The 55,690-nt window shown below is 33.7% G+C and carries 52 protein-coding genes and 2 pseudogenes (1 of these 54 running past the window's edge); 32 read left to right on the plus strand and 22 right to left on the minus strand.

The window, feature by feature from the left end; genetic code table 11:
• The 3 genes from mutL to H8R24_RS05070 form a co-directional block, all read right to left on the minus strand.
• Nucleotides 1-477, minus strand: the 5' end (the start) of a protein-coding gene (gene mutL / locus H8R24_RS05060) for a DNA mismatch repair endonuclease MutL (protein ID WP_187017474.1). Its footprint begins 1,374 nt before the window's first position; only the first 477 of its 1,851 coding nucleotides appear in the window; it begins with the start codon at nt 475-477; its stop codon lies off the left edge, out of view.
• Nucleotides 478-646: 169 nt separating this feature from the next.
• On the minus strand, nt 647-1,219 hold the full coding sequence (gene ribH / locus H8R24_RS05065) for a 6,7-dimethyl-8-ribityllumazine synthase (protein ID WP_187017473.1): 573 nt from the start codon (nt 1,217-1,219) through the stop codon (nt 647-649).
• 37 nt (nt 1,220-1,256) lie between these two features.
• On the minus strand, nt 1,257-2,030 hold the full coding sequence (locus H8R24_RS05070) for a tetratricopeptide repeat protein (protein WP_187017472.1): 774 nt from the start codon (nt 2,028-2,030) through the stop codon (nt 1,257-1,259).
• A gap of 247 nt (nt 2,031-2,277) precedes the next feature.
• Here H8R24_RS05070 and recF point away from each other — a divergent pair, with 247 nt between their 5' ends.
• From recF to H8R24_RS05110, 8 genes are all read left to right on the plus strand, one after another.
• The gene (recF, locus tag H8R24_RS05075) at nt 2,278-3,357 is read left to right on the plus strand and encodes a DNA replication/repair protein RecF (protein ID WP_187017471.1); all 1,080 of its coding nucleotides are present in this window, start codon (nt 2,278-2,280) and stop codon (nt 3,355-3,357) included.
• A gap of 72 nt (nt 3,358-3,429) precedes the next feature.
• Nucleotides 3,430-4,128 (plus strand): thioredoxin domain-containing protein, encoded by a 699-nt coding sequence (locus H8R24_RS05080; RefSeq protein ID WP_187017470.1) that lies wholly within the window; start codon nt 3,430-3,432, stop codon nt 4,126-4,128.
• Nucleotides 4,129-4,133: 5 nt separating this feature from the next.
• Nucleotides 4,134-4,811 carry a DUF2461 domain-containing protein gene (locus tag H8R24_RS05085; protein ID WP_187017469.1) on the plus strand — a complete coding sequence of 226 codons (678 nt, stop codon included), beginning with the start codon at nt 4,134-4,136 and terminating at the stop codon, nt 4,809-4,811.
• Between the two features lie 5 nt (nt 4,812-4,816).
• Complete coding sequence (locus H8R24_RS05090) at nt 4,817-5,887, plus strand: glycosyltransferase (RefSeq protein WP_187017468.1); 1,071 nt, start codon at nt 4,817-4,819, stop codon at nt 5,885-5,887.
• A 164-nt stretch (nt 5,888-6,051) separates the two neighbouring features.
• Nucleotides 6,052-7,065 (plus strand): UDP-N-acetylmuramate dehydrogenase, encoded by a 1,014-nt coding sequence (murB, locus tag H8R24_RS05095; protein WP_187017467.1) that lies wholly within the window; start codon nt 6,052-6,054, stop codon nt 7,063-7,065.
• A 43-nt stretch (nt 7,066-7,108) separates the two neighbouring features.
• Nucleotides 7,109-7,723, plus strand: coding sequence for an FMN-binding negative transcriptional regulator (locus tag H8R24_RS05100; RefSeq protein WP_187017466.1), 615 nt, complete (start codon nt 7,109-7,111; stop codon nt 7,721-7,723).
• An 86-nt stretch (nt 7,724-7,809) separates the two neighbouring features.
• Nucleotides 7,810-8,916, plus strand: a complete 1,107-nt coding sequence (locus tag H8R24_RS05105; protein WP_187017465.1) for a glycosyltransferase — start codon at nt 7,810-7,812, stop codon at nt 8,914-8,916.
• Nucleotides 8,907-9,458, plus strand: a complete 552-nt coding sequence (locus tag H8R24_RS05110) for an RNA polymerase sigma factor (RefSeq protein WP_187017464.1) — start codon at nt 8,907-8,909, stop codon at nt 9,456-9,458. Before H8R24_RS05105 ends, H8R24_RS05110 begins: the two co-directional genes overlap by 10 nt.
• Before the next feature lie 10 nt (nt 9,459-9,468).
• Here H8R24_RS05110 and H8R24_RS05115 read toward each other — a convergent pair.
• The 4 genes and pseudogenes from H8R24_RS05115 to H8R24_RS05130 all read right to left on the minus strand — a co-directional run bounded on the left by H8R24_RS05115 (nt 9,469) and on the right by H8R24_RS05130 (nt 13,480).
• A pseudogene (locus H8R24_RS05115) lies at nt 9,469-11,637 on the minus strand (peptidase domain-containing ABC transporter).
• A 79-nt stretch (nt 11,638-11,716) separates the two neighbouring features.
• The gene (locus tag H8R24_RS05120) at nt 11,717-12,856 is read right to left on the minus strand and encodes an HlyD family secretion protein (RefSeq protein WP_187017463.1); all 1,140 of its coding nucleotides are present in this window, start codon (nt 12,854-12,856) and stop codon (nt 11,717-11,719) included.
• A 250-nt stretch (nt 12,857-13,106) separates the two neighbouring features.
• Nucleotides 13,107-13,277 carry a hypothetical protein gene (locus H8R24_RS05125; protein ID WP_187017462.1) on the minus strand — a complete coding sequence of 57 codons (171 nt, stop codon included), beginning with the start codon at nt 13,275-13,277 and terminating at the stop codon, nt 13,107-13,109.
• A gap of 17 nt (nt 13,278-13,294) precedes the next feature.
• Nucleotides 13,295-13,480, minus strand: a complete 186-nt coding sequence (locus H8R24_RS05130) for a bacteriocin (protein WP_187017461.1) — start codon at nt 13,478-13,480, stop codon at nt 13,295-13,297.
• 509 nt (nt 13,481-13,989) lie between these two features.
• Between H8R24_RS05130 and H8R24_RS05135 the strand changes: the two genes are divergently transcribed.
• From H8R24_RS05135 to H8R24_RS05180, 10 genes are all read left to right on the plus strand, one after another.
• Complete coding sequence (locus H8R24_RS05135) at nt 13,990-14,433, plus strand: hypothetical protein (RefSeq protein WP_187017460.1); 444 nt, start codon at nt 13,990-13,992, stop codon at nt 14,431-14,433.
• 32 nt (nt 14,434-14,465) lie between these two features.
• Complete coding sequence (locus tag H8R24_RS05140) at nt 14,466-15,707, plus strand: helix-turn-helix domain-containing protein (RefSeq protein WP_187017459.1); 1,242 nt, start codon at nt 14,466-14,468, stop codon at nt 15,705-15,707.
• A gap of 111 nt (nt 15,708-15,818) precedes the next feature.
• Complete coding sequence (locus H8R24_RS05145) at nt 15,819-15,983, plus strand: hypothetical protein (protein ID WP_187017458.1); 165 nt, start codon at nt 15,819-15,821, stop codon at nt 15,981-15,983.
• A 60-nt stretch (nt 15,984-16,043) separates the two neighbouring features.
• Entirely contained in the window at nt 16,044-17,717 is a 1,674-nt protein-coding gene (locus tag H8R24_RS05150; RefSeq protein WP_187017457.1) for a S8 family serine peptidase, read from the plus strand.
• Entirely contained in the window at nt 17,717-19,927 is a 2,211-nt protein-coding gene (locus tag H8R24_RS05155) for a lantibiotic dehydratase family protein (protein ID WP_187017456.1), read from the plus strand. Before H8R24_RS05150 ends, H8R24_RS05155 begins: the two co-directional genes overlap by 1 nt.
• A 4-nt stretch (nt 19,928-19,931) precedes the next feature.
• The gene (locus tag H8R24_RS05160; RefSeq protein ID WP_187017455.1) at nt 19,932-20,786 is read left to right on the plus strand and encodes a thiopeptide-type bacteriocin biosynthesis protein; all 855 of its coding nucleotides are present in this window, start codon (nt 19,932-19,934) and stop codon (nt 20,784-20,786) included.
• A gap of 226 nt (nt 20,787-21,012) precedes the next feature.
• Nucleotides 21,013-21,840: an energy transducer TonB gene (locus H8R24_RS05165; protein ID WP_187017454.1), complete on the plus strand. Its 828-nt coding sequence runs from the start codon at nt 21,013-21,015 to the stop codon at nt 21,838-21,840.
• A 224-nt stretch (nt 21,841-22,064) separates the two neighbouring features.
• Nucleotides 22,065-22,934, plus strand: coding sequence for a lipoyl synthase (lipA, locus tag H8R24_RS05170; RefSeq protein ID WP_187017453.1), 870 nt, complete (start codon nt 22,065-22,067; stop codon nt 22,932-22,934).
• A 77-nt stretch (nt 22,935-23,011) separates the two neighbouring features.
• Nucleotides 23,012-24,013, plus strand: coding sequence for a type I glyceraldehyde-3-phosphate dehydrogenase (gene gap / locus H8R24_RS05175; protein ID WP_187017521.1), 1,002 nt, complete (start codon nt 23,012-23,014; stop codon nt 24,011-24,013).
• A gap of 11 nt (nt 24,014-24,024) precedes the next feature.
• Nucleotides 24,025-26,208: a tetratricopeptide repeat-containing hybrid sensor histidine kinase/response regulator gene (locus H8R24_RS05180; protein ID WP_187017452.1), complete on the plus strand. Its 2,184-nt coding sequence runs from the start codon at nt 24,025-24,027 to the stop codon at nt 26,206-26,208.
• Here the strand turns inward: H8R24_RS05180 and H8R24_RS05185 are convergent.
• The gene (locus H8R24_RS05185; RefSeq protein WP_187017451.1) at nt 26,205-27,017 is read right to left on the minus strand and encodes a purine-nucleoside phosphorylase; all 813 of its coding nucleotides are present in this window, start codon (nt 27,015-27,017) and stop codon (nt 26,205-26,207) included. The two genes, H8R24_RS05180 and H8R24_RS05185, sit on opposite strands and share 4 nt — an antisense overlap.
• Nucleotides 26,989-28,014 (minus strand): tetraacyldisaccharide 4'-kinase, encoded by a 1,026-nt coding sequence (gene lpxK / locus H8R24_RS05190; RefSeq protein WP_187017450.1) that lies wholly within the window; start codon nt 28,012-28,014, stop codon nt 26,989-26,991. The genes H8R24_RS05185 and lpxK overlap by 29 nt, the downstream gene beginning before the upstream one ends.
• 75 nt (nt 28,015-28,089) lie before the next feature.
• Between lpxK and H8R24_RS05195 the strand changes: the two genes are divergently transcribed.
• From H8R24_RS05195 to rluF, 4 genes are all read left to right on the plus strand, one after another.
• Nucleotides 28,090-29,184 carry a Nif3-like dinuclear metal center hexameric protein gene (locus tag H8R24_RS05195; RefSeq protein ID WP_187017449.1) on the plus strand — a complete coding sequence of 365 codons (1,095 nt, stop codon included), beginning with the start codon at nt 28,090-28,092 and terminating at the stop codon, nt 29,182-29,184.
• 4 nt (nt 29,185-29,188) lie between these two features.
• Nucleotides 29,189-29,968: a zinc ribbon domain-containing protein gene (locus tag H8R24_RS05200; protein ID WP_187017448.1), complete on the plus strand. Its 780-nt coding sequence runs from the start codon at nt 29,189-29,191 to the stop codon at nt 29,966-29,968.
• A gap of 132 nt (nt 29,969-30,100) precedes the next feature.
• A complete protein-coding gene (locus tag H8R24_RS05205) occupies nt 30,101-30,949 on the plus strand; it encodes an alpha/beta fold hydrolase (protein ID WP_187017447.1) in 849 nt (282 codons plus the stop codon).
• Between the two features lie 94 nt (nt 30,950-31,043).
• Nucleotides 31,044-31,856: a 23S rRNA pseudouridine(2604) synthase RluF gene (gene rluF / locus H8R24_RS05210; RefSeq protein WP_187017446.1), complete on the plus strand. Its 813-nt coding sequence runs from the start codon at nt 31,044-31,046 to the stop codon at nt 31,854-31,856.
• Between the two features lie 45 nt (nt 31,857-31,901).
• On the opposite strand, the gene H8R24_RS05215 is transcribed toward rluF, so the two are convergent.
• The 4 genes from H8R24_RS05215 to ffh form a co-directional block, all read right to left on the minus strand.
• Nucleotides 31,902-32,828, minus strand: a complete 927-nt coding sequence (locus H8R24_RS05215) for a magnesium transporter CorA family protein (protein WP_187017445.1) — start codon at nt 32,826-32,828, stop codon at nt 31,902-31,904.
• Nucleotides 32,829-33,045: 217 nt separating this feature from the next.
• Nucleotides 33,046-33,423 (minus strand): DUF1801 domain-containing protein, encoded by a 378-nt coding sequence (locus H8R24_RS05220; RefSeq protein ID WP_187017444.1) that lies wholly within the window; start codon nt 33,421-33,423, stop codon nt 33,046-33,048.
• 60 nt (nt 33,424-33,483) lie between these two features.
• Nucleotides 33,484-34,371, minus strand: a complete 888-nt coding sequence (locus tag H8R24_RS05225) for a bifunctional 5,10-methylenetetrahydrofolate dehydrogenase/5,10-methenyltetrahydrofolate cyclohydrolase (RefSeq protein WP_187017443.1) — start codon at nt 34,369-34,371, stop codon at nt 33,484-33,486.
• Nucleotides 34,372-34,447: 76 nt separating this feature from the next.
• The gene (gene ffh / locus H8R24_RS05230) at nt 34,448-35,809 is read right to left on the minus strand and encodes a signal recognition particle protein (RefSeq protein ID WP_187017442.1); all 1,362 of its coding nucleotides are present in this window, start codon (nt 35,807-35,809) and stop codon (nt 34,448-34,450) included.
• A gap of 226 nt (nt 35,810-36,035) precedes the next feature.
• Here ffh and H8R24_RS05235 point away from each other — a divergent pair, with 226 nt between their 5' ends.
• On the plus strand, nt 36,036-36,272 hold the full coding sequence (locus H8R24_RS05235) for a CBU_0592 family membrane protein (protein ID WP_187017441.1): 237 nt from the start codon (nt 36,036-36,038) through the stop codon (nt 36,270-36,272).
• Between the two features lie 18 nt (nt 36,273-36,290).
• Here H8R24_RS05235 and H8R24_RS05240 read toward each other — a convergent pair whose 3' ends face one another.
• Nucleotides 36,291-37,379 carry a hypothetical protein gene (locus H8R24_RS05240; protein WP_187017440.1) on the minus strand — a complete coding sequence of 363 codons (1,089 nt, stop codon included), beginning with the start codon at nt 37,377-37,379 and terminating at the stop codon, nt 36,291-36,293.
• Between the two features lie 157 nt (nt 37,380-37,536).
• Here H8R24_RS05240 and H8R24_RS05245 point away from each other — a divergent pair, with 157 nt between their 5' ends.
• The 8 genes from H8R24_RS05245 to H8R24_RS05280 all read left to right on the plus strand — a co-directional run bounded on the left by H8R24_RS05245 (nt 37,537) and on the right by H8R24_RS05280 (nt 44,438).
• Nucleotides 37,537-38,058, plus strand: a complete 522-nt coding sequence (locus H8R24_RS05245) for an RNA polymerase sigma factor (RefSeq protein ID WP_187017439.1) — start codon at nt 37,537-37,539, stop codon at nt 38,056-38,058.
• A gap of 51 nt (nt 38,059-38,109) precedes the next feature.
• Nucleotides 38,110-39,006: a FecR family protein gene (locus tag H8R24_RS05250; protein ID WP_187017438.1), complete on the plus strand. Its 897-nt coding sequence runs from the start codon at nt 38,110-38,112 to the stop codon at nt 39,004-39,006.
• Nucleotides 39,007-41,541, plus strand: coding sequence for a TonB-dependent receptor (locus H8R24_RS05255; protein WP_187017437.1), 2,535 nt, complete (start codon nt 39,007-39,009; stop codon nt 41,539-41,541).
• A 130-nt stretch (nt 41,542-41,671) separates the two neighbouring features.
• A complete protein-coding gene (locus H8R24_RS05260) occupies nt 41,672-42,091 on the plus strand; it encodes a QcrA and Rieske domain-containing protein (RefSeq protein ID WP_187017436.1) in 420 nt (139 codons plus the stop codon).
• A gap of 45 nt (nt 42,092-42,136) precedes the next feature.
• Complete coding sequence (locus tag H8R24_RS05265; protein WP_187017435.1) at nt 42,137-42,535, plus strand: OB-fold protein; 399 nt, start codon at nt 42,137-42,139, stop codon at nt 42,533-42,535.
• Complete coding sequence (locus tag H8R24_RS05270; RefSeq protein WP_187017434.1) at nt 42,536-43,402, plus strand: DUF5777 family beta-barrel protein; 867 nt, start codon at nt 42,536-42,538, stop codon at nt 43,400-43,402.
• A 52-nt stretch (nt 43,403-43,454) separates the two neighbouring features.
• On the plus strand, nt 43,455-43,886 hold the full coding sequence (locus H8R24_RS05275; RefSeq protein WP_187017433.1) for a c-type cytochrome: 432 nt from the start codon (nt 43,455-43,457) through the stop codon (nt 43,884-43,886).
• 6 nt (nt 43,887-43,892) lie between these two features.
• Nucleotides 43,893-44,438 (plus strand): YceI family protein, encoded by a 546-nt coding sequence (locus H8R24_RS05280; RefSeq protein WP_187017432.1) that lies wholly within the window; start codon nt 43,893-43,895, stop codon nt 44,436-44,438.
• Between the two features lie 67 nt (nt 44,439-44,505).
• On the opposite strand, the gene argS is transcribed toward H8R24_RS05280, so the two are convergent.
• The gene (argS, locus tag H8R24_RS05285) at nt 44,506-46,284 is read right to left on the minus strand and encodes an arginine--tRNA ligase (RefSeq protein ID WP_187017431.1); all 1,779 of its coding nucleotides are present in this window, start codon (nt 46,282-46,284) and stop codon (nt 44,506-44,508) included.
• A 302-nt stretch (nt 46,285-46,586) separates the two neighbouring features.
• Between argS and H8R24_RS05290 the strand changes: the two genes are divergently transcribed.
• Complete coding sequence (locus H8R24_RS05290; protein ID WP_187017430.1) at nt 46,587-49,004, plus strand: TonB-dependent receptor domain-containing protein; 2,418 nt, start codon at nt 46,587-46,589, stop codon at nt 49,002-49,004.
• Nucleotides 49,005-49,089: 85 nt separating this feature from the next.
• Here the strand turns inward: H8R24_RS05290 and H8R24_RS05295 are convergent, their stop codons facing one another.
• The 7 genes and pseudogenes from H8R24_RS05295 to H8R24_RS05325 all read right to left on the minus strand — a co-directional run.
• The gene (locus tag H8R24_RS05295; RefSeq protein WP_187017429.1) at nt 49,090-49,800 is read right to left on the minus strand and encodes a DUF4369 domain-containing protein; all 711 of its coding nucleotides are present in this window, start codon (nt 49,798-49,800) and stop codon (nt 49,090-49,092) included.
• Nucleotides 49,801-49,926: 126 nt separating this feature from the next.
• Nucleotides 49,927-51,789, minus strand: a complete 1,863-nt coding sequence (locus H8R24_RS05300; protein WP_187017428.1) for a M61 family metallopeptidase — start codon at nt 51,787-51,789, stop codon at nt 49,927-49,929.
• Between the two features lie 119 nt (nt 51,790-51,908).
• Nucleotides 51,909-52,187: a DUF2805 domain-containing protein gene (locus tag H8R24_RS05305; protein ID WP_187017427.1), complete on the minus strand. Its 279-nt coding sequence runs from the start codon at nt 52,185-52,187 to the stop codon at nt 51,909-51,911.
• A 226-nt stretch (nt 52,188-52,413) separates the two neighbouring features.
• A complete protein-coding gene (locus H8R24_RS05310; protein WP_187017426.1) occupies nt 52,414-52,767 on the minus strand; it encodes a DoxX family protein in 354 nt (117 codons plus the stop codon).
• A 90-nt stretch (nt 52,768-52,857) separates the two neighbouring features.
• On the minus strand, nt 52,858-53,754 hold the full coding sequence (locus tag H8R24_RS05315; protein ID WP_187017425.1) for an EamA family transporter: 897 nt from the start codon (nt 53,752-53,754) through the stop codon (nt 52,858-52,860).
• 70 nt (nt 53,755-53,824) lie between these two features.
• Nucleotides 53,825-54,991: a DUF1501 domain-containing protein gene (locus H8R24_RS05320; RefSeq protein ID WP_187017424.1), complete on the minus strand. Its 1,167-nt coding sequence runs from the start codon at nt 54,989-54,991 to the stop codon at nt 53,825-53,827.
• Between the two features lie 23 nt (nt 54,992-55,014).
• A pseudogene (locus H8R24_RS05325) lies at nt 55,015-55,611 on the minus strand (DUF1800 family protein); the annotation flags it as partial.
• Nucleotides 55,612-55,690 lie beyond the last annotated feature (79 nt).

Consider the following 55,690-nt stretch of genomic DNA (forward strand, 5'->3'; position numbering starts at 1 on the left):
ACGACGGGCAGGAATATTAAAAAATAGGTTTTTTACTGCAAATGAAGTTCCTTGTGGCAACACCGCTACTTCTTGAGAGACAAACTTACTCCCTTCGATAACAATCTGAGTTCCTAATTCGTCTTGTGCTTGTTTTGTTTTCATTTCAACATGCGCAATCGCAGCTATCGAAGCCAAAGCCTCGCCGCGAAACCCTTTTGTACCTAATGAAAATAAATCTTCGGCCAAGCGAATTTTGGATGTAGCATGACGTTCAAAACACAAACGCGCATCCGTCACACTCATTCCTTTACCATTATCAATAACCTGGACTAATGCTTTACCGGCATCCTTGACAATTAGTTTAATGTCAGTGGCTCCAGCATCAACAGCGTTTTCAAGCAACTCTTTAACTACCGAAGCAGGTCTTTGAACCACTTCTCCAGCAGCAATCTGGTTCGCAACATGATCAGGAAGTAATTGGATTATACTAGACATTAATACATTTTAAATTTAAGATTTCATTTTTTTTTCAAGTCTTTAAAACCATAAGCACAAATTTAATGAATTTCTACTCGGTTTTACAGACGACTACATCATAAATAAAACAAAAAAAACCTATACCGCCTTGAGAACAGTATAGGTTTCATCCTTAATTATTTACTTATTACTCTTCTAATTTCAAAGGCAAATCTTCGATTTGTAATTGACCAGAAGGCAACAACGCTTGTTTTTGATACTCATGAGTTAATGAAGCTTGCTGACGAATAAAAGCCATTTTGATAGCAGCAATAGCTGCTTCAGTACCTTTATTTCCATGAATTCCACCACTTCTATCTAGAGATTGTTGCATTGTATTATCAGTAAGTACACAAAAGATAACCGGAATGTCCGTTTGAACATTTAGGTCTTTTATCCCTTGAGTAACACCTTCGCATACAAAATCAAAATGTTTAGTTTGGCCTTGAATAACACAACCTATAGCAATAACAGCATCTACGTTTTGCGTTTGCAACATTTTTTTACAGCCATAAATAAGCTCAAAGCTTCCAGGTACGTTCCATCTAATAATATGCTCAGCTGGCACTTCATTTTCTAAAAAAGCTTCATAAGCTCCTTTAAACAAACCTTCAGTAATCTCTTCATTCCATTCAGCTACCACTACTCCAAAACGAAAATCTTTCGCTTTTGGAACGGTGTTTTTATCATAAACGGATAAATTTTTATTTACAGTTGCCATTTTATTTTTTTGTTTTCAGTTAGAAGTTTTCAGTAAATTACTGAGATAACCCAATCAAACCATCAACAGTAGACGCTTCTGGAGAGGCGTCAAAGTTTTCTTTAATATCTGTGAAATATTTCAAAGCTTCTTCTTTATTTCCTAAAGCCAAAGCTGTTTTACCTGCTTTCAATAAAAAACGAGGCGTAGTAAAGTCATTTTTATTAACTGCTACTGCTTTTATATAATTTTCTAATGCTTCTTTTGGTTGCTTCTTTTGAGAATATGCATCACCAATAGCTCCTTTTGCCAAAGCACCTAAAACCATATCTTCTGACTCAAATTTACCTAAATACTGAATTGCTTCATCGTATTTTCCAGTATTTAAGAAAGCCATACCTGCATAGTAATTAGCTAAATTACCTGCATCAGTACCTGAATACTCATCGGCTAATTTAATGAATCCAAACTTACCTTCTGATCCATTTAACGATAATTTATAAAGAGAATCACTCGCTACACCATCAGTTGCTTTTTGAAAATTTTGTTGTGCAACAAACATTTCATTAGCAGCGTCGTTTTGTTTTGGCTCAGCAATAAATTTTTGATACCCTAAGTAACCAATAGTTACCAAAGCTACAGCACCTACAATTCCGATGATGATTTTTTGATTTCTAGCAACAAAATCTTCCGTTCTAGAAGCAGTTTCGTCTAATTTTGAGAATACTTCAGCAGTTGTACTATCTGTATCGTCAACAATTATTTCTTCAACCGTATCTTTTACTTCTTTCTCTTTCGGTGCTTTATATCCTCTTTTATTATAAGTAGCCATTTAAATTTAATTTAGTGAACCGCAAAAATAAAATTTTTATTCAAACCGACGCAAAAAAAAAGGATTTTTATAATTATATTAAAAAAAATAAGTTTTCTACCTCCAATTAGGAAATTCAAAACTTGAAAATTTTCCAACAGAAAAGCGTTAAAAGCCCAGATATATGGATATTTTTCAATAATTTGCACCCACTTTTAAAACAAGTCCAAAAAACAACAAACTCCTCAATACCAGCAAGCCTTACACAATGTATTTAAAAAAAATATCCTTATTCAATTATAAAAACTTTTCGGAAGCCAATTTTGAGTTTGATGGGAAAATAATTTGTTTTGTGGGTAAAAACGGAATCGGAAAAACAAATGTACTAGATGCCATCTATCATTTAGCCTACGGAAAAAGTTATTTCAACCCTTTGGCCGTGCAAAACATAAAGCATGGTGAAGAATTCTTTGTAATTGATGCCGAGTTTATAAAAAAAGAACGCGCCGAGCAGGTAGTTTGCAGTTTAAAAAAAGGACAAAAAAAAGTATTAAAACGCAATGGCAAAGCCTACGATAAATTCTCCGATCATATTGGATTCATTCCGCTAGTGATCATTTCTCCAGCAGATAGAGATTTAATTGTTGAAGGAAGCGAAACCAGACGTAAGTTTATGGACAGCGTCATTTCACAACTTGACCCCCATTATTTACAACAGTTGATACAATATCAAAAAGTAATGAGCCAGCGCAATGCTTTACTGAAGTATTTTGCCTTAAATCATGTTTTTGAAAACGATACGTTATCCATCTATAATGAGCAACTCGACCGTTTTGGTTCTTATATATTCGAAAAAAGAAAAGAATTCATAGCTGAGTTTATTCCAATTTTTAACGCGCATCATCACGCGATTACAGACTCTCAAGAAACGGTACAACTGGTTTACGAAAGTCATCTATTCGAAAAAGAATTACTTAGCCTTTTAAGAGAAAGCATCAACAAAGACCGCGCTTTACATTACACTAGTGTAGGTACCCATAAAGACGATCTATCATTTGAAATCGATGGTCATCCTATCAAAAAATTTGGATCACAAGGACAGCAAAAATCATTTCTGATCGCTTTGAAACTCGCTCAGTTTGAGTTTCTAAAAAAACAAAGTGGCGTAAAACCTATTTTATTATTCGATGATATTTTTGACAAATTAGACGAAACTAGAGTTTCAAAAATCATAGCAATGGTCAATAGCGACACCTTCGGACAATTATTCATTTCAGACACACATCCTGAACGAACAGAAGCAATTGTAAAATCGACCTTGCAATCCTACACCATATTCAATCTATAATTTGTAGCAGTCCACAGAACATCTCTTTGATAAATTAATTAAATTAGCTTTCTCAATCCAAAACACCTAAATATGAAACTTTTCAAAATTTTAGCATTCGTATTATCCCTAAGCATTTTAGCTTGTAATGGTCAAGCCTCCAAAGAAATCAAGAATATTGATGCTCCAGCATTTGCCGAAAAAATAAAAAACACACCAAACCCACAAATCTTAGACGTACGTACGCCCGAAGAATACGCTACAGATCATATCTCAGATGCCAAAAACATCAATTGGTTGGGAGACAGCTTCGTGGCTGACGTTGCAAAACTGGATAAAACAAAACCCGTTTTTGTCTACTGTAAAAGCGGAGGACGAAGTGCCAAAGCCACAGAAAAACTAAACGAATTAGGTTTTACGACTATATATGAACTTCAAGGAGGTTTCTTAAAATGGGATGCTGCCGGACTTTCTAAACCCCTAGACAAAATTGTAGGATTGAGCAGTGAGCAATACAAAGCGTTACTAAATACCGACAAAAAAGTATTAATTGATTTTTATGCTGAATGGTGTGCGCCTTGCAAAAAAATGGCCCCTTACCTTGCCAAAATGGAAACCGAATTAAAAGACAAAGTGGTAATCATTCGACTAAATGCAGACGAGAACAAAACAATCATGCAAGAATTGAAAATCGAAGAGCTACCTACTTTATTAGTTTATAAAAACAATGAAGTACAGTGGAAACATACTGGATTCATTACTGAACAAGATTTAAGAAAACAACTAAACTAACCAAAATGGTAGCAGAAGAAAGTTTACAATTCCTGGAAGATTTAAAAGCCAATAACAATAGAGAGTGGTTTCAAGAAAACAAAAAACGATACGACGCTTTTAAAAAAGACTACCATCAACTAGTTACTAGTTTTCTTGATGCTATGAAACCATTAGACCCAGCACTTGAAATGCTGGAAGTTAAAAAATGCACTTTCAGGATCAATAGAGACATCCGATTCTCTAAAGACAAATCACCTTATAAATCACATCTTGGCATCTGGCTTTCTTCTGGTTCCAAAGGCTACAATCGTTCTGGATACTACGTTCATCTCGAAAAAGGAGCGAGTTTTGTAGCTGGTGGTTTTTACGCCCCTGAAGCGGATGATTTAAAAAAGGTTCGAAAAGAAATCGCTTTCTTCCACGAAGATTTGGAAGAAATACTTAATGAAAAACAGTTCAAAAAAGTGTTTGGCGGTTTTGATAGAAATGAAAAAAGCACGCTTAAAAATCCACCCAGAGGATACGACAAAGAGCATCCAGCTATAGAATTATTAAAATTAAAAAGCTTTGAAGCATTGCAAAGAATTGATATCTCCGAAGCCTTAGACAAAGATTTTGTAAGCAACACTGTCAAAAAACTAATCCTTTTAAAACCATTGAACGAGTTTATCAATAGAGCGTTAACAACCGACGAATTCTAAATGGAATGAAAAAAAGAAAAATACTTTTTTTAGGCGAAACCTACAGAGCCGATGCACAAACATGGATCAAGGGGTTAGAAGAATTTGGCAATTTTGACATCATTAGCTGGGAATTAAAAACACCTAGTAACGGGCTCTACAATAGAGTCATTCGATTATTCGAATTTGCTTTTTCGATTTTTACAATAAAAAAAATCATTCAAAACCAACAGCCCGACATGATAATTGCCGAGAGAACAACCAGCTACGGTTTTCTAGCAGCCTTATCAAAACTACAACCCATAGCAATTGCACAACAAGGCCATACCGACTTATGGCCCGAAAACTCTTTACTGTACCCCTTAAAAAAAGCAATTCAGCGACATGCTTTTAAAAAAGCGACATTGATACACGCTTGGGGCTCGTCCATGGCTGCATCTATGTCCAAAGTTCCAGTAGATCCTGCTAAAATAATGATCCTTGCTAAGGGCATTAATTTAAAATTATTTAACAACAGTACTAGCAGCAATCCCACAGATCAAATTTTCGCTATTGTCACACGATCTTTATTACCCGAATACCGCCACGATATCATCTTGAAAGCATTTGCCATTTTAGACCAAAAAGGAATTCCATTTCAACTCACCTTTGTGGGTCATGGAACAGAGTATGATGCCTTAAAAACGCTTGCGCAAAATTTAAACATCGCATCCAAAGTGCGCTTTACAGGAAGAATCCCCTATCAAGGATTACCACCATTGCTACAAGCGAGCAATTACTACATCAGCATGCCAATTACCGAAGGTGTTTCGGCTTCATTGTTTGAAGCTATGGCAACAAATTGCTACCCCATTATTACCAATATACCTGGCAACAGCAGCTGGATCACAGATCGCAAAAACGGACAACTGATTACCGTAGACGATTTCAAATCATTAGCCGATGAACTGATCTGGGCCCACGAAAATCCAGAATTTCGCAATACGGCCATCAATTACAATCACAAACTAGTAACGGAAAATGCTGATTACAGTCGTAACATGAGAATCATAGCCGATACCTACCACAAATTGATCAATAATAAAACTCAGATTTAGCAAGCCATAAACAGTATCTACCACATTATACTACTAAACAAACCAAACCCTAAATTAAATTTGCAAATTAATTATCTTGCATATCTAACCATAATCGAGTACCAATACATTTTAATTCTTACTTTTGGAGTTGGAATACAATATTAAAAAAAGAACTTTCTTCCATGGAAATACAACATAATTTCTCTTTAAAAAACTACAACACTTTTGGAATCGAAGCTAAAGCTAGTCAATTTGCAAGTGTACACTCCATAGCCGACTTACAATCTATTTTAGAACAAAATCCTACTGAAAAAAAATTCATTCTAGGCGGTGGTAGTAATATGTTATTGACCCAAGACATACAAGCCTTAGTGATACATATTGATTTGAAAGGAAAGAAAGTTATTGAAGAAAACGACGATTATGTTTGGGTAGAAAGTCAGGCTGGTGAAAACTGGCATGAATTTGTATTATGGACCATCGCACAAAATTTTGGCGGATTAGAAAATATGTCTTTAATCCCAGGTAATGTAGGCACAACGCCTGTTCAAAACATAGGTGCCTATGGAACTGAAATCAAAGACACCTTTGTTTCGTGCCAAGCCATGACCATAGAAAACCAAGAATTGAAGCGATTTACTAAAGAAGAATGTAAATTTGGCTACCGTGAAAGTGTGTTTAAAAACGAAGTAAAAGACCAATATATCATTACATCGGTAGTTTTTAAATTGACCAAACGCAACCATAAAATCAACACTTCATACGGAGATATTTTGGGCGAATTAGAAAAAAACAACATCAGCACTCCTACTCTAAAAGAGGTGAGTAATGCCGTTATAACCATCCGTAAAAGCAAACTACCCGATCCCAAAGAACTAGGAAATAGCGGTAGTTTCTTCAAGAATCCTATCCTTTTGAAAACAACATTCGAAAAAATAAAAGCACAATTTCCAGAAATGAAATACTACGACATTTCTCCAACCGAGGTAAAAGTTCCGGCAGGATGGCTTATAGAACAGGCCGGTTTTAAAGGAAAACGTTATGGAGATGCAGGAGTACATAAAAACCAAGCCCTAGTACTAGTGAATTATGGAAACGCAACCGGGCAAGAAATCCTAGCTGTTTCTAGAAACATACAAGAGACCATTTTCAAAACCTTTGGAATTCATATTGAGGCCGAAGTCAATGTAATTTAGTTATTTTTTTTTCGAATACTAATCTCTCATACTTTATACCAAGATGTACACACCCGCTACTTACAAGAACGAAAACCAAGCCGAAATCAAACAATTTCTACAAGAAAATAGTTTTGGCTTATTGATCAATCAAGCAAATAGCAAACTGTGCGCCACTTACATTCCGCTTGAACTGTCTACAAATGCAGCCGGAATCGAAGTCTTAGAAGGGCATATTGCCAAGGAAAACCCGCAATGGAAAGGTTTTGCCGAAAACGACGCCGTATTAGCCGTTTTTACTGGACCACACAGTTACATATCATCTTCTTGGTACGACCATGAAAATGTACCTACTTGGAATTATATTGCGGTTCATGTTTATGGAAAAATAAGAATAGTTGAAGGTGATGCCGTTCTAGCATCGCTAAAAAAACTCGTAGACAAATACGAGCAAAACAGTGCAAACCCAATCCAGGTCGAAAACTTATCCGATCGCACCATGAGACAAGTACGCGGTATAGTCGCTTTTGAAATTGAAATAACCGAAATCCAAGCGACCAAAAAACTATCTCAAAACAGAGATGATAAAAATTACGAAAACATCATCAACGAACTACAAAACACTCCAGAAACTGGAGCAATTACAATAGCAAATGAGATGAAAAAATGTCCGCGATAATTAATCATAAATTTCATAACTTATAATTTACTATTCCTAATTGTATTCATACCTTTGCAGATGATTTAAAAACACATTAAACTCTGATGCTTATACTGATTCTTTACTTTTTTATTTTTATTGTTTTTCTACAAGTTTTGTATTATTTAGTTGTTTTTGGGAAATTCGCTTTCGCAAAAGCGCAACAAACAACAGCCAAAAAAATCTCTATTTCCGTTATTGTATGTGCTAAAAACGAAGAGGAAAACGTTGCGAAATTCATTCCTATACTTGCTGAACAAGACTACCCTGATTTTGAAATAGTCTTGATTGACGACGCCTCTAGTGACAATACTCTGGAAGTTTTTGAAGCCTTCGAAAAGCAGTACTCCAATATTCGATTAGTAAAAGTAGAAAACAACGAAGCCTTTTGGGGAAATAAAAAATACGCCTTAACGCTAGGTATAAAAGCCTCTAAGAAAGATTATTTACTTTTTACTGATGCGGATTGCTACCCCACTTCAAAGGACTGGATCACTGCCATGAGCTCTCAGTTTACTATGCAAAAAACTATTGTTTTAGGTTATGGCGGCTACGAACGAATTGCCAATTCGTTTTTAAACAAATTAATTCGATACGAAACTTTACTGACCGCTATCCAATATTTTTCATGGGCAAAAGTTGGCCGCCCCTATATGGGAGTAGGTCGAAATTTAGCCTATAAAAGGGAAGAATTTTTCAATGTAAATGGTTTCATAAACCACATTCAAGTGCGCTCTGGAGACGATGATTTATTCATTAACGAAGCAGCTACCGCCAAGAACACTGCAATTAGCTTCACACCCGAAAGTTTTACTTATTCAAAACCAAAAACAACTTACAAAGACTGGCTCATTCAAAAAAGACGTCATATTGCAACGGCAGGTCACTATAAAACATTCGATCAATTTCAATTAGGAACCTTTTATTGTACCCAATTATTATTTTTCGTTTTATCCATTATCTTATTGAGTTTTCAATTTGAGTGGATCATTGTGCTCTCTATTATCTTTGTACGCTATTTATGTGCTTGGATTGTAGTAGGCTGTTCAGCAGGAAAATTAAAAGAAAAAGATTTAAAATATTGGTTTCCTATCGTAGAATTAATACTTATATTCACGCAGATTAATATTTTTATCACTAATCTATTCTCAAAACCAGTCAATTGGAAATAGCAACTCAAATCGAAAAAGCAAAAAAAGGAGATCAAACCGCCTTTACTTTTCTCTTGAATTATTATTGGAACGAAGTATATGGTTTCATGCTAAAACGCACGGAAAACGAAACCAATGCTGAGGACATTACCATTGAAACATTTGCAAAAGCATTTGATAAAATAGCATCTTACAATCCTGAATTTCAATTCAACACTTGGCTAATAAGCATTGCTAAAAACGTACATATTGATTTATTGCGCAAAAAAAAATCCAGCCTTTTTGTAGAAATCACTGACAAAGAAGATCAAAAAGCATACAATATTGCAGATACCACCCCATCTGCAGAAGATGAGCTGATCACAGAGCAAAATTTATCACAGCTCTTGCGCTACATCAAAGAATTGAAACCACACTACCAAGAGGTCATACAATTGCGTTATTTTCAAGAAATGAGTTACCAAGAGATAGCCAATGCCATTAACGAACCATTGACAAATGTCAAGGTTAAATTACTTCGCGCCAAAAAACTATTGGCCGAAATCATAACGAATAAGAGGTAAATCCAAAATTTTAAACTAAACTCTGCTTACTCCATAAATCAAAATACTTACCGTTTTTGGCTAATAAATCCAGATGATTTCCTTGCTCAATTACTGTTCCATTTTCCATCACCAATATAGTGTCTGCATTAGCTATGGTACTCAAACGATGTGCAATAACGATAATTGTTTTACCTTTTAATTTAAAATCATCAATCACTTTCTTTACTATACTTTCGGCATTAGTATCCAGCGATGAAGTTGCTTCATCCATTAATAGAACTTCGGGATTCTTATACAATGCTCTGGCAATTGCAATTCGTTGTTTTTGTCCACCTGATAGCATTGCACCATTTTCACCTATTTGTGTCCCAAATCCATTAGGAAGTTTCTCTACAAATTCAGTAATACCTAACTCTTTTGATAAATCTAAAATGCGTTGCATGTTAGGAAAAGAATCTCCCAAAGCGATATTCTCGATAATATTACCTGAAAATAAATTAAGCTGTTGTGGTATCACTCCAATACAATTACGTAAACTTTGATAATGAATGAATTGAGCATCATAATCACCTATATAAATTTTCCCTTCTTTAATTGGATATAAATTTTGCAACAATGAAATCAAAGTGGTTTTACCGCTACCACTTTCTCCAACAATTGCAGTAGTTTCGTTTTTCTTAAAAATAGCGTTAAAATCCTTGAAAACTTCAGTTCTAGAACCGTAACGAAAACTTACATTTTCAAATTTAATATCGCCAATATTTTCTCTTTGTAACTCTACTTTATTCTCGGTTTCTTCCCTTTCTAGATCCATTATTTCAAAAAGTCTATCGGCAGCAATCAAGGCATTTTGAGCCGTTTTATTCATCCCTATTAATGAAGCCACAGGAGAAGTAAAATAACCAATTAAAGCATAAAAAGAAAACAATTCTCCCGGAGTGATGGCTCTATCAATTACATAACCAGAACCAATCCACATTAGAATAACGGTAAAAATGGATGCCAAAAATTGTGTAGATGTACCTGCAAAAATGCTATTCAAACCTGATTTATAAGTTGTAAACAGCAATTTCACAAACTTATTCTCTGTTTTTAGATTGGAAAATTCCTCTATACCAAATTCTTTTACGGTTCTGATATGAGTCACACTCTCTACCAATTGCGTTTGCAATTCGGCTGCGTTTTCCATAATAGTTCGTTCTACTTTTTTATTGAATTTATTCAAAATAAAATAAATCAAGGCATAAAACGGAATCACCAGTAAAATCACCAAAGCTAATTTCCAGTAATAAGTAAACATTAATGTAAACGAGAAAATAACAATAAATACATTTACAATCATATCAATGGCGACTTCGTTGATAAAGGATCTAATCTTTACGGCATCATTTATTCGTGAAGTGATTTCCCCAATTTGCATGGTGTCAAAAAAACGTTGTGGCAAATGCAGTAAATGTTTGTAATACCCCAAAATCAATTTAGCATCAATCAACTGACCAGTTTTCATCACAAAAACACTCTTTTTTGAACCTATGTAGGCTTGCAGTAAAATAATGGCAATCATCGAAATACTCAATAAGTTTAGTAGTTTTCTGTTGCCGTCAACTAATACGTAATCAGTAATTTTTTGAATGTAAATGGACATAGCTAGACCCTAAACAGTAAATAGTATTGCACCAACTAGTGCTTGTACTAGAATAGTTTTATGTGGCTGTACTAAATGCCAAAATCGAGTTATGGGAGAAACTTTGTCATTATAAGTTCTAAAATCATCATTGGGCGCGAAAAGTATCAGCACACCGGTCCATATTTTTTGAAACTCTTCAAAAGTATAGGTTTCCATACGCCCATAGGCAGGATCCATAGCCGTAATTTTTGATAGACTTTCTACTTTTGCTTTTTCCACCTTGTAGATAACAATATAATGATGCAATTGCTCTTTTACCACCACATGCGCAATGGCAGGAAGCGGAATTTTATCTATAGCATCTAAGCCTCCTTTAACACCTTTAGCCGAAAAACCCATTTTTTCAGCAGCTTCTATAATCCCGAGAACATTAGTCCCTCGTTTATCCGTATTGGCGTATTGACGTATTCTCGCTATTGGCAGATTAACTTTGTAATGATTTCCAATAGAAGCGAGACAAGCTGCACCACAATCTTTAATATCATGTTGTTTTATTTTTATAGAAGCCATTAATATTAGATAGGTAAATGAGGAAGTCCTTCCTCTGAATTAGAATAATATTTTAGATACTTTTAAAATCTACTGCTTTTTAAGTAATTTGTTTTGGGTTGAGCCAATCATCTACTTTATCGAACAGTAAATCATACAAACTTCTTCTTGTTATAATGTAACGAGTAGTAAGTGTCATCCCTTTGGAAACATTGGTTTTGTAGCCTGACTGCAAATGCATTTCAGTAGTATTCATTGCGCAACGTACTTTAAAAAAAGCTTGTTCCCCTTGTATGGTAATATTACGATCTATATCAATTACATTTCCTTCTAGTAATCCCCACTGGTTATAATTGAAAGCATCAATTTGGAATTTTACCTTTTGATTTTTTCGTATTAAACCAATATCGTTTGGAGAAACAGTACTTTCTACAATTAGTTTGTCTGTAGCCGAAATAGTAGCTATAGACTGGGAAGCATTCAAAAAGGAACCCACTTGTATCCCTGAGAAATTCTCAATAGTTCCAGAAACTGGGGCAATTACAACATAATTTTTAGCCTCTACATTTATTTTCTGGAGTGTACCGTTAAGATTTTTGAGTTGCTCTTCTAATCCTCTTTTTTTGTTTTGCCACTGACTGCGCTGACTTTTTTCTAATCCTGCTAATGCTTGTGTAGCAGAGGTATAATCAAAACTGAATTTCTCGAATTCGGCTTTGGCAATAATTCTTTTATCATACAATTTTCTGTTGCGATCATAGCCTATTTTGGCTTGGTCTATTTTGCTTTGCAGTTCATCAAGTTGACTTGCATAACTATACCACTCTTGTTGTACTACGGGAGTTTTAAGATTATTGCTTTTACCCAAAACTACTAACGATAAATCACGAACGTGATCTTGTAAATCTCTTGAAAGATCTTGGTTAGTGGCTTTCTCTGTATTGAGGTTTTCTTGTGTGATTTGAATAAGCGTATCACCTTTTTGCACGACACGATTATTTTTTAGATTGACAAAAGTCACTTTACCATTGACTAAGCTGGTTAGTGGCACATTATCTGTGGTAGAGCGAACCATGCCGCGACTCTGGCTGCTGATGTCTATCTTGATTATGGGCAATAATACCAGAAAAACAAGTATAGCCAATACCAATACCAAGTAAATAGAAAGACTCTTGGTTTTGTTTTTGGCGATAAGGTTTTCTCGGGTGTTTATGGGGTCTGAACTGAGGTTTAGGTTCAAATTATAATTTTATAAAGTTAAATGTTAAAAATCAATATTATTAACTACTAAATCAAGCATATAAAAAGCAGTGCAATTTTATTCACACTGCTTTCAACATTCTAATCTACTACTTTGAAAAATAATTACTTATAAATTATTAAATAATTTAAAAGACGATATAACAAAATCCCAATCATAATTGAAATCAAAATCATAATTATTTTTTTTGCTTTATGTTTCATTTGAATTAATTTTCAATTAAAGTATTTTAAATATGCCCTGTCACTCCATGTTGAGCATCAGATTCCATTGCATTACCTAAAACAGCAGCCATATCTCCTAACCATGAGAAAAAAGCTCTAGTCAATCGATCTCCACCTGTAATAGTTTCTAATTCTTCTATTTGTAAATCTACGATATTAATCTCTAAATTGTTCATTTTTTTTAAATTTTAAATTATTTTCTTCCTTTATTATATGCAGCATTAAAAGCCTCCACGTTACCATCCCAATCTTCCACTATACCATACAGAAAAGACCCTGCTGCAGCGCTAAGTAACCACCCTACATAAGGATTACCTCCATCAACTTCTGTCGCTTCCTGAACATTAAGCTCTACTAAATTCAAATTTTCTACATTCATTTTTTATGTTCTTAAAATTATACATTTATTCCAGTAACAAATGGTTTTCTCGAGAATTCCTTTTCAACTTCTTTTTAGCATTCTTTCAACGGCCCCTGCTAAATCCATAATTGCTGTATTTTTTTAAGGGTTATAAATTAGCTATAACAATCCCTTGTGCTCTGTTTTTTTTAAAGGGTTACAAAACAGCTGTAGCAATTCCCTTTTGATTGGCCAATACTTTTAGAAAAATGATTTTGCTTTAAAGTAACGTCTTACCAGAAAACTAGATCACTTTTCTGATGTCAAAACTAGAGTAAGAAGAGCTTCCCTGCAAACTATGTATATCGGAATTCATGAATTTCGATAGGGAATTCATGAATTTCGATAGGGAATTCAGGAATACCTGATCAAAAAAATACATAATATATTGATTTTCATGCATTTAATTAATAGTCCAAAAATAATAAAAATGCTATACTATTTAACATCATTTGCGTAATTGGTTTATTTTTGTAAAAAATAAACCAATGTATAAACTTCATTTACACAAAACACTTCTTATATTTCTTCTTCCATTTCTATTATTAGCACAATCACAAAAAAAAGATGGAACAAAACTTACTTATGATGAATTGAAAAATTTGTACTTTGAGAACGACATTAAACCTAAAAAGCAAATTGAATATGCTGCTTCGTATTTGAAAAAAGCAAAAAGTGAAAATAATTTAGTTCAAAAAGCAAAAGGGTATTATCTCTGCTCTCTGTTACAGGAACCAAAGAAAGCCATTGTATATCTTGATAGTTCCATTGCTTCCTCAAAGAATTCGAATGATATCAAATTTCCTGCTTATGCATATTCAGAAAAAGCATATGCTTTACAAAAGCAGTTCAAATTTAAAAATGCAATCGATAATTTTTTATTGGCAGAAAAAATCGCCAAAAAAACAATACCGATTTCTATTACAAAGTAAAATTTTCTATTGCTGCCCTAAGATCTGAAGAATTGGGAGAAGTTAATGAAGCACTAAAACTATATAAAGAGTGTTTAAATTATTATAAGGATAAAGAAACAAGAAGCTCTAAATATTCTTTTTCATACCAGCTCACAACTTTTGCACTTGCCGACGCTTACAAGGCTTTAAAACAAACTGACTCAGCAACCTATTATAACAACTTAGGCTACAAGGAATCAAAAATCACTAGAAACAGTAATCTTAATTGCCTATTTGTATTAAATGAAGGAGCCAACTTAATATTGAAAAAAAACTACAAATCGGCCTTAGATAGTATAGATAAAGCATTACCAAAAATAATTTTGCTTAATGACCAAGGAAATATTTTAGCTGCCTACTTTTACAAGGCTAAAACTTACGATGAACTTAAAATCAAAAATGAAGCAGTACTGAACTATAAAAAAGTCGATTCAATGTATAGTATAACCAAAAGAATCACTCCAGAATTCATGTCCGGTTATCCTTATTTAATAGACTACTACAAAGAAAAAAGTGATAAAGAAAACCAAATAAAGTATCTACAGAAGTACACTAATATTAATAAAACATTACAAAATAATTATAAAGAATTAAGTAAAAAACTAGAAATAGAATACGATATCCCTCATTTAATATCCGAAAAAGAATCATTAATAACATCACTTAAAAAAGAAAAGAAAAACTCTTATTGGGGTATTGGAGGCTTAATTCTAATTTCTTTTTCTGTAAGTAGCTTTGGCTATTACCAATACAAACTTAAAAAAACATACAAATCCCGATTCGAAAAAATTATAAATCGAGACAAAGTAATTAAAGAAAACTTCACAGATACAAACTCTAAAGCAACAGCTTCCGTACCAAACAATAAAAAAGAATTAGGTATTGCTGAAGAATTAGTAGCACAAATTATTGACAAACTCAATCAATTTGAAACAAAAAATGGTTTTTTACAATCTGATATAACTGTTCAAATACTTGCCGAAAAAACGCAAACAAATAGCAAGTATTTATCTAAAATTGTAAACAACTTCAAAGAAAAAACATTTACAAAATACATCAATGACTTACGCGTTGAGTACGCCATTAGAAAGTTACAACAAGATAAGAAACTGCAAAATTACACCATACAAGCACTCGCACTAGAATTTGGCTTTAATAATGCTGAATCTTTTTCAACAGCTTTCTACAAAAAAACAGGTATAAAACCAACTTACTTTATAGAAAACATAAACAAAACAAAATCAATTGATTAAACTTTAATTCATATCGTAATTCGGGAATTTCGACATATAACTATCTTTTTATTACACTTGTCTGACAATAATAATTTACATTTAGTACTTTAAAATAAAAACCAAAGTAAGATGAAAAACAACGAAAACAAAAAACTGAACTCAAAATTTAATTTAACAAAGATGAAAGTAGCCAAATTAAAGAATATTAACCACATCAATGGTGGATATAACCCCGGCAATGACTTAAGAACAATAACTGATATAGGAACCAAAGGGAATGGCGGAACCTTATAATCTTACCGATCCTTTTTTTTTGAATAGTGTATGAAAAAATATTTTGTTTTATTATTTGTTATGTTAGCGATAGCATGTAAAACTTCACAAAAGACAATTACCAACAGATCGATTATAAATGCTGACATAGCACAAACCAATAAAAAATCACAAACTTGGTATCAACAAGATTACGACTTAGATAGAATTCCTGGGATTTCTATAGACAAATGGTACAAACAAAATAAGAAGAATCCACAATCAAAAGAAATAATAGTTGCAGTTATCGACACTCAAATTGATGATCGTCATGAAGATTTAAAAGGACAAATTTGGTCCAATCCTAGTGAAATCCCTAACAATGGAATCGATGATGACAACAATGGCTATGTAGACGATGTTAATGGCTGGAATTTCACATCTAATACAAAAGGCGATTACGTTGTTTGGGGTAATTTTGAATATGTTAGAGTAATCAGAGAACGCGACACACTTTTTAAGGGCAAAGCTGAGAGTCAGATTTCACCCCAACAACTTTCGAATTACTACGAATACAAAAGAGCCGAAAAAACATATGAAAAAGAATACTCAAACTATAAAAATTGGCTTACATCATCAAAATATAGTGAAGTTATATTCCCGATCGTCAAAGACAGTTTAAAACATTATTTTCCTAATGAGGATTACACTTATGAACAATTAGATAGTCTTTATGAAAAATATAAAATTAACGATAAAACTTTTGGACAGCGGAGAAAAGACGACGACAGAGATATTGGAGCTATGGCAGCCTTCATGAAAGTGCGATTCGACTATGACGAAAAGACAATAGAAAAAATGAAGGAAACCGTAGCTCAATTAGATTCCATTGTTAATAAAAACATCAATTTAGACTATAACGAAAGAATACTTATCGGAGATGACCCAAAGGTATTACTTAAAGGATATGGAAGCAACCATATTAGCATTTCTAAAACAGGCTTCCGATCTATTCAAGATCATGGAACAAAAGTATCAGGAATAATTGCATCCAACAGAAATAATGGCAAAGGCATAAAAGGCATCGCACAAAAAGCAAAAATAATGCCCCTAAATATTTCCTTTTCAGGAGACGAGCATGATAAAGACATTACCATGGCAATACATTATGCAGTTGACAATGGCGCCAAGGTGATCAATATGTCCTTTGGTAAAGAATTCTCATTGCAAAAAGAATGGGTTTTTGAAGCTTTTAAGTATGCCGAGGAACATAATGTTTTACTTGTACATTGTTCAGGAAACAATGGATTTAATATTGATGAAAATCCCTACTACCCTAGTGACAATAATTTTGATGGTTCTGTAGACTTATGCAATAACTTTATTAATGTAGGGTCCATTTCTTCTAGAGTAGACAGTACATTTGTCTCTAATTTTTCTAATTATGGTAAACAAAATGTAGATTTATTTGCACCAGGAGAAGAAATATATACGACATCAACAGGAAACACATACACTACAGATTCCGGCACCTCTTTAGCAGGTCCAATGGTTTCTGGTACAGCAGCATTAATTTGGTCATACTATCCTAACTTTTCTGCTGTTGAAGTAAAACAAATCATTATGGAATCAGGAAGCTCCTATAACATTGAAGTTATACTTCCAGGAACAAAAGATAAAAAAGTACCTTTTTCGGAATTATCAAAATCAGGCAAAGTGCTCAATGTGTACAATGCTATGAAGCTGGCAGAAAAACGGAGTAAAGCGAAACGATAATGAAATCCTATAAAGTACTGCCTTTCTCGCAATATGTATTAAGAACCCCAACTTTTCCAGTAAGCACATATCTAAATCTAGTAAACGATTATGCTGCACAAGCCCTATTGAAAGGATTTGAAAATCCTTTTTTTAGAGAGGCAATTCGCATAGCTTCCCCGGAACTATTAAAAGAATTAGATAGATGGAAATCTGATCCTTTAATTGTTTCACCAAAAAGAAAAGATAATTTAGCCCTTACATTACTAAAATATAATGCCAGAATATCCTCTCGCTGCACTCCTTTTGGATTATTTGCGGGTTGCACTGTGGGTAATTTTACGAATGAAACAAACATTATACTCGAATCTCCTGAAAAATTCAAGCGCTTTACGCAATTTGACATGCAATTTTGGGTGGCATTATTACAAGAGTTGGCAACGAGAAAAGAAATTAAACAATCTCTAAAATTTTATCCAAATAACTCTATTTATGTAGTAGGCGATTTTTATCGTTATGTCGAATACAAATACGTAAAAACAAAAAGGGAACACAGCATTTCGGCATTGCAAAAATCGATACAATTAGACCTTTTATTAACCCAGGCAAAATCAGGACTGACTATTAATCAAATGGTTTCAATGATTATCGATGATGAATCAGAAACAAAAGAAGCTCTTGAATACATCAATCAATTAATCGATTTTCAATTTCTTGTAAGTGAGCTTGATGCTACTGTAACCGGAAACGACGACTGGACCACCCTTTTTGTGATCCTCAATAAAATCCCAGCTTTAAAAGAGGATAGTAAACTTTTGCAAACTGTCAGAAATCGTCTTTTAAATTTAGATAAGAACCTAATACCGTCAGAAAAAAATTATAAGGATATTAAAACCGCCATTCAACAAATGGGCTTAGAATATGATAAAAAATACCTGTTTCAAACGGATCTAGAATTAACTACTTCAAGAAATACTTTGAACACAACAGTCTCCTACAAAGTCTTGAAAGCCTTGCGATTTTTGAATGGGATACAGCGAAAAACAAAATCTCAAAATCATACTCAATTTACAAAAGCATTTATCCAACGATATGAATCGCGTGAAATGCCATTAGCAACTGTTTTAGACACAGAAATAGGCATTGGGTATATTCAAAATTCAGATATGAATGATACTTATGACCTATTAGAGAAATTTACTTTTAAAAGTAAGACACCTAATGAAGATAGTCAAATCTGGACAGCAAACGATTTTGTACTACAGAAAAAACTGCAAGAATGTTTTTCGAAAAACGAAAAAGTAATTTCACTTTCTGAAGTAGATTTTCCTGAATTTGAAGCGAATTGGGATAATACCCCAGCCACATTTTCGGTTATGATTGAAGTTGCCACTAATCAAGAAAAAGAACTTATAGCAATTGAATCTTCGGACAATGTGAGTGCAGCCAAATTGTTAGGACGTTTTTGTAATGGAAATACGACCATCCATAATTTGACAAAAGAAATTGTCGAAAAAGAAAAGAAATGTTATCCTGACAAAATTCTTGCAGAAATAGTTCATATTCCAGAATCCAGAACTGGAAACATATTGAGAAGACCCGTTTTGCGTGATTATGAAATTGCCTATCTTTCTAATTCTGGTGTAACTAGGGATTATGCTTTGGATATAAATGATTTAATGGTGTCAATCAAAAACAACCGAATAATTCTAAGATCCAAAAAACATGATAAAGAAGTTATCCCTTGTTTATCAAATGCTCATAATTATTCCAGTCAATCCTTGCCTATTTACCATTTTTTATGCGATTTACAGTTACAAGACGTAAAGCCCATTTATAGTTTCAGTTGGGGAATACTAGAGTCACATTATGATTTTTTTCCAAGAGTAAACTATAAAGATGTCATCCTTTCGAAAGCTAAATGGATTGTGAGTAAAAAAGAAATAGTAAGCTTTTTAAAAACAGACGAAAGCCAATTATTTAAAGTATTTAAACGCTGGAGATTAGAGAGAAACATTCCTAGATTTGCAAATTGGGTTCATTTTGACAATACCCTTTTGCTTGATTTTGAAAAAGAAATTTGTGTACGGTTGCTTTTGAAATCTGTCAGTAAATATTCCAAAATCACTTTAGAAGAATTTCTTTTTGCAGAAGGTTCTATTGTAAAAAATAAAGATGGAGACTTTTTTTCAAATCAGTTTATTTTATCCTTTTATAAAGAAGAATTATAAAAACATGAAAAGAGATTTTTGCATAGGAAGTGAATGGTTGTACTACAAAATATATACTGGTGTTACAACAGCAGATCATATTTTACTTGAAAAACTATTTCCTATAATTTTAGAATTAAACGAAAAAAAACTAATCCTAAAATGGTTCTTCATACGATATAAAGATACAGATAGTCATTTGCGAATACGTTTCCTACTCTCAAAGCCGAATAGTTTAACAGAAGTAATCGCTAAAATTTATCCAATTCTTAATGAACTTCTTGAAGAAAATAGTGTTTGGAAAATTCAAACAGATACCTATCAAAGAGAAATAGAAAGGTATGGCGCAAAAACCATTGAAGATTCCGAAACGCTGTTTTGGCATGATAGCGAAATGATTTTACAATATTTACTTTTGAAATCGACTTTTGAAAAAGATGAAACACAACTTCTTTTTAGTTTTCTCGCGATTGACCAGTTTTTAAATTGCTTTTCGATAAGTAATAGTGACAAATTGCTTTTGATGGATGAATTACAATCGTCTTTCAAAAAGGAATTTAATGCAGATAAGGTTTTGAAAAAGGAAATGGACAAACAGTATAGAGAGTTATTCCCGGAAATGGAAATACTTCTGTCCGAAGGTGCAACAGCTAATTATAATGAATTTTGTATACTGATTCAGGAAAAGAGTAATCAAATATCCGCAACAATTCTTTTGATCAATGACAAACTACATATTTCATTGCTTAGTTTTTTAATGAGTCATATTCACATGATGGTGAATAGACAATATAGTTCAAAACAAAGAATGTATGAATTATTGATTTATGATCACTTATTTCGGTTTTACAAGATGAAAGAATATAAACGACTCTCATAATTTCAAAATTATTTAAAACTATTGGCCTAAATCATCAGAAACAGAAGATAACAAAACCCTAAACTTCTTGTTAACAAACACTACTTTTCTATACAATTTAAAAAAACTTTTAATTATTTGATAAATAATTAACAAAACACACAATAAAATTCTTACTGTTTTCGTTGTTATACTAAACACCATCGCTTATGATTTAACTGCTACTTAACCATTAAATCCATAAATTATGTCTAAACAAAACCTTTACGAAGGGAACTGGATCAATCTAGTTTTCGAAAACAGAAACAAAGAATATGGTGCGTATCAATTGCGTAAGGAAAACAGCAAAACTTCGTTGTATGCACTTTTTATGGGACTGCTATTATGCGCTTCTTTAATGAGTATTCCGCGTGTATTAAGCTTTTTTAATCTGATGGAAACCGAAGCAGCAGCAACCATACTGGAACCAATTGATGAAATTATCCAAGTGACCACTTTAACGCAACCGATAAAAAAACCAGAACAAAAAGTGATGCCGCAAATCGTTGCTCAAAAACCACTAGCAACCATTGATAAAAAGCAACTGTCTAACCCTATAATTGTGAAAGCTCCACTTGCTACGCCAGATCTAGCGACAACTATTGAAAGCAGCACGATGCACAAAGGAAGCCCAGAAGGAACAGCAACAACGGGCACTGGAACAAGCACAGAACCTGTAGTAGCCGTTGCAAGCACCACTCCAGTTGATTACGGCGACACCGTAGTAACTAGTGCCATTCTAGATAAATTACCCGAATTTCCAGGCGGTATCAATAAATTCTACACCTATATAGGTAAAAATTTTGAAACCCCTGAAGTAGATGCAGAACGTAGCATTCGTATTTTTGTTTCTTTTGTAGTCGAAAAAGATGGAAGTATGTCTAGTATTCAGGTAAAAAACGACCCTGGTTATGGACTAGGCAAGGAAGCTGTACGTGTTTTACAATCGATGAAAACCAAATGGTCTCCTGGAATGATGGGTACCAAGCCGGTTAGAACTTCGTACAACCTACCCATTACGGTACAAATGCATTAAAACATAAACAAAAGCAGAACTTAACGGTTCTGCTTTTTATTTAAAACCTAAAACAACAACAACAACCCTAATTACTTTTGGCTTTTGTAATCCGTTTCAGCTTAGATTAAACAAAACCTAACAAAAGCCTCAAAAATTAACAAAAAAGAATCACCAAGCTTCACCCGCTAAACAACCTATTTTAAAAGTGTATTGCTTATCTTTGTGTTTTGAAAATTGATTTTATGGAAACTGTTTTAGAAAATACTTTACCGGTTGGAAAGCCAAAATGGCTAAAGGTAAAACTCCCGATAGGACAAAAATATACAGAGCTTCGAGGCTTAGTAGATAAATATAGCTTAAACACCATTTGCACTTCTGGAAGCTGCCCAAATATGGGAGAATGCTGGGGCGAAGGAACGGCTACTTTTATGATTTTAGGAAACACATGCACGCGATCTTGCGGTTTTTGTGGTGTAAAAACTGGCCGACCAGAAACGGTGGACTGGGACGAACCCGAAAAAGTAGCACGTTCTATAAAAATCATGAACATCAAACATGCTGTAATTACAAGTGTTGATAGAGATGATTTGAAAGATGGCGGATCAATCATTTGGATAGAAACCGTAAAGGCTATTCGAAGAATGAACCCTACCACTACGCTAGAAACATTGATTCCGGACTTTCAAGGAATCGAAAGAAACATTGACCGTATTGTAGAAGCTAATCCTGAAGTAGTATCGCACAATGTAGAAACCGTACGCCGATTAACACGTGAAGTACGCATACAAGCCAAATACGACCGAAGCTTAGAAGTATTAAGATACTTAAAAGAAAAGGGGATTAATAGAACCAAATCAGGTATTATGCTAGGTCTTGGCGAACTTGAAGAAGAAGTTTTTCAAACGATGAGAGATTTACGCGCTGCCAATGTTGATGTTGTAACTATAGGTCAATACCTACAACCAAGTAAAAAGCATTTACCGGTAAAAGAATTTATAACACCGGAACAATTTGCTATTTATGAAAAATTTGGTTTAGAACTAGGTTTCAGACATGTAGAAAGCGGACCTCTTGTACGTTCATCATACAAAGCACAAAAACACATATTATAGTCAAAAGTCGTAAAGTCTAAAAGTCGGAAGACGTGAATATTTTGCTTTACGACTTTTCATACTTTAGACTTTACGACATTATGATAAGAGTTGCCATAAATGGTTTTGGAAGAATTGGTCGAAATTTATTTCGTTTACTTTTAAACCACCCGTCCATTGAAGTAGTTGCAATTAATGACATTGCCGACACAAAAACAATGGCTCATCTATTAAAATACGACAGTATTCACGGTGTTTTACCTCAAAAAATCACATCAGACGAAGAAGGAATTTGGGTTAACGACAGTCATTTTCTTTTTTTTCATGAGAAAAACATTTCAAACCTTGACTGGAACAGCTTAACCATTGATTACGTCATTGAATGTACAGGTAAATACAAAACTCACGAAGATTTAAACAAACACATTATCGCTGGCGCAAAAAAAGTTATTTTGTCTGCTCCATCCGAAGTAGATACGATCAAGACGGTAGTTCTAGGTGTTAATGAACACATCCTTGACGGAACCGAAACTATCATCTCAAATGCAAGCTGCACCACTAATAACGCAGCACCGATGATAAAAATCATAGATGAACTTTGTGGTATCGAACAAGCGTATATAACCACAATCCACTCCTATACAACAGACCAGAGTTTACACGACCAACCGCACAAAGATTTACGTCGTGCGCGAGGTGCTAGTCAATCTATTGTACCAACAACAACTGGTGCAGCTAAGGCATTAACAAAAATTTTCCCTATCTTAGAGGGAAAAATAGGTGGATGTGGTATCCGAGTTCCTGTTCCAGACGGCTCTCTAACTGACATTACCTTCAATGTAAAGCGTGCAGTATCCATCGAAGAAATAAACAAAACCTTTGAACAAGCCGCACAAAAAGACTACAAAGGCATTCTAGATTACACAGAAGACCCTATAGTTTCAGTTGACATAATTGGCAATACTCACTCTTGTTTATTTGACGCCCAACTAACATCAGTAATTGATAAAATGGTAAAAGTAGTGGGCTGGTATGACAATGAGATTGGTTATTCGTCCCGTTTGATTGACTTAATATTGTTTACAAAAAACAATTCATAAAGAGATTCCAAATGAAGTATATTATCGTTTTTATCGCTTTGATTAGTTTAAATCTTTACTCGCAAACCACGAGCAATAAGGACAGTATTAGTTATTTTTCTACACAGACTACTGAAAACATAAAAGCAAACAAGTACAAAAACGCTCTTCTTTATACTCAAAAAGCAATCGACTACAGTGAAGCCAATCGCAACATCAGCGCACAAGCCGATCAAACGTACATCCTTGGAAAAATTTATTTTGATTTACAAAAATACGATGATGCTATTGATTCCTTTACCGAAAGCATTTCCTTATTCGAACAAACAAAAAAAAAAAAAACAACTACAAACCTAGCCACAGCTTATTATTATCAAGGTCTTGCACTGATCGTAAAATCAAATTTTAGCACTGCCGAAATAGCTCTTCACAAAGCAAAGTATTTTTTCAATCAATTAAAAAACACCGACTACGACGAACTTCTCGATCTTCAAGAAGGAATAATCTATCGCAATAACGGTAACTTTGAAATGGCAACTTCCCTTTTCAATAACATCGTAGCAAAGCCTATAACTACTACTTCAGCAAACAGCATAGCCGAAGCCTTTTATCAAATAGGTCTGATCGAAAAAGAGAACAATCGCAATAACCTGGCGATTAGTTATTTTAACAGAGCACTAACCATCAATGAGAACCAAGAAAATTTAGAGCAAAAAGCCAAGATCCTGTTAGCATTAAGCAATGTTTACAATACTATTTTAGACAAAAGCAATGCCTATTCGTATTTAAAAATGCATTTAAATCTCAAAGAAAATCTATCTTTAGTTAATAATGAAAAGCTAGGTATTGATGATTACGAAAACTTCAAAGAGACACAACGATTAAATAAGCTCGAAAAAGTACAAAAACAAAATATTGAAAACGAACGCACCAATAAGTTCTCTAAACTCATCAACTTACTATCTGTTTCTTTAATTTCTATTTTATCATTATTGAGTTTTTCACTTTATAAAACCAATAAAATAAAGAAAAAATCCAATCAATTACTTCAAGAAAAAAACAGTGAGCTAATTGTTGAAAAAGAAAAAACAGAAAAAGCTTCTCAAGCAAGATCTGACTTTTTATCTACAGTAAGCCACGAACTTAGAACACCACTTAACGCAATTAACGGTATCACCCATTTACTACTAGAAGAAGACCCAAAAAAATCACAACTACATTACCTCTCTTCTTTAAAATTTTCCAGCAATTATCTCGCTACGTTTATCAATGAAATTCTAGAAGTAAATAGAATCGATTCTAATAAAGTAGAAATAGAATACATCAACTTCAACATTAAAAATTTACTTGAAGATATCAAAAATTCTTTGCAAGAACAAGCAATAAAAAACAATAACAATTTCTCCCTTACAATTGACCCGAAAATACCTGATAATTTAATTGGTGACCCTACTAAATTGTCTCAAATATTCATGAACCTTATCAATAACGCGCTGAAGTTTACAAAGGACGGAAAGGTCAACGTAACAGCTAAGCTTATCACTGGAGATACTAAAACCGCTAAAATATGGTTTGACATAACAGATACCGGCATTGGAATACCCGACGACAAACAAGAAATTGTTTTTGAAAGTTTCTCACAAGGATCCGTTGCTATTAATCGTAAATACGGCGGGACTGGACTCGGACTTACAATTGTCAAAAAATTGATCGAAATATTAGGTGGGACTATAGCGCTAAAAAGTAAACTAGGTAAAGGATCTACATTTACTTTTGGCTTAGATTTTATCGTGGACAGCAATCCCGTTCAAATTACCGAAAAACCTGCAATAACGGAACTTGACACTTTAAAAAATAAGAAAATATTAATTATTGAAGACAACAAAATCAACCAAATGATTACCAAAAGAATGGTTGAAAATAGAGGAGCTATCACCGAGATCATTGACAATGGAGAAGATGCCATTGAACTGATCAAAAACAACGACTATGAATTAGTACTCATGGATGTTCATTTACCAGGAATCAATGGTACTATTGCTACTCAGAAAGTTAGAAAATTCAATACCAAACTACCAATAATAGCACTTACTGCAATTTCATTGAATGAGAACAGAGAAATGCTATTATCTTTTGGTATGAATGATGTCATTATGAAGCCTTTTGTACCCGAAAAATTCTATCAGGTAATTGCACAAACACTGGCTAAATTCTAGTATTTTAAGATCAACTCTTTAATTAATTTTCGAACATTAGGCTCGGCGTTTTGCGCTGCTTCTAAAACTTCGTCATGCGAGATTGAATCTATGTTAGCCTCATCTCCTATATCCGTAACTACAGATATTCCGAAGGTTTCTAAGTCCATGTGACGTGCCACAATTACTTCTGAAACGGTAGACATCCCCACACAATCAGCACCTAAAATTTTAACCATTTTATACTCGGCCAAAGTTTCAAAGCTAGGCCCTTGAAGTCCTAAATAGATTCCGTCTTTAACTTCTACATTGAGTTCCTTTGCAAGTTCTTTTGCTTTAGCAATCATTTTTCTAGAATAAGGCTCGCTCATATTTACAAAACGAGGTCCAAAACGTTCATCGTTTGCCCCACGAAGCGGATGCTCAGGTGTAAAATTAATATGATCTTTGATGATGATAATTTCCCCAATTTTATAGGTTGGATTCACACCTCCAGATGCATTAGAAACAATCAGCTTCTTAACTCCTAAAAACTTTAAAACACGAATAGGAAACGTTACCTCTTTCATCGAATACCCTTCGTAATAATGAAAACGCCCTTGCATAGCCACTACTTTCTTATCCCCAATGGTTCCAAAAACCAATGCTCCTTTATGACCTTGAACAGTAGATACTGGAAAATTAGGAATTTCATTGTATGGCAATGTAAATTCGACTTTAATATCATCTGTAAAGCTACCCAAACCCGAACCTAAAATCACCCCATACTCTGGATTGAAGCTATTGATACCATTGATATAACTAACTGTTTCTTGTACTTTCTCCCACATAATTTTTAATTTTTTTCATAAAATCACCTTCTCTATTCAAGAACGCACTTTTTATAGGTAAATAATAAAGTTGCTCTTCCAGAATACTCCCTTTAAGTCTAACATAGTCTTTTTCGGTAGTAATGATAATTTTGTTTTCTGCTTTATTTTTAATGTCTGTAATATCTTTTTCTGTAAAATGATGATGATCCGGATAAACCATCGTTACATCATTGGCAGCCTGCAAATATGCAAAAAAAGGTTGTGGTTTAGCAATACCCGCCAAAAGTAATTTTTCCTTCCCCGCTATATCAGTAACTCTTAACTGTTCTTTTCCTGAATAAACCTGATCATCATAAGCTATGGCCGTAAAAAACAACTCCTGCTCATTGGTTAATTTTAATCTTGATTGTATCTGGTTTTGTTCTTTTTGCGAAAGCGTTTCAGGACATTTCGTCACTATAACCACATTAGCTCTAGCAGCTCCGCTTCTACTCTCTCGCAAATTTCCCGTGGGAAGCATAAAATCATCTGCATACAAGTCCCCGTACGAAGTTAATAAAATATAGAAACCCGCTTTTACTTTTCGATGTTGATAGGCATCATCAAGCAATATCAACTGGGGTTTTATCTTTTGCGAAAGCAATTGTTCGATCCCATTTTTTCTACTGGTATCAACAGCTACCTGTGCTTTTTTGAATTTTTGAAAGTATTGAAAAGGTTCGTCTCCTATTGTTTTCGCACTTGCATTTGCATCAGCAAGAATATACCCTTCGGATTCTCTTTTATAACCGCGACTGAGAGTAGCTACACGATAGTCATCTTGCAGTAACCGAATCAAGTACTCAATTTGTGGAGATTTGCCCGTACCACCCACACTCAAATTCCCCACTGCAATAACGGGTATGTTAAAACTTGTGGACTTCAAGACACCAATATCAAATAGAAAATTGCGAATACTAGTAATGATACCATATAGTATAGCAAAGGGAAAAAGGATTTTGCGTAGTACGTTCATTTTACGAAAGTATATTTTTTATTTTAAAGTTGATTTGATTATTCGTTAATTTGTTCATTCGAAAAAACAACTAAAATGATAATCAAAGAAATAATTGCAGTCCTAGAAGAGATGGCGCCACTTGCTTATGCCGAAGATTTTGATAATGTAGGCTTACTAGTAGGTGATCAAAATGCTGTAGCAACAGGAGTTTTAGTTTGTCATGATGCATTAGAGAATGTTATTGACGAGGCTATTGCTAAACAATGCAATTTAGTGGTTTGTTTTCATCCCATCCTTTTTTCGGGCTTAAAAAAAATCACAGGAAAAAACTATGTAGAACGCGCTATTGTTAAAGCGATACGCAATGACATTGCCATTTATGCCGTTCATACTGCCTTAGACAACCATCCCGAAGGAGTGAATAAAATATTTTGCGACACATTAGGATTAAAAAACGCTACGATATTAATTCCCAAACAAACATTTTTACGCAAACTCGTGACCTATACCGTTCCTGAAAATGTGGATCAGGTTAGAAACGCTCTTTTTGCGGCTGGAGCAGGTGCTATAGGGAATTATGAAAACTGTAGCTTTACGTCTACAGGTACTTTTACTTTTCAAGGAAACGAAAACAGCAATCCCGTAATTGGCGAAAAAGGAAAACTACATACTGGAACGGAGATTAAAATCGAAGTTACCTTTGAAAAGCATTTAGAATCCCGCATATTAAAAGCGCTTTTCACTAATCATATTTATGAAGAAGTAGCGCATGAAATATATGAACTGCAAAATAGTCATCAAAATATCGGATTAGGAATGATAGCCGAATTTGAAAAACCGATGGAAGAAATCGCTTTTTTACAATTAGTAAAAGAAAAAATGATTTCGGGCGGCATTCGACACTCGGCTTTTACAGGAAAACCTATAAAAAGGGTTGCCGTTTTAGGAGGATCTGGCAGTTATGCGATAAAAAATGCTATTTTGGCTGGAGCAGATGCTTTTTTAACGGCTGATTTGAAGTATCATCAGTTTTATGAAGCCGAAAATGAGCTACTTTTGGCCGATATTGGACATTTTGAGAGCGAACGCTATACAAAAAATTATATTGTTGATTTTCTTCGGAAAAAAATCCTTAATTTTGCCATCATTTTATCTGAAGAAAATACAAATCCAGTTAAGTACTTATAAGAATATGGCGAATACGAAAGAATTAAGTGTTGAGGACAAGTTAAGAGCAATTTACGATTTACAATTGATTGACTCTAGAATTGACGAAATTAGAAATGTAAGAGGTGAACTTCCTCTTGAAGTGGAAGATTTAGAAGATGAAGTTGCTGGTTTAAGCACACGTTCTGAAAAATTGAAAAGTGAACTTGAAGTAGTCGAGGAACTTATCAAAACTAAAAAGAATGCAATTGACGAACACAAAGAGAGTATTAAAAAATACACTAAGCAACAAGAAAATGTTCGTAACAACAGAGAATTTAACTCTTTAACTAAAGAAGTTGAGTTTCAAGAACTTGAAATCCAACTAGCTGAAAAGCACATTAAAGAGATGAAAGCTTCTATCGAACACAAGAAAGAAGTAATTGCTCAATCAAAAGAGAGATTAGAAGTAAAATCTAATCACTTGAAACATAAAAAATCAGAGCTAGATGCTATCATGGCAGAAACTGCTAAAGAAGAAGCTTTTTTAACAGCGAAATCTGCTGAATACCAAGAGCAAATCGAAGCAAGATTACTAGCTGCTTACACTAGAATTAGAACTAGCGTACGCAATGGATTAGCAGTTGTATCTATCGAAAGAGGAGCATCTGCAGGTTCATTCTTTACAATACCACCACAAACTCAAGTAGAGATTGCTTCTAGAAAGAAAATCATCACTGATGAGCATTCAGGAAGAATCTTAATCGACAGTGTACTGGCTGATGAAGAAAAAGAAAAAATGGAAATGTTATTTTCTAAATTTTAATTATATTTAAGTCCCGATTCACATCGGGACTTTTTTTTATAATAAAATGAACATGACCGTAATTTCGTTACCCGCATTCCCACTCGAATCTCAATTACACATGATCGATAAACACGCTTTAAATATCAACATGTGAAAAAAACCATCTACTTTCTTCTTACCAAATCAATTGGATTGTACATTAATTTTTTGAGTTTTGTATTACCCAAGAAAGCAACTGCGCTTGCTTACTCCCTTTTTAGCGAACCGCGTGACGGCAAACTAACAGCCGCAACCTTACCCGAAATTTTACAAAAAGCCGAAACCAGAACTTTTACACACAATGAAGCTTCGTTTCAAACCTATACTTGGAAAGGAAATGAATCTGTCATTTTATTAGTTCATGGCTGGGAAAGCAACGCTTCACGCTGGGAAAAAATGCTGCCTTATTTACAACAAACTGGCAGCACCATCATAGCAATTGATGGTCCCGCCCACGGGCTATCAAGCGGGAAGGAATTTAACATTCCACAATACGCTTCATTTATAGACATTGTTGTTCAAGAATTCAAACCACAGCACCTTATAGGACACTCCTTAGGCGGAAAAACGTGTTTGTATTACCAATCGACTTATCAAAATACCAGCATCAAAAAAATGGTTGTTCTAGGAGCACCTAGCGATTTTAAAATAATTCTGAAGAACTACATTAATTTATTGAGTTTGAATGCTTCGATTTCAAAAGGTTTAGAAACGTATTATTTGAACCACTTTAAACTAAAACTAGAAAATTTCTCTGGCAAAATATTCGCTTCAACTATTATCACTAAAGGCCTTGTTGCACATGATGCTGATGACAAAGTTGTTTTATTCGAAGAAGGTAAAAAAATTGCTAGTAGCTGGAAGGATTCTGTATTTATAAAAACAAAAGGCCTGGGTCATAGCATGCATGATGATGAATTGTATAAAAAAGTATCGGCCTTTTTATTCGAATCAAACTAAAAATTCCCATCCAAAAATAATCGATTTTACTCCAACCCATAAATAATCAAACGAGCAGCTAAACCATTAAACAATTTAGTGTTACTTTTGCATTATGGAAGAAAATCTAAAACGCCTCAACAAATTCATTGGAGAAACCGGTTATTGCTCCCGTCGTGAGGCAGACAAAATAATTGAAGAAGGTCGTGTGACCATCAATGGTGTTGTACCTGAGCTTGGAACCAAAGTTTCCATGAATGACGAAGTGCGTATTGATGGCAAACTAATACGAGAACGAACAGACAAACCTGTATATCTTGCTTTTTACAAACCCGTAGGAATTGAATGTACCACCAACCTTGATGTTCGTAACAATATTGTAGACTACATCAACTATCCCAAACGTATTTTCCCTATTGGCCGTCTAGATAAAGCCAGTGAAGGTTTAATTTTTATGACCAATGATGGAGACATTGTCAACAAGATATTACGCGCTAGAAACAATCACGAAAAAGAATACACGGTTACCGTAAACAAGCCTATTACTGATCGCTTTATAGAACGTATGGGAAATGGGGTACCAATTCTAGACACGGTTACCCGCAAATGTAAAGTAGAACAAATCTCAAAATACATTTTTAAAATCATCCTAACACAAGGTTTAAATAGACAAATACGTCGAATGACTGAATATTTAGGATATGACGTTACCGCTTTAAAAAGAATTAGAATCATCAACATATCACTAGATGTACCCGTAGGAAGATACCGTGATTTGACAGATGCCGAAATAAAAGAATTAAATACACTTATTGAACCTTCCAGTAAAACCGAAGAAGCGAGTTTACCAAAGGCAGAACCGATAAAAAGACGAACCGATTTTATAAAAAGAGACGACCCTCGATTTAAAAAAAGAGGTGATTATTAGACCAAAAAAAAACGTGTAATTTTACAAATACACGTTTTTTTTTTTTTAAAACCATCTTCTTCTTTTGAATAAAAAAACACCCAAGACGGATAATATTATAGATATCAGTATGATAATCCACAAGCCAAAAGGATTATTTTGCAATGCATTGGGTACATTCATACCGTAGAAACTAGCAATCACCGTGGGAATCATCAAAATGATTGAAATAGAGGTCATTTGCTTCATGATGTTATTCATATTATTCGAAATAACCGAAGCATACGCATCCATAGTTCCTGTTAAAATATCACTATAAATATTAGTGGTTTCTTGCGCTTGACGAAGCTCAATCTCTACATCTTCTAATAAATCAGAATCATAGTTAACACGTTGTGATTTTATGTTTTTTATTCGATGCAATAAAATATCATTTCCTTTCAATGAAGTCATAAAGAAAACGAGACATTTCTCTATTTGCAGTAAGGCTTGCAACTCTTCATTTTTTATGGATTTCTCCAAATTATCTTCGGCCAACTTAATTTTTTGATTGACTTGCTTCAAGTATTTTAGATACCAAACACTGGAAGACAGTAATAGTCTTAATACCAAATCAAAGTTATCTTTTATATCAATATTTTTCTTTTGGGAATAGGCCACAAAATCAGTCAGCATTTCTGTTTCGTGGAAACTTAAGGTAACACATACTTCACCTTTAAAAACGACACCCACAGGAATGGTATGAAAAGGCAATTTTACATCATTACTTTTAACCGGAATACGCATGATAATCAAAGTCCAGCCGTTCTCTAATTCAATACGAGGTCTTTCATCAATATCTTCAATATCATTGTAGAATGCTTCGGGAATCTGGAGTTCTTCCAGCAAATATTTTTTCTCTTGAACTGTTGGACATTCGATATTAATCCAGCAGTTTGGCGACCAATTTTGGGCAGCAATTAATCCGTTGTTGTTTTTGTAAAAAGCTCTCATCTCAATAATCTATAGTATTTAATATAGCGTCTTGAAACAAACAAGCGCTAGAATTAGTTCAACATTTCCGAATAATAATCGTCCATTATATTGGTATCTTTTTTTAAGTCGTGCAAAAGTATTCTTTATTTTGTACGACAATTGAATATGGGCAAATTTTAAGAAATATTTAATGCAACTCTAGACCCATCCTCTTACAAGATGACAGAAACTCCTTTTATTGAATCCTTCTCCTTCTTACTTTTACAATTTTATTATCCAAGATAATTGCGCTTTCTATACGTTGCTTCAACACCGCCACATCAATATCTGCAATTGAATTGTACACCAATGCAACCGATGCAAAAGTATGATCTAAAAAGTCCACGTCTTTACAAAAACCAACACCCACACCAGCTGTTACTTTTTCCCAAGAAATCGAAGCGGGCCAAATATAACAGATACGTGCATGACGGTAATAAAACGGAATATTAGAAGCTATTTTCTCCTTAGCATCAGGCATGCAATCGCGTATTACTTTTTGTATAAATTGCACAATCTCTAACTCCTCTTTAGGTAGATTGGTCAAAAAATCATTTATGGTTTTAAATTCCATTTTTTGTCGTTTACAATAATAAAAAAAAGCCTATCCTTAATTGGATAGGCTCTCTATTTTTTAAGCGTTTCTTGCTATTTTCATCTCTCTAGCCAAAAGCGTATTTTTCAACAACATTGCAATTGTCATAGGTCCTACTCCACCGGGAACAGGAGTAATAAAGGATGATTTTTTACTTACTCCGTCAAAATCGACATCACCAGTAATCACATATCCCTTAGGGTGTGATGCATCAGGTACTCTAGTAATTCCTACATCAATTACCACAACACCTTCTTTTACCATATCTGCTTTTAAATAATTAGGAACCCCTAATGCAGTTATGATAATATCGGCTTCTTTTGTGAATTTTTCAATATCCTTAGTTCTACTATGCGTCAAGGTTACGGTTGAATCACCAGGATATCCTTTACGACTCATTAAAATACTCATAGGGCGACCTACAATATGACTACGGCCAATAACTACCGTATGTTTTCCTGATGTTTCTACTTTATAACGCTCCAGTAATTGCATAATTCCAAAAGGCGTAGCAGGTAAAAATGTCTCCATTTCCAAAGCCATTTTTCCAAAATTTGCAGGATGAAAACCATCTACATCTTTATTAGGATCAATTGCCATTAATATTTTTTGCTCATCAATATGCTTAGGCAAAGGCAACTGTACAATATACCCGTCTAAATTATCATCGGCATTCAGCTCCTTAATTTTATCTAGTAACGCTGTTTCTGTAATTGTATCTTCTAAACTCACTAGCGTAGATTCAAAACCAATTTGCTGACAAGAGCGCACTTTACTTCCTACATACGTTAAACTAGCGCCATCTGTACCAACAATTACTGCTGCAAGATGCGGAACTTTACCTCCGCTATTTTTTATTTTTTGTACTTCAGTTGCTATTTCGCTTTTAATGTCTTCTGCTGTTTTCTTTCCGTCTAGTAGTTGCATTGTTATTTGTTTATAGTTTAAAGATCAAAGTTTCAGGCTTCACATCACTTGAAACCTGAAACTTTAAACAAAATAATTATTTCATTCCAGGCATTCCTCCAGGCATTCCGCCTTTCATACCACCCATCATTTTCATTAAGTTTTTCCCTCCTGGTCCTTGCATCATTTTCATCATCTTACTCATTTGCTCAAACTGTTTCATCAATTGATTTACTTGCTCGATTTTTGTACCAGATCCTTTAGCAATACGTGCCTTTCTTTTTACATCGATAACTGCAGGCTTGCTTCTTTCGATAGGAGTCATAGAGTGAATTATAGCTTCAATATGTTTGAAAGCATCGTCTTCGATCTCTACATCTTTCATGGCTTTTGAAGCACCTGGTATCATCCCAACCAAATCTTTCATATTACCCATTTTCTTTACTTGCTGAATTTGTGACAAGAAATCGTCAAAACCAAATTCGTTTTTTGCAATTTTCTTTTGGATTTTTCTTGCTTCTTCTTCGTCAAATTGCTCTTGCGCTCTTTCAACCAAAGACACAACATCTCCCATTCCTAAGATACGCTCGGCCATACGTACTGGATAGAATACATCAATAGCATCCATTTTTTCTCCTGTACCTACAAACTTGATTGGTTTATTTACAACCGTTTTGATAGACAATGCAGCTCCTCCACGTGTATCTCCATCTAATTTAGTTAGGATAACCCCATCAAAATTTAAGATATCATTAAAGGCTTTAGCTGTATTTACAGCATCTTGACCAGTCATGGCATCCACAACAAATAATGTTTCTTGTGGTTGAATTGCTTTGTGAACGCGAGCAATTTCCTCCATCATTTCTTTGTCAACAGCAAGACGTCCTGCTGTATCGACAATTACTACGTTGAAACCATTTGCTTTAGCATGCTTAATTGCGTTTTGTGCAATTTCAACAGGATTTTTATTTTCTGGTTCTGAGTATACCTCAACACCTATAGAATCTCCCACAACATATAATTGCTGGATAGCCGCTGGACGGTAAATATCACAAGCAACCAAAAGTGGTTTTTTATTCTTTTTTGTCAATAAATAATTAGCTAGTTTTCCAGAGAAAGTAGTTTTTCCAGAACCTTGTAAACCTGACATTAAAATAACCGAAGGCGTACCAGAAAGATTAATTCCAGCAACATCTCCACCCATCAACTCAGTCAACTCATCTTTTACCAATTTCACTAACAGTTGTCCTGGTTGCAAAGTGGTTAAAACATCTTGACCAATCGCTTTTTCTTTTACTCTTGTTGTAAAATCTTTAGCAATTTTAAAATTCACATCGGCATCAAGTAAAGCACGTCTTACTTCTTTCAAAGTGTCAGCAACGTTTACTTCTGTAATTTTTCCGTGTCCTTTTAATATATGAAAGGCTTTGTCTAGTTTATCGCTTAAATTATCGAACATAATTATAATTTTCTTTTATTGAAGTGCAAATTTAATGATTTGATACCGAAGTTTAAATAGTATTCGAAATAAAAAAACAACTTTTTAGAAATAAACACCACAATAAAAAGCATTTAAAAAGTGACCCTCTATAAAATCTTCAATAATCTGCCCTGCAATCCACTAGAAACCGATAATCCAATTATCTTTACAACCATAAAAAAGTACTAAATCTATTGACAAGACTATGAGTTACGATGACATTATTGGTTCTATAGGGGTGGGCATTATTCTACTTGCTTACTTCCTTAATATTTTTTCTTTCATCCCAAAAGAAGGCAAATTCTATTTTGTTTTAAATATTATAGGCGCCAGCATTGCTTGCTACGCCTCTACTTTAATTCACTATATTCCCTTTATCATTCTTGAAGGAACCTGGGGAGTAGTAAGTCTTTTTGGACTTATTAAAACATTTAAAAAATAGGGATAGTAAACCAGATAACTATTTAACCTTTGTAAAATACAGGTAACTTGTTTCCTTGTCTCCATCATCGAGCTCACCTCTAAAACGAAGCTGATCTGAATTAAATTCAAAAAGTTTCCAATCTTCGTTTAATGGATTAAATATGTTTAAATCAATTTTAACTCGAAATTCCCTTACGTCATTATCTACTTTCGTCTCCCATTCTCCTTGCAGTATCTTACCACTTTTATTCACTGTTACTGTTTTATCATTCTTAAAGTTGAAAACATAACCATCGTATAAACTTGATTTAACAATGTCCTCATAATAATAAGATATTTTCCAAGATCCACTTGTAATGGTTTCTAAGAATAATGGTGAAGCACTATTATTTGTACCACAATTATCTATCGCCTTCTTGATAGCATCTTCTAACCTACTATTATTAATAATAGGTACTATTTGCCCAATATTATCAGTAACCATTAAGGGATAATTAAATGATATATATTGACTTAGTCCGAGGTTTTCAATAAAAAAATAGAGTGACTTATCATCTGTAATAGCAACAACACTAGGTATTTGGGTATTACTATCATAAACACTTATCTTAATTGGAAAAACAAAATCAATGCAATTTATCTTTAAAAAGGTGTTTGAATCAACCGTACAAGTCTGTAGTTGCGCATCATATTCGCTTTGATTATTAATCTTTTTTTCAGTATAATCAGTAAATAAGAGAGTAATTGGAAACATAAAAATCACAGGATCTTTAGTATTTGAACTTAAACTTAATTGTTTTTCAACTTTAGAATAATCAGCCACATGATCTAGTGATACAATAGTATTGTTTACTATCACGGAATATGGGAATTTAACTGTAAAGCATGCAGCATTGTCTATAAAATCATCTTGCGAAGTATTTTGCATTACAACTCTCTTAACAAAAGTAGTTAAAGGACTATCTTTCAATATCGTTTCTTGATTAGTAAACTCCTCTGTCACAATTTCGCTTTGACAAGATGTAAAAATCAATAAAATTACAGCTATAAGCTGAAAAGTAAAATATTTTCTAAAATACCGCATATTATCTATATCTAAATGAACTTTAATACGAAACGCTACCATTGCCTTAAATAAAACAAATAAAAGTAAAATAAACCAAAAATTCACACGTTTTATTATCCTAAGGAAATCTTAAGGAACGGTTTACCAATTAAAAACAATTTAATATACATTTACCCTACTTTGTCATGATCCTTCGCGCCACAATAAATAATAAACGATGCTTAACAAAACTCTTTCAGAAACTTGTAACGAAGTTATTTTTTCATCTTTTTTTAAAAGTAATGCAAAAATGCTACGAAACTTTCTTTTCTATAAATTTGGCAACAAAGAAAAGGCAGAAGATTTAGTCCAAGAAGCTTTTATTAGATTATGGCAAAACTGTCAAGATGTTCCAATTGAAAAAGCAAAATCATACGTTTATACTGTAGCCAATAACGGCGCCTTAAACATTATAGCACATGAGAAAGTTGTATTAAATTATTCAAAAACCACTACTAGTCGAGACAAAACTCATGAAACACCTGAATTTATATTGGAAGAAAAACAATTCAAGAAAAAACTTTTAACCGCTATTGCCAATTTAAATGAAACGCAACGAGTCGCTTTTTTGATGCATCGTATTGACGGAAAAAAATATATTGAAATAGCAGAAGAGCTAAACATAGGGATAAAAGCCGTAGAAAAGCGAATTAGCCAAGCATTACTTGAACTGAGAAAAGAAATTAACAATTTAAAGTAGGGTCTCCCCTGTCCCTCCTTGTTATACATTACAAATATAACACAAAATAAAATGAAAAAAAATTACTTACATGCAAAATGGCTGAATGAGGAGATGAACGAGGAAGAGCTGGCCGCTTTCCAAGCAAGTGATGATTATGAACTCTATGAAAAAATAAAAATCTATTCTTCTCAACTAGAAGTGGCTGATTTCAATGAAGAAAAAATTATCCAGAAAATCATTAGTAGAAAAAAAACAAAAACAAAGCAGATTACGTTATATACAATCTGGTTTAGTAAAATAGCCGCCATCTTAATTATTGTACTAGGGCTGTTTTATAGTGTAGAAAAAATTTCTATCGTAAATCAAATTACAGACAATGGTGAAAAAAGAACTTTTCTACTACCAGATCATTCTGAAGTTGTATTAAACTCGGGATCAGAAGTAAACTATAAAAAATGGAATTGGAATACAAATAGAGAACTCAAACTAAACGGTGAGGCCTACTTTGCAGTAACAAAAGGAAAGAAATTTAAAGTAAAAACTAAGCTAGGAATAGTTACTGTTCTAGGAACACACTTTAATGTAAAAACAAAAAAAAATCAATTTAATGTAACTTGTTTTGAAGGAAGAGTAAAAGTTAATTATCAAAAAGCCCAACTGATATTGACTAGTGGGCAAAGTGTAACATTTGAAAACGGTAAACAAACCAACACTACATCACAAATCACAAAACCAATATGGATCGACAATCAAATGTCATTCCAACAAGAAAAACTAACGGCTATAATTACTGAAATTGAAAAACAATATAATGTAACAATTATAATAAAAACTAAAAACACTGAAAACGTGTTCTCTGGAAAAATCCCAACTAATAATCTAGATACAGCGCTACAAATTATTAGTACAACATACAACTTGAACTATAGCATAGCAAAGGATCAAATAATTTTTGAAGAAAAATAAATGTTTTTTTATAAACGTATTTACACTTTAATACTCACCTTTATTATTGCTTTGAATGCCACAAGTCAAAGCAATAATAAAGCTATTCCTTTAAAAGTTATCTTATCGTTAATTGAGAAACAAAACAATGTTAACTTTAACTATACTGAAAATATCCTCAATACAATTAAAACAACCGCACCTGCAAAGCAACTTTCTTTAAAAGATAAATTACTATATCTCGAAAACATAACCGATTTATCTTTTGAAAATATAGATGACAAATACATCAACATTTTCAACAAAAAAAGTAAAAAAAACATAGAAATTTGCGGATACGTCTTATCCGAAAAAGACAATTGCCCGATCGAAAATGCAAATATTCATTTCGAACAAGCAAAAACTGCGACAACAAATCAAATGGGTTATTTTTCATTTAAAAAAGAAAACGAAACTAGTTTTACCATCAGCCACATTGGTTTTGCAAGTAAAAAAATTACGATTGCAGAAATCCTTAAGACCAATTGCTTTACTATTTTACTTAGTCCATTGGTAACAGAACTCCAAGAAATAAGATCTAATTATTTTTTAGCCTCTGGAATTTCCAAAAGCGATGGTGTATTTGAAATAAAACCTAAAAAATTTGGAATTTTGCCAGGCTTAATTGAACCTGATGTTTTACATGCAATGCAACAAATCCCTGGGATCAATAGTACAGATGAAAGCGTTTCAAGTATAAATGTACGTGGAGGCACACATGATCAAAACTTATTTTTGTGGAATGGAATTCGCATGTACCAAACTGGACATTTCTTTGGTTTAATTTCAGCATTTAATCCCTATTTAGCCCATACAATTTCTATTTATAAAAATGGAAGCTCTGCCTTTTATGGCGAAAGTGTCTCTAGTGTAGTTTCAATATCTTCAAACCCACAGCAAACAGATAACGCGAACTTTAGCGCAGGCATAAACATGATAAATGCAGATGTTTATTCGAAATTTAAAATTACAAAAAAAGCTTTTATTGAAATTTCAGGAAGAAAATCAATAACTGATTTTGTAGAAACAACTACCTACAAAGAGTATTACAACAAAGCATTTCAAAACACTAGTATTACTGATTTTTATAATAATCAAAACATCAATTACTCTAGCAACAAGAAATTTGGCTTCTACGATATCACACTTAAATATTTTCAAAAAATAGGAACAAAAAATCAGCTCATTCTAGACTTAATAACTATTAGCGATAAGCTGAGAGTACTACAAAAAGCCTCCAATAACAACTATGCCTCCTCAGAAGAAAATACAATATATCAAAAAAACTATGGAGGTAATCTATCCTGGAAAATAAAGTGGGGCACGAAAAACACTACAAAAATCAACACCTACTTTTCATACTACGAACTTGATGGTGCAAAAAATAACGCACAAGACGATCAATTATTAAAACAAGAAAACAAAGTCCTAGATCTTGGTTTTAAACTAGAAAACAATCACATCATTAATTCCAAATTAAAATTCAACAATGGATACCAATTCAATGAAATTGGGATTACAAACCTAGAAACAATTAACAACCCAAAATTTTACCGCAAAACCAAAGAAGTATTACGTACATCGGCAGTAATTCTTGAAGGAATCTACACTGACACCATTTCAAGAATTTATTGCAATGCAGGCATTCGTTTTAATTATATTTATAATTTTAAAAAATATAATATAGAGCCTCGATTGCAATTTAACTACGGCTTAAGTACACATCTAAACTTGGAAATACTAGGTGAGTTTAAAAGTCAAAATTCCCAACAGACGATTGATTACCAAAAAGATTATTTTGGAATAGAAAAAAGACATTGGATCCTATCTAACAACTCTACGATTCCTATTCAAAAAAGCAAGCAACTCTCTATCAGTCTATCATACTCAAAGCACCAATGGTTATTTATATTCGAAAATTTTTACAAAAAAGTAACAGGCATTACAAGCCAAAGTCAAGGATTTCAAAACCAATTGGAGTTTTTGAAAATCAATGGAGACTACACAGTCATAGGAACTGAAATACTAATACAAAAAAAAATAAATCATTATTCATCTTGGATTAGCTATACTTATAATGACAATAATTACGATTTCCCAACATTCAATCCAACAAAGTTTTCCAATAATTTTGAGATGAATCATGTAATATCTTGGGCTGCAATGTATGATAAAAAAAACCTTAAAATAGCATTGGGAACTAGATGGTCCTCTGGACCTCCAGAGACTACACCGGTAAATAATATAATAAATCCCGCAAATCCATTGCTAAATTTCAACAAACCAAACAATAAACTCTTGAGTTCGTTTTTTCAAATTAACTTATCAAGCACCTACAAATGGGAAAGCACCAACGGAATTCAATACAAATTAGGATTATCTCTACTTAATATCCTAAATAAAAAAAACGAAATCAACGAATATTATAAGATAAGCGCTCTGACAAATACTGTAGAAGATGTTAAAACATTTTCATTACGTCGTACGCCAAATTTAAGCGTTAGAATTCAATTTTAGTACTATTCTCAGAAAGTATGATGGCACGTATTGATTGAAATTAAAATATTCTTACAAAAAAAATCAAAGTTATAGTAGGGTAAAATAACCCCAAACTGTTTTATAATTAAACACCTAAAAAACATTAATTATGAACAGAAAAGAATTTTTTTCAAGAGTAGGTTTTGGCGCGGCTGCAGCCCTATTACCAGCTTGTGTAGCTGGTTTAGCTACAAGTTGTAGTTCCGCAGGAGAAAACACTGCTGCTCCAACATCGGTAGATTTTATCCTAGACATCTCAACTGGTTCCTTAGCTACTGACGGAGGTTTTTTAGTATCGAACAAAATAGTTGTTGCAAGAGTAAATGCCTCGACTTTCCTTGCTGTTTCTGCAGCTTGTACACATGAAGGTACTAATGTGAATTATGTCAATTCAAGTAACTCTTTTCATTGCCCAAACCACGGAGCAAATTTCAGCAATACAGGAAGTCATCTCAATGGGCCTGGATCAAGCGATCTAAAACAATACAATGTAACACTTGTTGGAAATTCATTACGCGTATACTCCTAATAAATATCTATTAAGATCAACTGCGTTTTTTAAATATTTTTTTTTATGAAAAAACTCAAAAGAATAATAATCGCAATAACAATTTTGCTCCTCATTGGACTATCAACTTATTATTACATAATGCATGCAGGAGCGAGAGATTTAAGCGCAGAGGAATCTGCTTATACCGTTACAGCAAAAGATATAACAATTGAATTTAATACTAATATTGATGACTCTAATAAAAAGTATCTTGAAAAACCAATTGCCATAACAGGTATTGTAACTGCATTAACTCCCACTCAAATTACAATTGACAAAACTGTTATTTGCAATCTTAAAAATCCACAAACAAATATCGAGATCGACCAACTAATATCCCTTAAAGGAAGAGTTATAGGATATGATGATTTAATGGAAGAGGTAAAGATTGATCAATGTATCATAATTAAAAAATCACTATAAATGAAAATACAAAAAATATTAAGTTGTTTTGTTTTACTTTTTTCTATTCAAACTATAACAGCACAAGACGATTTACTTGGACAATTAGATGTAAAATCTACAAAAAAAGAAGCTACCCCTTACACCTTCAAAGCGCTTCAAATCTGCAATTTACAATCAACAAAACTACCTGCAAAAGGCGAATTTTACATGTTAATCACACATCGCTTTGGTGATTTGACCGAAGGAATAAACAACTTTTTTGGTCTAGATAATGCTAATACAAAAATTGGAGGTATATACGGACTAACCGACTGGTTATCCATTGGAGTTTCAAGACATACGTTTCAAAAAAATTATGAAACGGCCTTTAAATATCGTTTTGCTAAGCAAATGGAAAACGGCTTCCCTGTTACCATAGCTGGATACAATACATTTGATATCAATACTGAGCTTGACAAAACTAATTATCCTTCCTTGAAATTCTCAAATCGTTTAGCTTACTCGGCCCAATTGCTTATTTCTAGAAAAGTAACCCAATCCCTATCCTTAGAATTAGCCACAATTTATACTCATAAAAATCTATATGATAACACAACCGAATATGCCGATTTAGCACTACTAGGCTATGGAGCACGTTACAAATTAACAAAAAGACTAAGCCTAAATCTTGAATATGACATGCGATTAAATGCAATTGATGGTTATATGACAAACAAATTTCAAAACCCAATGACTGCAGGTTTAGACATAGAAACTGGAGGTCACGTATTTCAATTGGTATTTTCAAATAGTCAAGCAATGAACGACGTCTCCCTTTTCACTAATGCCACTGGAAAATTCAATAAAGGAATTTATTTTGGTTTTAATATGTATAGAGTATTTTAATCCCCTAAAAATTATAATTGACCTGAGTAATAACAATAACAAATAATCTATTATGAAAAAAACAACAATTTTACTAGTCGCAGCTTTAGCTAGTTTTTTATTCTATGCCTGCGAAGCGAACACTTATAGTGACATTGAACAACCCGATGCTACCGAAACGCCAACACCAACACCAACGCCAACGCCGACACCAACGCCAACGCCAACGCCGACACCGACACCGACACCGACACCGACAACAAGTAAAACATACACTGCAGATGTACAACCAATTATTAGTGCAAACTGTACTGCTTGTCATGGTAATGGTGGTCAAGCACCTACTTTAACTACCTATACTCAAGTTAAAAATGCAGCAAGTACAGGAAAGTTAGTTTGCACAATACAAGCAAATGGTTGCAAAACAATGCCTCCAGCAGGAAAGATGCCACAAGCAAACATTGACTTAATTCTACTTTGGAAAACCCAAGGTTACTTACAATAAAATAAGATGAAAAAAACAATTATTATATTCGCCCTTTTGTTAATAGGAACTACTGTATTCTCACAAAAAATGATAACCCGCAACGGTAAAATAACCTTTGAAGCTTCCATTCCTAGTTTTGAGGAAATTAAAGCAACAAATAGTACTGTATCTTGTATTCTAGACGAAGCAACTGGTGATTTTGCAGCTTTGGTTTTAATTAAATCGTTTAAGTTTAAAGCCCCATTGATGGAAGAACATTTTAATGAGAACTACATGGAATCAAATCTTTTTCCTAAGGCTACTTTTAAAGGAAAAATTTTAAATTTTGATGCTAAAAAACTATCAACTGCTTCGACTACTTATGAGCTGGAAGGAGATTTAACAATACATGGTATCACGAAGAAAATTAAAACCAAAATAAATCTAATTCTAACTGGAGGAAAATTAAATACCACCGCAAATTTTGACATAAAACCACAAGACTACGGCATTGAAATACCAAGTTTAGTAAAAGATAAAATTGCAAAAAACATAGACACTAGAATAAATTTCAACTTAGAAACGCAATAAAAACTGCAGGTTTAGTTAAAAAAGCGACTTCAAATTGAAGTCGTTTTTTTGTACACAATATTAAAAGTTACATTCTCTCCGGAACATTTATTCCTAATAATTTGAAAGAAGCAGCAATGGTGTCGGCTACTTTTTTAGAAAGTTGGACTCTGAATGTTTTTTTATCCAAATCCTCTTCTCCTAAAATAGGCACGGCTTGATAAAATGAATTGTACTCACGAACTAAATCATAAGTAAAATTAGCGAGCAACGCAGGGCTATGATTATGAGCAGCGTTTTGAATCACTTCTGGAAACAACTCTATTTGTTTTAGCAATTCTTTTTCTTTTTCATGCAGCACGGTCGCTTGTGAATTATTAGAAAAATCAAAATTTGCTTTTCGAATAATAGACTGGATTCTCGCATACGTATACTGAATAAATGGACCCGTATTCCCAGCAAAATCAACTGATTCTTCAGGATTAAAAAGGATGCGTTTTTTAGGATCTACTTTTAGAATATAATATTTCAAAGCACCTAACCCGATTGTATTGTATAAATTAGCTTTTTCTTCTATCGAATAGCTTTCTAATTTCCCTAAATCTTCGGCGATTTTCTGCGCAGTAGCAACCATTTCATTCATCAAATCATCAGCATCCACAACAGTTCCTTCACGGCTTTTCATTTTTCCAGAAGGTAAATCCACCATTCCGTATGATAAATGATACAAGCTTGATGCCCAATCAAAACCTAATTTTTTCAAGATTAAGAACAACACTTTAAAGTGATAATCTTGCTCGTTTCCTACGGTATAAACCATTCCGCCTACATCTGGCATATCTTTTACGCGCTGAATTGCAGTACCAATATCCTGAGTCATGTAAACCGCAGTCCCATCTGAACGCAATACAATTTTACGATCTAAACCTTCATCAGTCAAATCAATCCATACTGAACCGTCAGGGTCTTGTTCGAAAATTCCTTTTTCGAGTCCAATGTTTACCACATCTTTCCCTAGCAAATAGGTATTGCTTTCGTAATAATATTTATCAAAATCAACGCCTAAGTTTTTATAGGTAATTGCAAAACCATCATAAACCCATTGATTCATTTTTTTCCAAAGTGCAATAACAGCTTCGTCTCCAGCTTCCCATTTTTGTAGCATTTCTTGTGCTTCAAGGATAATTGGCGATTGCTTTTTAGCTTCATCTTCGGTTTTTCCTTCACTCATTAACTGAGCTATTTCTTGTTTGTAAGCTTTATCAAAAGCTACATAATAATTCCCAACTAACTTATCTCCTTTTTGACCAGTTGATTCCGGAGTTTCTCCGTTACCAAATTTTTGCCAAGCCAACATGGATTTACAAATATGAATCCCTCTATCATTAATGATTTGAGTTTTATACACTTTTTTTCCTGACGCCTTAATAATTTCGGCAACAGAATAACCTAAAAGATTATTACGAACGTGACCTAAATGCAACGGTTTATTAGTGTTTGGTGAAGAATATTCGACCATAACAGCTTTAGCATCTGCCGCAGGAGTTACAAAACCAAACTGCTCGTTATTTCTAATTTCATTGAAGAAATTAAGATAATATGCATCTGAAATTACAATATTTAAAAAGCCCGAAACCACATTAAAACGGTCGACTTCGGCTAGGTTTTCGACTAAATAGTTACCAATCTTGTTTCCTAATTCTACGGGATTGCTTTTTACCACTTTTAAAAGCGGAAAAATAACCATAGTAATATCTCCTTCAAAATCTTTCCGAGTCGTTTGAAATTCTACTTTGTCAATAGTTACGCTAAATAAAGCCTGAATAGCTTTCTCAATTGAAGGGGTAAGAATTTGTGATAATGTCATTTTTAAATTTTATTTAAGACTGCAAATATAGTTATAATGAACGCAAATTGAAAATTGAAAACCAACTATATTAAACCCTGAAAAACAACAACTTAACCACACACCAACCACCTACAAACATTTTTTAAGCCAATATCTGTAACCTTTTTAAGATTTAAGCGTCTATAGAGTAGGTTTTATCATCAAAATAAATAAAATTTAAAAGGTTTTTTAAAAATAGTACTGTGTTATGCATACTATTTAAAATTAAAGAATACCTTTGCGTCATCATCAATCAAATTTTTAATCAAAAATCAACAATCATGAAAGCACTAAAATTAATTTTAGTCTGTTTCTTCGCAACAATTGTTTCGATGCAAGCACAAACTGCAACCAAAATCAATCTTATTGAAAACCCAGGCACAGTCACTGGAAAAGTCATTGACAAGAAGACCAACGAACCCCTATCTTATGTCAATGTCATTATTAAAGAAGGCGATAAATTCGTCACCGGAGGCATCACCGCAGACAACGGAACTTTTAATATCAAGAATTTAGACTTAAAAAACTACACTGTCGAATTTCAATTTATTGGTTACAAAACGGTTTCAAAAGCAATTAACCTCACAACTACCAATAAATCAATAAACCTCAACACCATCACTATTGAGGAAGATGCAATTGAGCTAAAAGGTGTAAACATTGTGAGTGAAAAATCAACGATCGAACAAAAAATTGATCGTAAAATCATCAACGTAGGTAAAGATTTAATATCGGCAGGAGCAACTGCTGGAGAAATCATGAATAACATTCCCTCTGTAAGCGTTGATCCACAAACAAATGCAATTAGCCTTAGAGGAAACTCGAATGTACGCGTACTAATTGACGGAAAACCTTCGAATATCGATGCTTCTCAATTACTACAACAAATTCCGTCTTCTTCAATTAAGCAAATTGAACTGATCACCAATCCTTCGGCAAAATACAATCCGGAAGGAATGAGCGGAATCATCAATATTGTTTTAAATAAAAACAGCAAAATAGGCTTTAACGGAAGTATTAACAATGGAGTTACTTTTGGAAAGACACCAAAATTAAATTCTTCTTTCGACCTTAATTACCGCAGCGGGAAGTTTAATTTTTATGGAAATTACGGTTTGAACACCGGTAGACAATCCAACAGTGGTTTTATAAAAAGTGAAGAGACCAATAAAGAAAACGATCAATTATTTACTTTCATTAACAACAACACATCACATTTAGCCAAAGTAGGTTTTGATTTTAACATCAATGACAAAAACACCCTTTCGTTTTATACCAATCAAAGTTTTTACAATGGGACAGGAAAAGCGAGTACAGATGTGGATTACAGAAACAACACAACGGATGATCTAGTTCAACTTTTTACGAATGCCAACAAGGAACATTCTGAAACCTACAATTTTGATTATAAAATAAACTTCAAAAAAGAAGGACACAGTTTAGAGTTAGAAATGAATTACAATAAAAATGACGGTCCAGAAAACGCTGTTTATTCCAACTTCAACCGAGACAGTGGCGCTTTGACCAGCAGTTTTACAAATGATGTTAGTACAATAGGCAAAAACAGCATCATCAATCTTGATTATGTAAATCCGCTTACTGAAACCATTAAACTAGAATTAGGACTAGAGCACAGAGACGAGTCAACAGCTAATAGCTTATTAAGAGACCGCAATCCTAATTCAAACTTTAACTATGATCGAAACATTTCTTCGGCTTATGTTACTTTAGGCAAGCAATGGAAAAAATGGAGTTTTCAAGCAGGAGCTCGATTAGAGAAATACAAGGTAACTGCATTATTCAAAGAAGTGTCAAAAACAGATGGAACTTTTCAGGATGATTTATTAAACCTATACCCTTCTACTTTCTTGACTTATAATCCTAGCGAAAGCAACTCTTTTAATCTAAGTTTTTCTCGAAGAGTAGATCGACCAAGCATTGGACAGGTAAACCCGATTAGAGAATGGAGTACTGCAACGCTAGACTCACAAGGAAATCCAGACCTTATTCCGCAGTTTACGAACTCTTATGAAATCAATTATACACGAAAAACAAAAATTGGTTCTATTACTTCAGGGATTTTCTACAGACGAATCGAGGACGAAATTACCCGAGTAATTTTTACCAATCCAGACAATCCGAACAAGCAAATCTTATCGTATGCCAATTTCAGCAATAACAATGCGTATGGAGTTGAAGTATCTGGAAATTTAGATTTCAAAAAATGGTGGTCAGCCAATGTGAGTATCGATGCGTACCAGAAAAAAGTAAAAGGAACTATTGAAAGCACACCAGGCAACTATGAATTTGTGGAAGTTGATGCCAATACCTTTAACGCTCGTATCAACAATACATTTAAAGCGACAAAAGACCTTCGTTTTCAATTATTTGCCATGTATCGAGGACGTGATTTGAGTTTACAATTCAACAGATCAGCCATGTGGAAAATGGATATTGGAAGCAGTTACAACATCTTAAAAGGAAGCGGAACTATTAGCGCTCGTTTTAGCGATATTTTCAAGACAATGAAATTTGCTTTTGAAGGAGACCGCCCTTATCCTTCCAACGGACAATTTAACTGGGAAAGCCAAACCGTTTACCTAGGATTCAATTACCGTTTTGGATCTGGTAAAAACAAAGCTAACCAAAGAAAGCAAAGAGACAATAACGAAAGCCAAGGTGGCGGCGGCTTATTGTAAATACACCTACATACTAAAAACACAAAACCCGGAACTACACGTCCGGGTTTTGTATTTTAAAAAAAGCACTCGATCTAATGAATACCTATTTCTGTGCTTTTATTGAAGCAACATATTCAGTCAATTTTTTACCGTAAAGAGATTGCGCTACTTTTGGGCTCATTGATTTTTGAATAGTATCTAAATATTTAATATTGATATCGTAAATCTCAGATAAAGCAATATAAGGCGCTACTTCATAATCTCTATTGTTGATAGCAAAATTAGTTGCGTACAAATACTTTCTTTTAATGTTTGAATCTTGCTTTAAGCTTAAACTATCGATTGCTTTAGTATTTTTTCTTTTGATAGCATTAAATTTTTGCTCGATCAAAGTTAAATTCTCATCTTTAAATCTAGAATTAATTTTTTTATAATCTTCCAATAACTCTTGATTTTTAGAACCTGTAATTTTAGCATCCCCAAGGTACGAATCAAGCGTGGTTTCAATATTAATATTTCCAGGTTCCGCAAAAAACGTAATATTATTGTCTAATGAATTAGTCACTCCTCTATCAAGAAACAAGTATAAAATCTCTGGCGATTTTAAATCGAGATCACTTGTAAACGTTGAGCTTCCGTCCATTTTTATAGTATCGATAGCAACCAGAGCAGAATCCACAATTCTTTGGATGTATAAGGTTCCTGTTTTAAGTCCTTTAATGTTCCCGGTAATGTGAACATTTTCTTTAGATTCTTTTTTATTGCATGACACTAGAAGTGCTAGTGAAACGATTGCAAGAATTGTTTTTTTCATTGGTTTTATAATTTTGCTGCAAAATAAAGAAAATTGTTGGAAACAGCCGAGTTTAAATTCTGGTAATTTGATAAAAAAATCCCAGCCTATTGCTAGACTGGGATCTTTTTGTACTATTATATAAAATTAACCTTTCAACCAAGCTTCTTTTAATGTTGCTTTACTAGCGTCAGTAGCTTTTACAACTTCTTTTTCTTCATACGGAAATTTTACTTTTCCCTTTAACACTTGCGCTACACCATTGCGTTTTATTTTAACTGCAATCGTATCATCCTCTTTCCATTTTTGAGATTCACCAATCATATCATAGATATTGTCTAATGAGTATGGCTTATCGTTTATAGACTCGATAACATCACCTCCCTTAAGATCTAAAGCAGTATAAAATTCATTTAACTCAATTTGAGGAATTACTACAATTTCTTTAGTTTCAGGATTAACTGTAATGTATGGCTTTTGTCCTTTCAAAAACACATTTCCTGGCGTTTTCTCTGAAGCCAATGACACACCTACTTTTGCAAAATAAGTTTCATAAGGAATAGGAGTTGTACCCGCTACATAAGTTGTAAGAAACTCACCTACTTCTGGATAAGTTAGCGCAGTGATTCTAGCAAAAAGTTCTTCGTCATTAAATGGTTTCGAAACACCATATTCTGCCGCTAGTTTGTGCATTAAATCAAGAATACCTCTTTCTCCATTGCTTTTTTCTCTAATAATAATATCCAAGCACATCCCAATTAAAGACCCTTTTTGATACACATTAGTATACTGTTCTTTATAAGGTTCTACCAACACATTTTTACTCATAGTAGTAAATGACATCGTATCGTTCATTGCTTTTGAACGCACAATTTGGTCCGAAAGACGATCGTAAAAATCATCTTCGGTAATTAAACCTTGATTGATTTGGAATAAATTAGCAAAATATTCGGTTACCCCTTCGTACATCCATAAATGCTCTGACATTTTTGGCGCGTTATAATCAAAATATTGAATTTCTTTAGAGTGAATTGTCAATGGCGTTACAATATGAAAAAACTCATGAGACACCACATCCATCATCGATTTAATCAATTCTTCTTTTGGCATTACCTCTGGCAAGACAACCGTAGTTGCAGTAGGATGTTCTAATGCTCCAAAACCTTTGGCATCCGTATCAGTCATAGTCGACAAATACAACAATACACTGTATTTTTTAGTAGTGTTTATTTTCCCTAAAAAATTCTTTTGTGCCGTCATCATTGTCTTCATTTCAGACGTAATACTTTCGGCAGTCACTTTTCCAGTTGGTGAATATACTGCAATGTTAATTTCCATTCCATCTACCACAAATGAAGTGTGATCTGGCTTAGCATACATAATAGGATTCTCCACTAATTCCGCATAACGAGAAGTTGTAAAAACATCAATTGTATCACTAGCATCCATGTCTGCCATTGAAGTTGCTCCCCACATATCTGCAGCGTGCTGTACCGTTAATTTATAAGGAACCGACATAAAATCAGAAAAATAACCCACGAAACAATGGGTGTTTAACATTACGTTTTTCCCAGCATCAATATTAGATCCTGCAGGCGAAAAGATATCGTCTGTACCAAATTTAGATCCTTTTTCAGTATCGAATGAGTCGTTTACTAAATACGTAATTCTCTTCAAGGTTTTTGCTTTAGCGATAGACCAAGAATTATCATCTGTTTTTTTTACTACTAGTAAATTTCCGCTTGCATCAAAGGCTTTCAAGTCATCAATATAACGACCATAATTATCCTCAGAGTACGTTCCAGGAACTGTTTTTGGGATATGATACGTAACCATATCTGTTTTGATAGCCGGGGCATTTACAACCACCAGTACCTTATCATCTTTAATATCTGTCAATTTTATAGCTACATCAATAGTTTGATTTGCGCTAGCTGCAACCGTCGAACTTGCTGTTTTACATCCCAATAGCACAGAAGCTACGGTAAAAGCAAAAAGTATTTTTTTCATTTTTAATTGGATTTTGATAATAAGTCGCTGCTTTGTCTGTAATGTTACAATCTGCTGCGCATTTCTGCTTCAATTTCGAACAAAAAAAACACCCTAAAAAGAGTGTTTCCTGCATTGGACTAATCCAATTTATTTTTTATATAATATTTTCCATCTAAATCTTCATCAAAATCATCAATTTTAATTGGTTTTGGCTTAGGCTTGTTCGCTACAGCTCTCTTTTTCCACATTTCAAATTTCTCAGCGGGCATCTTTTTTTTCATGATCTCCAAAACTTCTTTCTCGGCAAGACCAAATTCTTTTTTAATAATTTCAAAAGGATTTTTTTCTTCTAAAGCCAATGCAACAAGTTTTTCTGTTTCATCCCAGGTCAATTCTTTTCGGTTACTCTTTTTCATCACGTGAAAATTAATTCAATTTTGTTTTTATGATTAATATAATTGATTCTAAATAATATACCAATATTAATAAAAATAATAATTAGTTCGTATGAAAATGAGATATTTTTTTAATGACTTCCAAAAAAACTTTAATTAGTGCTATTTCGCGCCTTTTTATTAGAAAATAAAATCAGTAAAAAACAAAGCTCAGTAAGCAAGCCTTTTACACTAAAATCCATAAACTTTAGGTATACAAATAAGCCCAATATATCAATACGAGTTGCAAAGGCATTCTGAGCAGTAAAACCACTTTGGGCAATCCCATACTTGCTTTTTTATTTTGGAACATATAAACATGTGTTGGAAAAACCGCTATTAATAATGCAATTACACCCCAAGCCGCATAAGGACGAAGCTCCGGAATAAACAAAGCTATCCCTAGAACAATCTCGGCAATCCCACTCAACTGATTCAAAAGACATGGATTTGGTAAATAAGGCGGAATAATCTTTTTATACAACTTGGGAGTTCTAAAATGATTTAAACCAGCAATTATATAAACCAAGGCCATAAAATAAAGGTGCCAAGATGAATTCATAAATTGATAAATTTGAGGTATTTCTACTGCTAAATTAACAATATTTTTTATAAATAACTTTAATAGCTCAGTATATTACCATTTTTAATATCATTTTGACGTTTTAAACTTAATATTCATCAAAACAATAGCCAAAATAATCAAAATGATGCCGATCCATTGCACTAAGATTACGTTTTCATTTAATAAAAAATAGGCCATCATGACAGAAACAGGCAGTTCTAGCGCCGAAACAATACTTCCTAAACCAATTCCAGTAAGCGGAAAACCTGCGTTCATCAATAGGGGTGGAATTATAGTTCCGAACAGCGATAAAACAATTCCCCATTTTAAAAATATAGCAAAATTAAAAGGCGTGGTTTGAGTCATAATCGAAAACGAAAACACAATTATTGCACCACCAAGCAACATATACAAACTACGTTGTGCAGATGAAATTCCTGTTGCAACTCTATTAGCCGTAAACATAGTGGTAGTAAATGAAGCTGCCGCCAAGAAACCCCACATGATACCATGCCAATCCAGCTGTATTTCATTGTTTATTAAATTAGTAGCTAGTACGGTCCCTACCAACACAATCACAACCGATACGATTTTTTGAGTCGAAGGAATTTTTTTCTCTAAAATCATTTCTAGTAAAACGCCCATCCAAACAGTTTGCATCAATAACACAATCCCAATAGAAACCGGAATGTACTTTACAGCCAAATAATAAAAAACGCTAGTCATTCCTAAAGAAGTTCCTGCTAGCATTAGATTAAAAATATTTTTCTTAGTCGCTTTGACAACCTTGTCTTTGTTTTTATTTTTTTGGAATAAATTGATGATTAATATCCCTATGATTCCTAATATAAATTGTGAAGTCGTCACCTCGGCAGTTGTATACCCTTCCATATAAGCCATTTTGACAAACGTGGCCAACATTCCATAACTCGTTGCTCCAAATCCTACTAGCAACACCCCTTTTAAAACCTTATTCTCAAACATTCTTTTAATTTTTTTATAGCGGGCAAAGATAGTTTTTAGTTATGAAAAAGCGCTACAGACTGTTTTATTTTTAAAACAAACCTTTTAAGTATTGATTTTTAATTCCGATTTTAGCATAATCAAAACTTAATTTTTCTTGCAACAAAGTAGCATACACGCTCCTAAAGTCAATTTGATGCTTCAAATCGCCTTGTTGTAAGTCGGATAAATTAGGGTTAATACCAATGGTATTTCCTTTATTATTCCCTCCAATGATAAACATAGGCGCTGCAGTTCCATGATCAGTACCGTTTCCATTGTCTTTTACCCTACGTCCAAATTCTGAAAAAACAACCACCGTAACGTTTTCTAATAGCTTAGCATCTTTCAAATCAGTATAAAAGCTAAATAAAGCATCATCCAGCTCAGATAATCTATTTTTATGAATCGAAAGCTGATTGTCATGCGTATCAAAACCGCCCAACGAAGTATAATACACTTTCGAATTCAAATTTCCTTTTATCAATCGCCCTATCCAAGCGAGGTTTTTTCCCAAACTTGTTTTGGGATAAGAAGCTTCGGAAGTGGCTTTCGCCAAAGCGTTCTGGATTTGCTCAGATCCTTCAACAGCCGAGTTAGCGATTTTCCGAACAAAGTCTAACTCTGGATTGGTCGATAATATCGTGTTTTCTTCCTTGCCGTTTTTAACTTTAAATTTCTCAGGATCTTTTATAGTAATCGAGTTTGGCTCTTCGCCTCGCAAAGATAAATTATCAATATTGTCAATATTAATACCCGCCGTAGGGGTGTGCTCAGTACATTGTAAATCTAAATACCGCCCAAGCCAACCATCATTAATATACTGATTTGAGTCTGATGCTGTTTGCCAAATTTCTTGACTTCTAAAATGCGAGCGCACAGGCTCCGGATAACCCACGTTTTGAATCACCGCTAAATGTCCGTTTTGTTGCATTTGCGCAAAGCCTTTTAAAGCCGGATGAAATGCCATCTCTTTGTTTCCTGCAATTACATCATCTTTCGAAATAGCAATTTTAGGACGCATTTCATAATACAAAGGATCCAGGTACGGTATGTACGTATTCAAGCCGTCGTTACCGCCGTTCAATTGTACAAAGACCACACATTGTTCTCCAACAACTAGGTTTTCTTGCTTGCTAAAAGAGAATAGAAAATCAGGCAATAACAACGATCCACCTGTAAAAGTACCCGTCAACGATAAAAAATTTCTTCTGTTCATTATTTAAGTATTAGAGGTGGAAACTAGATTAATTGAAATTCAGGTTCTTTGATGATGGCGTTAAACAATCGCAAAACCGCTTGATCAGCATTGGGTGCATTGGGATCAAAATCATATTTTAATAAGCTTTCAAAGTCTTTTTGAGATTCTGGACTTACGTCAAATAGTAAACGTGCTGTCAATTCACTAATGATGGCTTTGTTTTTTCCTTTTTGCCAATGCAAGGACACGGTTTTATTTTGTCCCCGCTTGCTGCCTTCCATTTGTGATCTATTAAAAATGCGTCCTTGGCAATATCCATCAGCAATACTAGCGCGTTGCAAATAAATTTGAGTCGTTAACCAGGATTTCCCACCTTCCCAACCTTTCACATTGGGTTGATTGAACAAATCCATGCTTTGTTGTTTCAAGAAATTCACAATTGGCTTACCATTAATTACGTCCAATTGCAACTCGTTAATCAATTGTAAGCTAAATTCTAGTGGGTTTTTGATCTTAGAGCCAGCTGTTTTTTTATCCCATTCTTCGGTAAAAATTTTCATTAATAAAGGCTGAAACTCAAAGTTTACTTTTCGAAAATAATCTCCATAATAGACAACCAACTCTTCCTTTGGATGATCATAACTAAACCACTATGGACTGAAAGTCCATAGATTTGGTTAGCAGACTTAAAGTCTGCACGGTTGCTAGTCTTCAATT

Source organism: Flavobacterium muglaense (assembly GCF_014305155.1).
GTDB classification, from domain to species: domain Bacteria; phylum Bacteroidota; class Bacteroidia; order Flavobacteriales; family Flavobacteriaceae; genus Flavobacterium; species Flavobacterium muglaense.

Excerpts from the sequence above, each read along its gene's own strand:
- ribH (WP_187017473.1), bottom strand. The coding sequence starts at position 1,219 with ATGGCAACTGTAAATAAAAATTTATCCGTTTATGATAAAAACACCGTT.
- H8R24_RS05070 (WP_187017472.1), bottom strand. The coding sequence starts at position 2,030 with ATGGCTACTTATAATAAAAGAGGATATAAAGCACCGAAAGAGAAAGAA.
- recF (WP_187017471.1), top strand. The coding sequence starts at position 2,278 with ATGTATTTAAAAAAAATATCCTTATTCAATTATAAAAACTTTTCGGAA.
- H8R24_RS05080 (WP_187017470.1), top strand. The coding sequence starts at position 3,430 with ATGAAACTTTTCAAAATTTTAGCATTCGTATTATCCCTAAGCATTTTA.
- H8R24_RS05085 (WP_187017469.1), top strand. The coding sequence starts at position 4,134 with ATGGTAGCAGAAGAAAGTTTACAATTCCTGGAAGATTTAAAAGCCAAT.
- H8R24_RS05090 (WP_187017468.1), top strand. The coding sequence starts at position 4,817 with ATGAAAAAAAGAAAAATACTTTTTTTAGGCGAAACCTACAGAGCCGAT.
- murB (WP_187017467.1), top strand. The coding sequence starts at position 6,052 with ATGGAAATACAACATAATTTCTCTTTAAAAAACTACAACACTTTTGGA.
- H8R24_RS05100 (WP_187017466.1), top strand. The coding sequence starts at position 7,109 with ATGTACACACCCGCTACTTACAAGAACGAAAACCAAGCCGAAATCAAA.
- H8R24_RS05105 (WP_187017465.1), top strand. The coding sequence starts at position 7,810 with ATGCTTATACTGATTCTTTACTTTTTTATTTTTATTGTTTTTCTACAA.
- H8R24_RS05125 (WP_187017462.1), bottom strand. The coding sequence starts at position 13,277 with ATGAACAATTTAGAGATTAATATCGTAGATTTACAAATAGAAGAATTA.
- H8R24_RS05130 (WP_187017461.1), bottom strand. The coding sequence starts at position 13,480 with ATGAATGTAGAAAATTTGAATTTAGTAGAGCTTAATGTTCAGGAAGCG.
- H8R24_RS05135 (WP_187017460.1), top strand. The coding sequence starts at position 13,990 with ATGTATAAACTTCATTTACACAAAACACTTCTTATATTTCTTCTTCCA.
- H8R24_RS05145 (WP_187017458.1), top strand. The coding sequence starts at position 15,819 with ATGAAAAACAACGAAAACAAAAAACTGAACTCAAAATTTAATTTAACA.
- H8R24_RS05150 (WP_187017457.1), top strand. The coding sequence starts at position 16,044 with ATGTTAGCGATAGCATGTAAAACTTCACAAAAGACAATTACCAACAGA.
- H8R24_RS05155 (WP_187017456.1), top strand. The coding sequence starts at position 17,717 with ATGAAATCCTATAAAGTACTGCCTTTCTCGCAATATGTATTAAGAACC.
- H8R24_RS05160 (WP_187017455.1), top strand. The coding sequence starts at position 19,932 with ATGAAAAGAGATTTTTGCATAGGAAGTGAATGGTTGTACTACAAAATA.
- H8R24_RS05165 (WP_187017454.1), top strand. The coding sequence starts at position 21,013 with ATGTCTAAACAAAACCTTTACGAAGGGAACTGGATCAATCTAGTTTTC.
- lipA (WP_187017453.1), top strand. The coding sequence starts at position 22,065 with ATGGAAACTGTTTTAGAAAATACTTTACCGGTTGGAAAGCCAAAATGG.
- H8R24_RS05180 (WP_187017452.1), top strand. The coding sequence starts at position 24,025 with ATGAAGTATATTATCGTTTTTATCGCTTTGATTAGTTTAAATCTTTAC.
- H8R24_RS05185 (WP_187017451.1), bottom strand. The coding sequence starts at position 27,017 with ATGTGGGAGAAAGTACAAGAAACAGTTAGTTATATCAATGGTATCAAT.
- lpxK (WP_187017450.1), bottom strand. The coding sequence starts at position 28,014 with ATGAACGTACTACGCAAAATCCTTTTTCCCTTTGCTATACTATATGGT.
- H8R24_RS05195 (WP_187017449.1), top strand. The coding sequence starts at position 28,090 with ATGATAATCAAAGAAATAATTGCAGTCCTAGAAGAGATGGCGCCACTT.
- H8R24_RS05200 (WP_187017448.1), top strand. The coding sequence starts at position 29,189 with ATGGCGAATACGAAAGAATTAAGTGTTGAGGACAAGTTAAGAGCAATT.
- rluF (WP_187017446.1), top strand. The coding sequence starts at position 31,044 with ATGGAAGAAAATCTAAAACGCCTCAACAAATTCATTGGAGAAACCGGT.
- H8R24_RS05215 (WP_187017445.1), bottom strand. The coding sequence starts at position 32,828 with ATGAGAGCTTTTTACAAAAACAACAACGGATTAATTGCTGCCCAAAAT.
- H8R24_RS05220 (WP_187017444.1), bottom strand. The coding sequence starts at position 33,423 with ATGGAATTTAAAACCATAAATGATTTTTTGACCAATCTACCTAAAGAG.
- H8R24_RS05225 (WP_187017443.1), bottom strand. The coding sequence starts at position 34,371 with ATGCAACTACTAGACGGAAAGAAAACAGCAGAAGACATTAAAAGCGAA.
- ffh (WP_187017442.1), bottom strand. The coding sequence starts at position 35,809 with ATGTTCGATAATTTAAGCGATAAACTAGACAAAGCCTTTCATATATTA.
- H8R24_RS05235 (WP_187017441.1), top strand. The coding sequence starts at position 36,036 with ATGAGTTACGATGACATTATTGGTTCTATAGGGGTGGGCATTATTCTA.
- H8R24_RS05240 (WP_187017440.1), bottom strand. The coding sequence starts at position 37,379 with ATGGTAGCGTTTCGTATTAAAGTTCATTTAGATATAGATAATATGCGG.
- H8R24_RS05245 (WP_187017439.1), top strand. The coding sequence starts at position 37,537 with ATGCTTAACAAAACTCTTTCAGAAACTTGTAACGAAGTTATTTTTTCA.
- H8R24_RS05250 (WP_187017438.1), top strand. The coding sequence starts at position 38,110 with ATGAAAAAAAATTACTTACATGCAAAATGGCTGAATGAGGAGATGAAC.
- H8R24_RS05255 (WP_187017437.1), top strand. The coding sequence starts at position 39,007 with ATGTTTTTTTATAAACGTATTTACACTTTAATACTCACCTTTATTATT.
- H8R24_RS05260 (WP_187017436.1), top strand. The coding sequence starts at position 41,672 with ATGAACAGAAAAGAATTTTTTTCAAGAGTAGGTTTTGGCGCGGCTGCA.
- H8R24_RS05265 (WP_187017435.1), top strand. The coding sequence starts at position 42,137 with ATGAAAAAACTCAAAAGAATAATAATCGCAATAACAATTTTGCTCCTC.
- H8R24_RS05270 (WP_187017434.1), top strand. The coding sequence starts at position 42,536 with ATGAAAATACAAAAAATATTAAGTTGTTTTGTTTTACTTTTTTCTATT.
- H8R24_RS05275 (WP_187017433.1), top strand. The coding sequence starts at position 43,455 with ATGAAAAAAACAACAATTTTACTAGTCGCAGCTTTAGCTAGTTTTTTA.
- H8R24_RS05280 (WP_187017432.1), top strand. The coding sequence starts at position 43,893 with ATGAAAAAAACAATTATTATATTCGCCCTTTTGTTAATAGGAACTACT.
- argS (WP_187017431.1), bottom strand. The coding sequence starts at position 46,284 with ATGACATTATCACAAATTCTTACCCCTTCAATTGAGAAAGCTATTCAG.
- H8R24_RS05290 (WP_187017430.1), top strand. The coding sequence starts at position 46,587 with ATGAAAGCACTAAAATTAATTTTAGTCTGTTTCTTCGCAACAATTGTT.
- H8R24_RS05295 (WP_187017429.1), bottom strand. The coding sequence starts at position 49,800 with ATGAAAAAAACAATTCTTGCAATCGTTTCACTAGCACTTCTAGTGTCA.
- H8R24_RS05300 (WP_187017428.1), bottom strand. The coding sequence starts at position 51,789 with ATGAAAAAAATACTTTTTGCTTTTACCGTAGCTTCTGTGCTATTGGGA.
- H8R24_RS05305 (WP_187017427.1), bottom strand. The coding sequence starts at position 52,187 with ATGAAAAAGAGTAACCGAAAAGAATTGACCTGGGATGAAACAGAAAAA.
- H8R24_RS05310 (WP_187017426.1), bottom strand. The coding sequence starts at position 52,767 with ATGAATTCATCTTGGCACCTTTATTTTATGGCCTTGGTTTATATAATT.
- H8R24_RS05315 (WP_187017425.1), bottom strand. The coding sequence starts at position 53,754 with ATGTTTGAGAATAAGGTTTTAAAAGGGGTGTTGCTAGTAGGATTTGGA.
- H8R24_RS05320 (WP_187017424.1), bottom strand. The coding sequence starts at position 54,991 with ATGAACAGAAGAAATTTTTTATCGTTGACGGGTACTTTTACAGGTGGA.